We start from the raw sequence: 57,671 nt of genomic DNA, 5'->3' as shown, positions 1-57,671 counted from the left end.
AAACAAATGAACTGTGTGAACAAAATAGTACTTTCGGCTGTCCTTCAGGCGGCTTTAATTGCTTCAGCTTCTGCCACTCAATTCGATTACGATGGCGATGGAATTTCGGATGTGGCGGTGCGCCGCAGCAGTACTTATTATTGGTATGTACTCAATACCGGGGATGACAACTTCAACTCCGATGCTCAAGACGGTATCCAGCGCACACAATTTGGTAAAGACACTGCGGATATTCCTGTCCCAGCCGACTATGACGGCGATGGCATCACCGATTTTGCCGTGCGGCGGCCCTCAACGTTTACCTGGTATGTTAAAAACTCTTCAGGCGATAACACCAATTCAGAAGCACAAGACGGCATTCAACGAGTGGTGTTTGGCAAGAATACCAGCGATATCCCGGTACCAGCAGACTACGACGGCGATGGCATAGCCGATTTTGCAGTACGCAGAGCATCGACATTTACCTGGTATATCAAAAACTCTGATGGCAGCAATTACAATTCTGACGCACAAGATGGCATTCAGCGTATCGTTTTTGGTAAAAACAGTGAAGATGTGCCTGTACCCGGATTTTACGACGAAGACAACATTGCCGATGTTGCCGTTTGGCGCGCTTCCAATAGCACCTGGTACATTAAAAACTCCAGCGGTTCAAATTATAATTCTGAAAACGAAGACGGCATTCAAAGACTAATACTAGGACAAGATGGTGATATCCCAGTCCCTGCCGACTACGACAATGACGGCATAACCGATATCGCCGTGCGACGTCCGGATACCTTTACCTGGTATATTCGCTATTCTAGCGATGGCGAAGTTCGGGAATTCGTTTTGGGCAAAGACGAGGCCGATATCCCTGTTCCTGCCGATTATGATGGTGACGGTGCAGCGGATGTGGCCGTGCGCAGAAGTTCCAATCAATACTTTTATATCCTCAATTCATCAGATTCTGAAATCCAGCGCATTAATTTTGGCAAGCAAGCAGACGATATCCCCGTCAATGCACCTATTACTGAAGTGATTGCAAAACTTAATGCGGTAAACACTGAGATTGAAACTAATTCTGCTCCCGTCGCAGACGCCGGAAGCGATCAAACAGTGGATGTTGGCAGCCAGGTGCAATTAAATGGCGCTAATAGTACTGATGCCGATGGCGACAGCCTGTCTTACAACTGGACTTTCAGCAGTCTGCCAGCAAGTAGTGAAGCACAATTAAGCAGTACCAGCAGCGCCACCCCAACCTTTACTGTGGACGTTGTTGGCGATTATGTTGTATCACTCACTGTCAACGACGGTACAGATAGTAGCAGCGCTGACAGTGTCACCATTACCGCAGAAGAAGCTGTATCTGACAACACAGCGCCCGTTGCCGATGCAGGGCCAGATCAACAGGTGTCAGTCAATGAAGAAGTGACACTATCGGGCGGTGGTAGCAGTGATGCCGATGGTGACGCATTGAACTTCAGCTGGAGTATTATCAGTCAACCTGATAGCAGCTCAGCCTCATTGAGTCGTCGTGCTTCGGAGACCCCCACCATCACTCCAGATATTGCCGGTACCTACGAAATAAGATTAACGGTAAGCGATGGTAGCGAAGCAAGTACGGATGATATTACCCTGACCGCCGTCAATGATAATGTCGATATCAAAGACATTGAATTTGTTAACCGCAGCGGTGATTGCGGCGATTACGAGGGTACCTATTACGCCAACGTGACGGATATTCAGGAAGCGACGGATTTCACCAATAGCGTTACCATCAGTGCCAACACGGATACCTGCGATTTTATCGTCAATGAAATCCCTAACCACGACTTTAACGAACAAGGTAGTTTCGCCAGTGTGGTCACAGAGCAAAGCGGTGACTATTCGGTAGAAAGAACACCCGGTTTTGCCGCTTCTGTTACCGAGCTTTCCCTTACAACGACTAACGCAATTACACTTAATGGTGTTGTCATCGACTTGCTTTCAGCCGCCTGTTATGGCGTTGGTAACGAGCCTCTAGGGGAAGAAAAAATTGGCTGTGGCAACGATCAAGTAGACAATCCCTGGCGCTATGACCCCATGTCCAGTTTGAATAATTTCGGTACCGACGAGCACAATGCCCACCCACAACCCGATGGTACCTATCACTACCATGGAGATCCACTCGCTATGTATGACCTTGACTGTGAAACTTCTGCGATGGCCTCCCCGGTTATCGGTTTCGCAGCTGATGGCTTTCCAATTTATGGCCCCTGTTTTGATGACAACGGCGCAGTTCGTAAAGCAGAACCCAGCTACGTATTAAAATCAGGTGAACGGCAAGAAGTCAGTGGTTACACCACGCCAGTGGGTGGCCAAGGTAACGTCGCCAGCTCAGAATACGATGGACAATTCACTGGGGATTGGGAGTACTCAGAAGGCACGGGTGATCTGGATGAATGCAATGGCATGGAAATCGATGGCCAATATGGCTACTACATCACTGCAACACATCCATGGGTACTGAAGTGTTACAAAGGTACTCCAAATTCCTCATTTGATAAACGGGGTGGACGAGCACTGCGCAATTTACTGCATCGCCACGAACCCAATGGCAAACCCCATAGTCACTAATTTCAGCAAGGGGCAATGCTCCTGTACCCAACGAGAGAATTAAGGCAAAACAATGAGATCCGCAAAACTCTTACTCTCCGGTTTACTCGGAGCATTAATCACTTCGCCTTTGTGCGCGACTGAGTTTGACTATGACGGCGATGGTATCGCCGATGTTGCCGTCAGACGACCCGACACCCAACTTTGGTACGTGAAAAATTCTGGCTCCATGGACTACAACTCAGAACGGGGAGACGGTATCCAGCGAGTGCGCTTTGGATTGTCTGCACAGGATATTCCTGTCCCTGCGGATTATGACGGTGATGGTATCACTGATTTTGCGGTAAGGCGCTCCACTAATTACACCTGGTACGTGCTCAATTCTTCGGGAGATAATACCAACTCAGCAAAAGAAGATGGCATTCAACGAGAGGTGTTTGGCAGAAATAGCGCTGACATTCCAGTGCCAGCGGATTACGACGGTGATGGCATCGCTGATTTTGCGGTGCGGCGCCCCTCTAATTCCACATGGTATATAAAAAACTCCAGCGGCAGCAATTTTAATTCTGAAAAAGAAGATGGCATCCAACGCATAGTATTTGGCAAAAACCCGGACGATATTCCGGTAAAGGGCGACTTTGATGGTGACGGTATCGCCGATATAGCAGTTAAGCGTCCTTCTAACGGTTTCTGGTATATCCTCAACAGTAGTGGAGATAATACCAACTCAGATCGCGGTGATGGTATTCAGCGAGTCTCCTTCAGTACCGCAATTAATGATATTCCTGTACCTGCGGATTATGACGGTGACGGTATTACCGATATCGCCTACCGCAATCCGGACAATTTTACCTGGTATATTCGCAGTAGTATTGACGCCACGGTAACCGAAATTGAGTTTGGTTTACATCCGGCAGATATTCCGGTACCAGCCGATTACAATGGTGATGGTAAAGCAGAGTTGGCGATTCGCCGCGCTGGTGATCAGACGTTCATCATTTACAACCCTGATGTAGTTCCCGGCACTCAAGGTCGTTCAGCTGATTCTGACGATGATGAACAAGGCAGCGAAACGGTTAGCTTTGGTGGTCAATCAGGAGATGTACCAGTGAATGCCAGTACCGATCAGGTAATGGAAAAACTGGACGATACTAACGCAAATGGCAGCTCCAGTAATACCCTGCCCACCGCTAATGCTGGCGACAACCAAACTGTGAGCACCGGCAGCACCGTTACTTTAGATGGGTCCGCGAGCTCAGATGATGATGGCGACTCACTTACCTACACCTGGACACTGCGCACCTCTCCAGATGGTAGCGAGGCAACATTGAGTGACAGAACGGCCGCGTCACCTACTTTTACTGCTGACGTTGATGGCAACTACGTTATTTCCCTGGTTGTTAATGACGGTAGCGAAGACAGTGCCGCCGACAGAGTGAGGATCACTGCAGAAACAGAATCCGCCAATGCCGCACCCGTAGCCGATGCGGGCACAGACCAAACCGTCACGGTGGGCACGCGCGTAGAACTAGATGGTTCTGGCAGTACGGATAGTGACGGCGATACATTGAGCTATACCTGGTCATTTGAATCTATGCCCGATGGTAGTCAAGCACAGCTTGGTCGCACAAACATTGAATCCCCTAAATTTACCGCTGATATAGCCGGTACCTATGTATTACAACTTATCGTTAATGATGGGACACAAGACAGTGAGGCCGACACTGTTTCCATTACTGCGGAATCTGAAGAAGTTAACACAGCACCAACGGCGGATGCTGGTTCGGATCAATCCGTGAGTGTTGGCAATACCGTCACCCTTGATGGCAGCGGCAGCTCTGATGCTGATGGCGATACCTTAACTTACAGTTGGTCATTTAGCAGTGTCCCCGGTGACAGCGGTGTGTCATTGAGCAACGCCGATACGGCCTCTCCAAGTTTTACCCCACAAGATGCCGGTGATTATCTATTAAGCCTTACCGTATCAGACGGTGAAGCCAGTGATAGCGATACCGTGACCATTACCGCCACAGAGAATAACAGCACCCCGGTAGCCGATGCGGGAAGCGACCAGAGTGTCGCAGTGGGCGACAATGTACCATTGAGTGGTAGCGGCAGTTCAGATGCCGACAACGATAGTTTAACCTACAGCTGGTCCTTCACCAGCAGACCAGGTGGCAGCACGGCCAGCTTAAATAATGCGAATAGTGTCAACGCCAGTTTCACTGCCGATGCAGAAGGTGATTATGTGATTCAGCTAACGGTATCTGATGGCGAAGACAGCGACAGCGACAGTGTGACTATTAGCGCAGAAGCGGCGACCACAACGGAGCCCACTGACAACGAATCGTTATTGGAAACCACCTTTGATGCGGCTCGCTTTGAGGCTTCTGCCGATGAAACCATACCGGCAAGACCCTATGTGATGGTGGATTTCGTAGATTATGATGGTGACGGCAACAATGACGCCGCTATCCTTCAATCTAACGGCGTACCTTATACCTACGATTATGACTACTCCACCTCAGACGCGGACAATACCCAAAATACCTGCTTTGACGACCCGAACAATGGCCCTGACGAAGCCGACAGTGGTGGTTGTTATCCAATTGAAGCAAGCGTCAGAGCGTTTGTGGTGCCTACCAATCCGGAGGTGGCAGACAACATCACGAACGTAAGCTCGGATCAACATTCAGGTATGGCTATTTCAGGCGCTACTTTTGAGTTGCCCACTGCACCATCACCAGAGGATAACGCAGGTTATGCCATTACCAATGTATACGACGAAGGCTGGGAAGTATTAGACGATTGTAATGGCCATTCTGGTTATCAGGGAGCCCCTTATCACTATCATGGCGATCCCACCTATCCAATTAACGATGGCACCAATGAACATACCCTCGCCGCTACCGAAGCATCAGACTGTCTGCCTGACTACGAGCTAGTCGTCGATGAAGATACCGGTCATACGCCAGCCATCGGATATATGGCGGACGGTTTTCCGATTTACGGTACAGATGGATACGATATTGGTGATGAACTAGACGAGTGCAATGGTCACTACGGTACGACATCAGAGTTTCCGGACGGAATTTATCATTATCATGCGTTAAATTACGATGCTGTCACCGCTAACGGCACTGGCTCGCGCAATGAGATACCGCCGCTTCCGGAATGCTTGAGTGGCAAGACCTGGTTTGTGCCGGAGTTCCATTCACCAGAGCTTTCTGATTCGGACAAGCGCGATATCGATTCAGAAATCGACGTTGAAAGCACCAATACCACGGTTGATGCCCTTACCTTGGCGACAGCTTTTGCAGCAAATCGTTTCTCTGCCACCAGTACAGCAGAAGCCCGCCCGTACGTCTATGTAAACTTTATCGATTGGGATTTTGATGGCGAAAACGATACCGCATTGTTGCTGAGTAATGGTGTGCCTTCAACCTATGACTATGACGACACCACATCCAATAGCGACGATACTGCGAACGTTTGCTTCGACGACCCTGAAGGTGGTCCAGACACGGGATGTTACAGTGTGGATGCTAACAATCGGGTATTCTTGTTTTCGCTTAATCCAACCGTGGTTGATACAGCCACCAGCATAGATGATGAAGATCACAGCGGTATGGCAATATCAGGCGGTACCTTTGCTCACCCTAATGAGGATTCTCCCAGCGGAGAAGGTTACGCCGTACACAACACCTATGATTCTGATTGGGAAGTACTGGATGACTGTAACGGTAATGTCAGTTACCAAGGCGGCCCGTTCCACTATCACGGCGACCCCACTAACCCCAATCGCGATCAGGTGGATGAACATACCGCCAGTGCCGCGCGCGCTGAAGGCTGTTTACCAGACTTTTCCAGTGATGTGGACGAGAGCACCTCCCATGGTACGGTAATTGGCTTCATGGCCGATGGTTTCCCCATTTACGGTGAAGATGGTTACGATTCAGGTGATGTCTTAGATAGTTGTAATGGTCACACTGGCACTACACAGGAGTTTCCAAATGGGATTTATCACTATCACGCAATTTCTGCTGACACGGCTAGTTCGGAAAATCTGGCGCCACTGCCCACTTGCTTAAACGGTAATGTGCTTTATCTGCCCAATTACCCGGCGCCCGAGCTGAGCGCAGCGGAGAATTAGTCAGAGCGAGGCGGACAATTAACTCCAACTAAACCAGGAAGCCCATGATGAGAGCAAGGAGAATCTAATGACAACACGGATGATTCACAGCGTCTTTTATGGGCTTCTCTACCTCATTTCGGGTTTGTGCCTTCAGGCACAAGCCCATCTGCATCCGGAGCATGGGGCTGGTGAGTCGCATAAGCAGGGTACAAACGCCAACGCGGCATTGGTGCTACTGGAAAGTACTCGCACAGGCCCCCTATTAAAATACCGGGGTAGCGATGGCAAACTACAAACTTTATATCGCATACCCAAAGGGGCCCGTTTATTTCAGTTTGACCACGCTCATACAGATACAGCCGACACAAAAGCTGAAATGTTGCTGGCTTATGGTCCTCAAGGAAAGGGGGAACAAGGCATCTGGCGCTTTGAATACGTGCTAAGGCCGGCACAAAAAGCAACAGTTCGACTCACTCCGGTAGTCACTGATAGTGATCCCAATAGCTGGTTTTTTGATCCAATTTATGTGCCCGGAACGCGCAATTTTTATTACATTTCCGCCAAGACTAATACTAATAACAAGCGCGCTGCCCAGGACTTACAACTGTGGTTTTACGATGCTGAAGAAAAGCGCAGCATCCCCGTCACAAAAGACGCCAGTCACCCTACCATGTCTGAAAACGGTGAGCTGCTCATGTGGCTAGATCAGACAAATTCAGCGCAAAGCCTCACTGTTCTCAATCACCACAACTTAAAAACAAGGCAGATTCAGATCGCTGACACATTACCTTCGGTGCACTTCCCTAAAATCAGTCATTCGCTACAGGCCATCTTTTTTCTCACTACGGAAAAACCAACAATCGCTGCCATTCCCGGATTAGGGCAAGCTTATGCTCACCCAGGACAACAACATAAAACCTGGTATGCCTGGCAAGTGCCCTTAGATGTTAATGAAATACAACAAGCCCGGTTTTTATGGCAAGCAGAAAATGTCCGAGATATGCAGTTGCATCCCGATGGCAAACAGCTTGGTTATTTAAGCGAAGAAGGCTTAACCTTGTATCAACCGGAAACTCAAACCAGTGAAAGTATCATTTCAGGCCCGAACTTCTGGAAATTTGTCTGGGTTCCTTACAACTAATTTTCGTAAACAACATCCCCAATATTTTTAGCGAAAATGCAATAAATTGCGTTTAGACTGAAAAATGTTCAGTGCAATTTAGAGATATCGCATGTCAAAACCGTTTGTCTGGGGAGCTGCTGCCGCCAGTTTTCAAATCGAAGGTTCACTCAATGGTGAGGGCCGAGGGCCTTGTGTTTGGGATATGTTTTGCCACGAGCCTGGCAATGTGCGTTTTAAACATCATGGTAACAATGCCTGCAACCACATTGAATTGATGCAGCAAGATGTAGATATCATGGCGGAAATCGGTTTACAGGCTTATCGCTTTTCCATCAGTTGGCCAAGAGTATTGCCGCAAGGCACAGGTCAGATAAACCAGGCGGGATTAGATTTTTACGACCGATTGGTGGATACCTTACTTGCCAGAGGTATCGCGCCATGGACGACTCTGTTTCATTGGGATTACCCCTACCAGTTATTCTTACAAGGCGGTTGGTTAAACCCGGATAGCTCAGACTGGTTTGCCGAATATACTCAGATTATTGTGGACCGGCTCTCAGACCGGGTAAGCCACTGGATGACCCTCAATGAACCTCAGTGTTTTATCCATTTCGGACATCATACTGCTTATCACGCCCCTGGATTAAAGTTAGGCTTTAAAGAGGTGTTAACCGCAGCCCACAACGCCCTGCTGGCTCATGGCAAAGCAGTGCAAGTGATCAGAGCTCACAGCCATAGTGCCCCCACCATCGGTGCCGCGCCAGTTGGTCACGTGTATGTGCCTGACAATACCAGTAGCGAATGCATTGCCGCAGCCAAACAAGCGACATTTGCAGTGCAAAAACAAGATTGCTGGAATAATACCTGGTTTGCCGATCCTATGTTCCTGGGACACTACCCAGAAGATGGCTTGGCCTTGCACGAACCCTGGTTACCAGAATTCAAAGCAACCGACATGGACATCATCTGCCAACCACTGGATTTTTATGGTGCCAATATTTATACCGCAGAAAAAATAACGACGGCTGACGGTGGTAAAACCCGCCTGGTACCTAGCCACGACGGAGATCGCTTCACCAGTATGGATTGGCATGTGGTACCTGAAAGTCTGTATTGGGCCAGTAAATTCTTTAATGAGCGCTACAAAGTACCAGTGATAATTACCGAAAATGGCATGGCCAATCACGACTGGGTGGACGAAAACGGTCGGGTGCAGGACCCACAGCGCATTATCCTGCTCAAGGAGTACACCGACGCCCTGTTAAAAGCCAGAGCCGAAGGTGTTGCCATCGACGGCTATTTTGCCTGGTCCATTATGGATAACTTTGAATGGGCGCTGGGCTATGATCGCCGCTTTGGCCTTGTGCACGTAGATTATCAAACCATGAAGCGCACTATCAAAGACTCAGGTTATTGGTATAAAGAGCGAATTAAGACATCAATTGATTAAAACCATAAATGAATAACCTCGGCTAAATCAGAAGCTAAAGAGCATGACTTAGCTTAACAGTATTTATATAGGTGTTGTGTAGTGGCACGCTCAGTTACAAGACTGCAACACCGTTCGTCACAGTAAGTAAAATCTGGATGTCCAGGTCGGATTACGACTTTCAATGGTTCAATTGAAGGCACTGTAGGAGATGTTGACACACAAATATTGGGTAGATAATACTACCGCCGACTTAAGACTTGGCAATGATGCCAGCAACTCTTAAGTTGTAAAATAATTTATTCTTTAAGGAACAAAGAATGATAAATTTAAAAAAGTTAGTCAGCATTCTTTTATTTTCACACCTTGTATCTTCAACCGTATCTGCCACTGCATTCACCGAAGAGGTATTTTTTACGGCATCGACAGGACAGGAAACTCTTGTCTCGTATAAGATTGAAAATGGTGAAAAGTCACTAGTCATTCACAACAAGTCCAGCCTGTCTAGTGAACAGATATTACAAGAGTTCGCAGAAACAGCTTTGACTGGTGGACATTATAATTACGTCTTAGTCGGTCCTACCTGCCCAGATTGTGCAGTTGATCGCAGCTTAACCCCTGTCCTTCGCCAAGAGCTTTCGTACAAATTAAATGATTCTGCAAAAGATAAAGGCACAGTAAAGGTTGTTAGCGACTTTTTTAGTGGCGTTGCTAGCTCAGTTGGAGCAAATACTACCAATGAATTTTTCGATGCACTTTCAAACCCTGAAAATAGCTCTGAGATATCCGATCACGGTGTCATTGTAGTAAGAGAAAGAGGCGGAATGATTACAGATGCCTGTATGATGGAGTCCGGCCTTTGCAGAGACATTCCAGGAACAGAATTTATCAGTCTCGAAAATGGCTTCTCGATTAAATATCCTGCCCCTGACTATAATGATGACTTAGCCTTACTCGAAGAAAGGATGATGATTCAGGCAGCACTTCTTCGAGCAGTCCACGAACTCAATACTCCGAGAAGATATCAATGTCAGACTGTCTACACTGGCCCCACTGGAGATACCTCAGCACAATTGATTTGCTATTCTACAGATTAAAAAATCGTTACCCCGTCAGATTTTTACCGGGCCTCGTTAAGGCTCGGAATTAGCAATAATGTAAGACTTCTTCTTTGATAACTCAGACACCATTCTTTACTTTACAAGCGCTGCAATAGTAGTTGAAATTAAAATCCTCTGAACGATTGGTACTTTCCACCAGCTCTTACGCATTGTAACCATAATCTATATTGCACTGTGAAAATGCCGATTATCACTCTATGACTTTCGGCACATGTTAAACCTCTTTTGAGATGGCAATCTAAGCTCAGTAATACTCAAGGTGGCACAAGATGAATAATAACATTGAACGTTTACAGGCGATGGATGTACTCAGGGGCTTTGCCCTATTGGGCATTTTGCTGGTTAACATCCAGTCTTTCTCCATGCCGGGGGCAGCTTATCTCAACCCTACCGCATTTGGCGATCTGTCCGGAATTAATTTGTGGGTATGGATAAGTACCCATGTATTGGCGGACCAGAAGTTTATGTCGCTATTTTCGCTGTTGTTTGGTGCTGGCGTTATTTTGTTTTGTGACAGCGCTCAGAAAAAAGGGGTATCTGCGGCGAAATTACACTACAAACGCAATGCCTGGTTACTGCTATTTGGCCTGCTACACGCCTACCTGTTTTGGTATGGTGATATCTTATTCGCCTATAGTCTGTGTGCTTTTTTCATTTATCTGTTGCGCAACAAATCCGTATTTACCCTGATAGTTGTCGCGTTACTATTTGCCAGCATCAGCAGTGGTTATTCGTTACTATTCGGCAGCAGTCTTGAGCATTTCCCGGCCGACGCGCAATCAGGATTAATGGAAGCCTGGGCGCCTGACGCGGAGGCTTTAGACAAAGAACTCAGTGCCTATAAAGGCAGTTTTCTCAGTGCTTTTGAATTCCGCGCTGAAGAAGCCATCTTTATGCAGAGCTATGTATTTCTCACTTATTTTTTCTGGCGCGCCAGCGCTATGATGCTGCTCGGCATGGCCTTGTACAAATCTGGATTTTTTCATCTTCAATGGCAAAACAAAAGCTACCTATGGCTTGCCATCTTTGGCTTAGCAATAGGTTTACCCATCGTCAGTTTTGGTGTTTTTGGTAATTTTGAACAAGAATTTTCACTGCAATACAGCATGTTTCTCGGTAACCAGTTTAATTACTGGGGCAGCATTTTAGTGGGACTGTCTTACGCCGCCATTGTAGTTTTGTTGGTTAAAAAAGGCCTGTTTAAAGCATTGCAACTGCGCCTTGCCGCCATTGGTAAAACCGCTTTTAGCAACTACATCTTGCACACTGTGGTGTTTACCACGGTATTTTATGGTTATGGTTTGGGACTGTTTGGTGATATTGAGCGCTGGTTGCAATTAAGCCTGGTTTTGGCGATGTGGGCATTACAATTATGGCTGGCACCTTTGTGGCTACGGCACTATCGCTTTGGTCCATTGGAATGGCTATGGCGCACCCTCACCTATGGCAAAGCTCAGCCTTTTAAACAATAAAAAAGGGGCTTACGCCCCTTCTTACTGATTTCGTTCGGGCAACCTAGCCTTTGTATTTTTCAAATACCAGGGTGCTATTAGTACCGCCAAAGCCAAAACTGTTGCTCATAACACGATTTAGATCGGCACTACGAGTTTCGGTAACGATGTCTAACCCTTCAGCTTTTTCATCCAGTTCATCGATATTGATAGATGGGGCAATAAAGCCGTGTTGCATCATTAATAAAGAATAGATAGCCTCATTAGAGCCTGCAGCCCCTAATGCGTGGCCCGTCATAGCTTTAGTCGCGCTAATGGCAGGAGACTTACCTGCAAACACTGCCTGAATCGCCTCCAATTCTTTTACATCACCTACAGGTGTCGATGTACCGTGGGTGTTTAAGTAGTCGATATCACCGTCAACGGTAGACAGTGCCTGCTGCATACAACGCAATGCGCCTTCACCTGATGGTGCTACCATGTCGTAACCGTCGGAAGTAGCACCGTAGCCTGTGATCTCTGCATAGATAGTGGCACCACGCGCCAAAGCGTGCTCTAATTCTTCAACCACCACCATGCTACCGCCACCGGAGATTACAAAGCCATCGCGATTGGCATCATAAGTACGAGAGGCTTTTTCTGGTGTGTCGTTGTATTTAGTAGATAAGGCACCCATGGCATCGAATTCCATCGCCAATGTCCAGTGCACTTCTTCACCACCACCAGCGAATACGATATCTTGCTTACCTAATTGGATTTGCTCCAATGCGGCACCGATACAGTGGGCACTGGTGGCACAAGCAGAGCTTAAGGAATAATTTACACCTTTAATCTTAAACGGCGTGGCCAAACAGGCGGATACCGTGCTGCTCATGGTTTTGGTTACCATGTATGGACCTACGCGCTTTACACCTTTTTCCCTTAGAATGTCTGCCGCCAATACCTGATTAGCTGAAGATGCACCGCCAGAACCAGCAATTAAACCTGTTCTCACATTGGATACCATGTCTTCGGTTAGCTTGGCATCTTCAATGGCTTCTTGCATCGCAATGTAGGCATAAGCTGCTGCATCACCCATGAAGCGCAAAGTTTTGCGATCAATATGCTCTTTGATATCAATATTGATGTCGCCCCAAACATGGCTGCGTAAGTTTAGTTCTTGAAACTCTTCTGACACAGAAATGCCAGATTTACCTTCTTTTAACGAAGCTAAAACTTCCTGCTTGTTATTACCAATGCTGGATACGATCCCAAAACCGGTGATTACCGCTCTTTTCATATTCTTACCTGTTAATTTTAAAACGGGACTATTGTACTGTGTTGCGCTAGTGTAACTGGTCTGCTCTTTAGAGTACAAGTGTACGCTTAAATCTTTTTATCGAATTATTCGATATGGCAAACATACTTGATGTTTGCGCCATGAAGATTACACTTCTGTGAAAATTTCCAACGTGTTACTGCTTTGAAACTGAAAACCGCTTCCCTATCCTTCAATGCCTCAGGTACACCCACATCCGCCGAGTTCGATGATGTTTACTTTTCCAACGACAATGGTTTGGCCGAATCAAAGTATGTATTCTTTGACCATAACCATTTGAATAGCAGGTGGTTTTCTCATTCTAAAAATCATTTTTGCATTGCCGAAACCGGTTTTGGTACTGGCCTTAACTTTTTACTTACCTGGCAATGCTTCCGCGACTTTCTGCGCCAAAAAAATAGCGACAACACACTTAAGCAGCTGCACTTTGTCACCACGGAAAAATTTCCGATAGCAAAAGAGCAATTGAAATTAGCATTGGCGCAATGGCCAGAGCTAAAAGAATTTAGCGAACAGTTGTTAGTTCAATACCCGATACTCACTCCGGGCTGTCATCGCCTGGTATTTGAGCAGAACCAGATAATCTTGGACCTCTGGCTTGGGGATATCGAGCAAACGCTGCCAGCCATGATGACCTGTCCTGATGGGCTTGTGGATGCCTGGTACCTGGATGGTTTTGCCCCAAGTAAAAACCCGGATATGTGGCAAGACACCCTGTTTGCCAATATGGCCAGACTCAGCAAACCGGGTTGTACTTTCGCGACATTTACCGCTGCAGGAATCGTGAAACGAGGCCTTCGAGATAACGGCTTTGTAGTGAAAAAAGCCAAGGGCTTTGGCAAAAAACGGGACATGTTAGTAGGCTATTTCTCGCCTGAAGAAGCCAAGGCGAACAGTACAGAAAGCCTCAGTACAGAGACAATAGCAACAATTCTTGAAAACGCACCATATAGCCGACCACATGCCGGCCCATATCAACGAACAAGTGTTACAGCTTCTCTGGCGGACAAACAAACTGTCGCCGTTATCGGTGCAGGCCTTGCGGGTGCTCATATAGCACTTGCGCTTCAAGTCCGAGGTTATCAGGTTGAGGTTTATTGTGCTGATGCCGCCCCTGCATCGGGTGCTTCAGGCAATCATATCGGCGGTTTTTACCCCTCACTGAATGCCGATTTTTCCCTGCAAAGCCAATTGTATTGCCATGCTTTTAGCTATGCGAAAAACCATTATCAAAATATACTGTCACAGGGCGCTCACTTTGGTCATCAATGGTGCGGGGTGTTTTTCCCTGGGTTTAGCGATGAGGTAATAAAGCGTCAGCAAAAACTCATTGAGAACCGGGTGTGGCCGGAAGATTTAGTGCATTATCTGGATGCTCAACAAGCAACCAATACTTGTGGCCTTGCAATGCCTTACGACGGCTTATTCATTCCACATGGCGGCTGGATTAATCCCAAGGAGCTTGTTGATGCGCTTTTAACAACAGCAATCAATGCCGGTGCTAAGCTATTTACCGAACACAATCTCAGGGCATTACAGCAAACTGACACAGGCTGGACAATGGACTGGCAAGGCCAGACACAAAGCCAGGCAGATATCGCTGTGCTAGCTACCGGAGCAGGCACGCTAGATATGCCGACACATCGCTATCCCTCTTTGAATGAAATTCCTTTTACCTGCACTCGCGGTCAGGTGGAGCTTTTACCTGACTCGCCGCGAAGTGTAAAACCTGAAACAGTAATCTGTCACAAAGGTTATTTCACGCCCTTTTATCAAAAGAAACAGGCAATGGGAGCTACCTTCGACAAAGCTAATCGCCATAACCAGGTGACGGAAAGCGATACTGAGCAGAATTTTGCCACCCTTCAAAAAGCACTGCGAGATTGTGACTGGGTGCAAGATTTACCCACTCCTGTGGAAAGCCGCGCAGCTGTGCGCTTGAGCTTGCCAGATCACAAACCGGTAATGGGGGCTGTTCCCAACTTTGAACAACAGAAAATACAATACGCAGAGTTGTATAAAGCCCGGCCAGCTTCTGAGTATCCGTTACCTGCAAATTATGAAAATCTGTACCTGCTGGCAGGTTTAGGCTCTCACGGTTTGTGTACCAGTCCAATTCTGGCGGAAGCTCTGGCGTGCCAGATAAGTGGCGAGCCATTGCCGCTCAATCAAGAATTACTGGCAAGTATTAGCCCCAATCGATTTTTGGTGAGAGACCTGATTAGACGGAAGTTGTGATAATTCAACTTTTAAAGAAAGTTGCTCTGTATTGCACCGTAAAAACATTCTAAATGTTGGTGCAAGATTGAGTTCGAAGTACTGTTCGGGGTTCCCTTTACACGCAGTAATCTAAGTATTCAGGTAACACAACAATGAGAGGTATCAGGGAAGATACCTCAATCAATGCCAGCACACGGATGTGCTGTCATTGATGGTCATTGGTGTGCTGAATACGACGATTACGCTTTGCGTGTCAAGGGCTGCGGAGGATTCTCAAGGAGTGCCGCAGGCAGCATTCCTTGAGGCGCTGCCGGCGCCCCGGCAAAAAAATCAGAAGTTGAAATTGTCGCGCGTTCTGGAGAAAACCATTCTCCGAGGATAATCAACTATCGGAGTAAGCGATTTAGAAGAGATAAAAATCTAACACGAGATGCTAATCGCTCTCCACCAGAATATAATCAGGTGTCAGTGAAGCAACAATAAAGTGCGGTATAAACCCCTTGGTACTGGCCACTGTCACTTTGTCGAAGACATTAACAATACGCACATTCACTTCCACACCTCTACCACTGCGATGCATTGTGCCGGTTAGCACAAACTGCATTTCCCCTCTTGGGCCACTGCGTTCAAAAAACAAATCCCCTTGAGGTGTTACCTGAATGGCATCCATGGCTTTAAAATCTACAATCGCCAGGCCATAGCTTTGCAATTCAGTAATAAAACTCTCAGCTAAACGGTTGCCAAGCACGGTTGGAGATTGCAATCCTTGGCTAAAGTCCACAAAGGAAGCAATACCGATACGGGAGTTGGGCGTAATGTGTTTGGTTTTTTGCAACAGATTCATGGTCATCTGCTCAGCGTAATCGCTCAAAGCCTTATGAGTAAATGCCGGACGAAAACTCTGTTTTGGTACAGGTAAAATAGCCGTAATCTGTGGTTGAGGCTCAGGCGCTTGAGGCAAAATATCCACTTCCACCTCAGACTTGTTCCGCTTCTCGCCTGGAGGCTCGTCGGCCATCTCCACTGACATCGTATCCCTGTATGGATTCTCGATGATCTCGCCATCACTACCAGATGCGGCAAAAAATGTGGATTCACAGCCAGCTAAGCTTAACAGTATTGCTACAGTGCCTATGCTTTTTAAGTTTGTCATCAGGTTCAACTTAGTCATAGATTGCACCCTATTTCCCTTGGATCAGGCCAATACCATCGGTCCGTTCATCTTCTGAAGGCAACAATGCATCCACCACATAAAATGGCACCAGCATTTGTGATGTGGCAACTACCGCTTTACTCTCCAGCCCAAGTATTCTGGCGTTAACCAAAAAACCACCTTGGTGCTTGGTCATGGTGCCCGTCAAAATGTATTGCATGGGCACCTTGTGCTTCAACTCTAAAAAGTCTCGACTTAACAGAAAATCGCCCGTTTCGGTAACGCGAATATAATCCGTAGCCTTAAAATCCAGTACCGGAATACGGAATTTGTGTAATTCATGGATAAACGACTCCGCAATCTGAAAACCCAAGAGATTGGTGTGATTGAGATCACTATCAGTCAAGGCAAAATGCGTCACCCCTACCGGAGTTTTATCGGTAACGTATTCCATATTGGAAATCAAATCCTGCGCCATGTTTTGCACGTAGTCGCCAATGTGTTTATTCAGTGCTTTACCCTGATAAATGGCATTATCGTTCTGATACATGGGCTCCTGAGTAATAGCTCCAAAACGGTCAACAACTGGCTTATCAGCACCATACATATTCACTGGCTCTGGCTCACTGGATACCAATTGCGTCAACTGCGCGCAGCCCGACAACGATGCCAGTACCGCTGAAATTATCAGTAACTTTTTCATCTAATCTTCCTCACTCGCCTGCAGAGCGGTATATTTTGCCACCGCGTGTGGTTATCTTTTCTGCCTGCCAAAACACGTCATCTGGAATAAAGCGGGTGGCTGCCGCTACCACGTCCTTACTATCTACATGAATAATCCGGGCATTGGCGATCACGCCATTTTCGGCTTCCGTCAGGGTGCCAGACAAATAAAAATCAACTTCGCGATGATTCTTGTATAGTTCATCGACATTTCTACTGAAAACTCGATCACTTTTTTCTTCAATGATTAAATTATTGGTGGCTTTGTAATCTTGGGCAATGTAACCGCGGCTGGCCAACTCGCTCATCATGCCCTGCTCCAGCTGATGCCCTAACAAGCGCAATGGCCCCTGAGCATCGGTGTCAGTCTGCATCGTCTCAACCGGAACAAAAGTGGCGACGGCAAAACGAAATTGCTCTTTGGGGAAGTTGCTGTAGCGAAATGTATTAAACAGTTGGTTGGCTAATTGTGCAGTGTGAAAATCTACTTTGGTATTCAGATCATCACCAGTAGCCACTTGCCATGCCTGCAACTCTTCAGGTGTTGCCGGCTTGCGAACGACACAAGCAGTTAAGGATACCAGCATTAGCGACAGCCCAGCCAGTCGCAACAGTAGCTTTAAGTTGCCACTTAGTGGGCGACGGCTAAGCCAGTTAAATAGGAGTGTTGATTTACTGTTCATGTTGGCCATTCTCAATTAACAGGTTACTCAGATGCATCTTTGCAATCTATTAAGCAAAAATAAGGCCAACAAATTTTTGACAGTATGTCAGGTGACTTTATGGCGGATCTGGAACTCAGGCTTTAGATAACGCTGTTCCCGCATAATTTGCTCCAACTGCCCCAAATTAATCAATAGTTTCAGTCAGGCGCTTTTAACGCTCTGCCAAAACATTAGGGCTGAGCCCAGCATAAACAACACAACACCGAAAATGGCGAAGTCACCAAACCAAGGCAGAAACAAGGCACTACCAATGAAAAAACACACACTGGCCAAGCTATTAGTATTTATCAAAGAGCCGGGTTTCAAGGTTATTCTCCCTGGCTTATTTCTGGTTGAAAACCAAACCCTACCGCAATGCGATTCCAGTTATTGATCTCCAATACGATGGTACTAAGTTCTACCAGTCCTTTTTCGCCAAATACCAAAAGAGCCTCGTTAAAGAGCTCATCCGTAACAGGTTTTGTACTTATCAAGGTCAGTGCTTCCGTCCAGGCCAGGGCTGCACGCTCTTCATCAGTAAAACAATCCAGCTCCCGCCACGCTGGCAATACATCCAATTTGGATTGTGATTCACCATCAGAACGAGCCTCATCTGAATGCATTTTCTGACAATAGCCGCAGTGATTGAGTTGCGAAGCGCGCAATTTAACCAGGTGGCGCAATTGCGCCGAAATAGCCACATCTTTGGGCAGTTCGCCAATGGCCGGAATGTGGGTTAGCAGGCGTGGGCACAGTTCAAACAGCTTGATTGGGGAAATACGCGGATTCATTAATTGCTCTCCAGTGATTAACTGCCAGCAAGTATGAGAAAATGCCTCATTCAGGTATTGGAAATTTGCGACAATTTAATAATCAGAAGACAATTTTCGCAGTCTGTATTGTTGCGGTGTTTCGAGAGTGTGTTTGTGAAAGGCGTTGGTAAAATGCGCTTGATCGTAGTAACCACAATTCAGGGCAATTTCACTGAGAGAATCCTTTGTGCCAAATAATTGTTTTCGTGCTCTGCGGATTTGACTAAAACTCAACAATTGCAAAGGCGTAAAGCCAAGTCCATTTTTACAGCGCCGTTCCAAAGTGCGTCGCGACAAGCCCACTTTCATTGCCAATTGCTCAGGCAGCAATAACTTTGACGAAGTCCATTTTAGCAATGGCAAGAGGTTATTTTCCTGAGCCTGATTTAGCGCCACTAAACTTTCGAGCCATGCTAAAACCGCCTTTGCACCTTGCTCTAAATCTATTTCAGTCAAAGAATCTAATAACCTCATAAATTGGCTTTTCTGTGCGACATTGCTGTGTAAAAACTCGGGATCTGAGAGGTTTAATTGCAAATTATTTTTGTCGCTGATATGCAGGCCCAGCAGAGCGCCAGCCGCGCCCGGATGCAAACGAACACTGAGCAAGCCATATTCAGACGCCCAGCTTTGGCTAAGCACTTGTGCCTGATGTAAAAAAGTGGCGCGTGCCTGTGTTGCACTGATTTCAAAGCTGAGACTTGCGCCAGCATCGGGATAGAATTTATCTGTGAATCGCTGAGCAGTAGAGCGTTTTTGTGGCGGCTTAAGCCAGATACATTGCACCCATTGCCTCAAATGTGCGGGAGGGGCCAGCAACACAATATCAGCGCGAGCAAAGTTCGCCGACGGAATAATATCTAATCCCTGCTGAATCAAATAAAAACACCAGTAATCAAGGGTAATAAAAGTTTACCCGCTAATATTTAACTGGCAAACATAAAACTTGTTACTGAATGCAAGCTGCCCAAAACGCCTTAACTTGTCGCTGATCTGGCTCTTCCAACTCGCCATCGGCAAACGCTTTGTCCAGACTGGCCAGCATTTGAGTATTGAGGGCTGTGGCGGTTTCTTCACCTTGCAACTGGCACTGGCTTACCACCAGCGAAAAATGGCCACTCAAATAACCTGCAATAAACAGTTCCTGATCGGTGCCATGCTCTACTACCCCGTCAAACTTGTTCTGAATGGTGTCTACCAGTGCTTCGAAGGCCTGGTGGGTATCTTGATGTTGCAATGCTTTTCCTTTGATTTGTTAAACCGGCTCTGCCACCGGATATAAAACTTGATCGTGATAGCCAGTGATCACCGGAAGAAGACCTGCCAATTCGGCATTGAGCTGTTCATCCCCCGTATCTGCCAAAAGCGGTCGACCGTTAAGCGCCTGTAGCTTAGATTTAGTGGCCACCAAAATAATATTCTCTCGCCCGACGGCGCGGATAACTGCGGGGCTAAGTTGTTGATTGCCACGACCGAAAATATGCCCCTGGCCACCAATCAAGGTGATCACCAGCTTGCATTCTTTCTCTGCTATCATGTTGAGTAATTCTGTGGCATTGAGATCTGCAGCCAACAATTCCTGATGCTGGATTACATCCACCCCTAACAGGGTATTGTCCAGCCCCATTTCTTCCATTACAGCGGCAACGGTAGTGCCAGAGCCCATGATAAACAGTTCATCATCCATCATTTCAATCACGTGGGCGGCGATATCAGCTAATACCAACTCTTCCACTTCTTTGCCGCCATTTTTCACCGCCTGCACATAATGCAGCTCAGCGGGAATACGCATGGCACCGTATTGTCGCGCCCGCACTTTCCCCTCGCGAAAGGCCACTTCATCAATGTCCATCACTTGTGCATCGTCGAGACTGACAATTTCACCACGCAACAAATTTTCCACAACCCGCCCCGCGGCTTTAGGCGTGATGGCATAAACTCCAGAATGAATCTTAACACCAGCCGGGATGCCCAATGCAGGTAGGGTTTCGGGGATCACTGAGCAAACATTTCGGGCCGTACCGTCACCGCCAGCAAACAACAATAAATCTACGTCCTGTTCCAGCAACGCTTTTACGGTATTTTCGGTATCTTCCGCTTCGGTTTGAGTGTTTGATGGCTGATATACAATGTGGGTTTCAAATCCTAAGGCCTTGCAAACATCATCGCCCATCTCGCCTGAGGCGGTGTACACCTGGACGATATCTTTTAAATGTGCAAACACTTCCAGCGCGGTTTGAGTGCGTAAATTAGCCTTTTTCTCAGCGCCAGCGGCCAACGCTTTAGTACGAATATCGGCACCATCACTGCCTTTGAACGCCATAGCGCCGCCTATCCCGGCATAAGGATTGATGACCAGCCCCAGACGAAACTTTCGGGAGGCATGGTATTTAACAGGTAAATCGGGTTTTACAGACAAATCAGACTGCGACATCGAAACGCGGCTCCGGTTGGAAATCAGCAAAGCGAAGAGCTGGTGTATAGTAATATTTCCGCAGGGCATCTACCAAAGTCTGCGCCCGAGTTGGCAAGCCCTGTTCCAGATATACGGCGACTTGCTGTAGGACCTTATCCTGAAAGGCAAATCGGTCCACCGGGGCACCATCCAGATTGTCGGTACTCACCCGAAACTTCAAACCACAAGCCACCGTGAAACACCATTCAATCGCTTGCGGTTTCACTTCAACCTTTTCAAACTCGGCTTGCTGCTGTTCATTTCTGCCATCGGGACAATACCAATAACCGTAATCCACCTGTTTTCTGCGGGCTTCTCCGGCAATGCACCAATGAGCTATCTCATGCAAGGCGCTGCTGAAAAAGCCATGGGCAAATTCAATGCGATGGTAGTGGCAGTTTTCATCGGCAGGCAGGTACACAGGCTCACTCTCACCTTTTACCAAGCGGGTATTAAAGCGCTCAAAACAAGTGTTAAACACCTGAATAAGATCCTGGTATTGATGCCTGTTGGCCATGCCTGAATTGCACCCTGTCGTAGTGGAAAGGCGCGCATTTTAGCCGCTTGGTTGCGGCAATTCAATTTACACTCAGCGATCCGGAATTGTAAAACGACTGTTGACATACTGGTAGTACCAGTTACACAATCCATTTCAGTTCTCACAACCTGACGAATCAGACTATGCTACTTACCGATATTATCAACCAGCGCCGCAGTATCCGCTCCTTTAGCGAAAAGGAAGTCAGTGATGAGGTGCTCAATGAACTGCTTAATCTGGCGCTGGAGTCCCCCAGTAGCTCTAATTCTCAGCCCTATAAAATTGCTATTGCGAAAGGTGCAACGGCGAAAGCCATCGCCGGGGATCTGCAAGATAAATTCTGGCGCAGCAATGCCATCAACAAACAGCCTCTTCCCAAAAAGCTGCTTTCAGCTCTCACCAGCGATGCCATGCCCGACAGCGATTTTAAACCCATTCTGGGTAAATACCCTGGCGAGTTTCAAAAACGTCGGGTGGAAACCGGCATGGGTCTGTACAAGGTATTAGGTATCAAGCGGGAAGATAAAAAAGCCCGCGATGAGCACATGGCGAAAAACTTCTCATTTTTTGATGCACCAGTGGCGCTATTCTTTTTTGTAGATCCACGTATGAAACATACAGCATTAGTGGATGCCGGGATATTCATGCAAACTCTGATGCTGGCAGCAACGGATAAAGGGTTAGGCACCTGTGCACAAGGCGCACTAGGCATCTGGCGTTCACCGCTGGATAAGCACTTTGTTATTCCCAAAGAATACAAGCTGGTATGCGGTATGGCATTGGGTTACCCCGATGACAACGAAGTAAACCAGTATCGTCCTGAAAAGCTCAGCCTTTCGGATCTTGTAATTCCGGGTAAGTGACACTATTTACTGGTAATCGTTAGCAAGAAAGTGGCTTTAGTCCCGCATGAGTGAACACATCGATAACATTGTGGCCTATTTGCGTAGCTCCGCAGAACTCTATGAGCAGGTACAACAAGACGGTTTGAACGAGCAATTGATTGCCCTGCGAAAATGGCAATGCGAACGCTTGCTCACCAGTCATGCCGAGATGTGCGAAGTGCCTAAGTATCAGATTGCCATTCAATTTTTTGTGGATGAGCTGTATGGCCCTAAGGATTTTAGCCAGCGAGACAAAGACATCGAAAAAGTTGTGCCTAAAATGAAAAAGTGGCTACCGGATGAGGCGCTGGAATCACTCGCCGTTGCCATTCATCTCAATGCCCTATCGCAAGAGCTAGATGTCGCCATGCTACAACAACTACAAGGCGCAGTACTCACCCGTGATAGCTATGCACAAGCTTACCGAGCTTGCGACAATCAAACCCAGCGCGCATTGCAAATCGACTACATCGAGCAATTGGGCCTGGATCTGGCGCAAGTGGTGCGCTTGCCCGGTATCGGATTTGTTTTGAAGATGGCGCGCACACCAGCGCAACTGGCGGGCGTTGGTACCTTACAAGAGTTTCTGGAAGATGGTTTCAGTGCCTTTAAGCAACTGGGTGATGTACAAGAATTTATCGTCCCCGTGGTAACTAAGGAGCGGGAAATCATGCAGCAGTTGTTTAGCGGCGAAAATCCACTGCCTGACATAACCCTATAACAGCGCTGATTTGCTGCATTATTGTTAACAGAATTTTAGTACAGCGTTAAAAATAGCCATCGGACGCTGTAAAGCCCATTATTTGATGCAAAAAAGGTGAGGATGGCTAAAATTTCTGCTACATTCCGCGCCTTATTCGCAACGAATTTACAATCATATTTCATCCCTAATACTGCGTTTAACATGAACCGCAGTATCGCTATTTCGGGATGACACATTGAGTCACTTTGGAGACACTCATGGAACAGAATTACGGTTTTTTCACTCGCCTTTCAATGGCCTTTAAAATGATTTTCAGTGGTGCATATACCCAGTCACTGTTAAACCCGGTAGCAGCAGAGCCTGAAGCTCCCACAGTTGAAATCAAAGAAAGCAATCAAGATAGCGCTTTGCAAATGCTGGCCCTGCTACAAAAAGAAGGCCGCTTAATCGACTTTATCAATGAAGACGTGACCCCATTTTCCGACGAACAAGTGGCAGCAGCTGCACGTGTGGTACATCAAGGTGTGAAAAAAGCCCTGAGTGAGCACGTGACTTTCGCGCCGGTAAGCCCGGTTGCCGAAGGCGAATCACTGGCTTTGCAAGCAGATTACAAACGCAGTGAATTTCAGTTAATTGGCAATGTTTCCGGACAACCACCATTTAATGGCACAGTGATCCACAAAGGCTGGAAAGTCAGCGAAATGACATTACCTGCTGTTGTGGAAGGCACCGATCTTAATATCGTGGCCGCTGCTGAGGTGGAACTATGAGCGAAGCCCAATATAGCGTCGGTATCGATTTAGGTACCACTCACTGTGTACTTTCCTACACCAAATTAAATGACGAACAGGCTAAACCAGAAATTCTGGCCATCCCACAACTGGTGGCGGCAGGTCAGGTGGAAGGCAGACACGCCCTACCCTCGTTTGTATTTTTAGCTAATCAGGCACAATTTGATGCACAGCAGTTGAGTTTGCCATGGCAACAAGACTACCCGCTTGCGGGCCAATTTGCCCGCGAACTGGGGCAGAAAACCCCGGACAGACTAGTGAGCAGCGCCAAAAGCTGGTTATGCCATAGTCAGATTGACCGCCGTAGTGGTATTTTGCCCATCGAGGCGCCTGAGGATATCGAGAAAATATCGCCTTTTACGGCATCTAAAATCTATTTGCAGCACTTACACAGTGCTTGGGCGCAGCAGTTCCCGGATGCTCCACTGAATGAGCAACAACTGGTGATCACCGTTCCGGCTTCTTTTGATCCGGCGGCTCGCGAGTTGACCATGAATGCCGCCACTGAGGCCGGTCTTAGCCATGCTGTATTACTGGAAGAGCCACAAGCTGCGCTTTATAGCTGGATTGCAGAGGCAGGTGACGACTGGCGAGAGCAAGTATCCGTAGGTGATGTGATCCTGGTGGTAGATATTGGTGGTGGTACCACCGATCTATCGCTAATGGCAGTAAGTGAAGAAGACGGTGCCTTGCAGCTAACTCGTGTTGCTGTAGGCGATCATATTTTATTAGGTGGCGATAACATGGACCTGACATTGGCCCATGTGGTAGCACAAAAATTAGCCCAACAAGGCAACCGCTTGCAGCCCTGGCAAATCAGTGGTCTGGCTCATGCTTGTCGCAGTGCCAAAGAAACCCTGTTGAGCGAAAACGATACCCACACCGCGCCACTGGTGGTGCCCAGCCGCGGTTCCAGCTTGATGGGCGGCAGCTTACGAGCTGAACTGACACGCGATGAAGTACAGCAAGTATTAATTGATGGTTTCTTCCCCCATGTTGATGCCCACGCACAACCTCAACGCCGAGGACGTGCCGCGCTATCTACCGTGAGCTTACCTTATGAGCAGGATGCGGCCATTACACGACATCTGGCGGCGTTCTTACAGAAACAAAAACACGCAGGCGAGCACCTGGCGGGATTTGGCGCTGAGCAACAGAACTTTATGCACCCCACGGCAATTTTATTTAATGGTGGTGTGGCAAAAGCAGACAACATTGTTGGCCGTATCACCGAAGTGGTCAACAGCTGGCTGGCCAGTGACACAGATGCACAACTCAAAGTATTGCGCGGCATAGATGTGGATCAAGCCGTGGCACAAGGAGCCAGTTATTATGGCCAGGTACGCCTCGGCGAAGGGGTGCGAATTCGCGGTGGTACTGCCGCAGCATTTTATGTAGGCATTGAATCAGCCATGCCTGCCATTCCGGGTATGCCACCTCCGATGGAAGCCTATTGTCTGGCCCCCTTTGGCATGGAAGAAGGCACCGAAGCTGACTTACCCTCGCAGACATTCTCTTTAATTGTGGGTGAGCCAGTGCGTTTTAGCTTTTATGAATCTAAAACCCGCAGAGAAGATACTCCTGGTGCGCGTCTGGATTACTGGAGCGACGAAGAGCTGAGTGAACTACCGGAAATAGAGGTAACACTGCATTCAGAGCGTTACAAAGCAGGTGATACTGTAGCAGTACAATTGCTGGCCTCCATTAATGAATTGGGCACCCTGCAATTAACGGCGATGGATGTAAACAGTGATAACCACTGGCAAGTGAGTTTCGAAACCCGAAACTAAACCTTGTTGTGCGTGCCGTGGTCGATATCTACGGCACTTAACTCTCTTTATCCCGTTTTCGCCATCTTGCTAATGTGACTTCATAACTATGCAAAAACAGTACGTAATTGGTATCGATCTGGGTACAACCAACATAGTGGTGAGTTATTGCTCGCTTTCCCAAAAAGACTCAGATATAAAACTATTCCCCATTCCCCAACTGGTTGCAGCGGGGCAAATCGAAGCCTTGCCCATGCTGCCAGCACTGCGCTATCACTACGATCAGGAACTCACTGATGATGCAGTAAAACTGCCCTGGGGCAATGATGACATTAATAGCCAGCTTCCCCATGCTGTAATTGGGCGTTTCGCCCAGGATTTAGGCAATAAGAACCCAACGCGGTTGGTGAGCAGTGCCAAAAGCTGGTTGGGTTATCGAGGTGAGTCTAACGCTGAAATTCACCTGCCTGAAAAAGCCCCTGAAGGCACCGATACCTGTACACCACTTGAGGCCACTTCCGGCTATCTGGCCCACATTGTCGCCGCCTGGAACCATGAAAACCCCAAAGCGCCAATGCAACAACAGTCGGTGGTGATCACGGTACCGGCATCATTCGACGATATCGCCCGAGCCCTCACCATTGAAGCTATCAAACGGGTGGGCTTTAAACATTTTACTTTGCTAGAAGAACCCCAGGCAGCCTGTTATTACTGGGTAGCTGAGCACGACACCGACACACTAAAAGACCATAAACACCTGATGGTGTGTGATGTTGGTGGCGGCACCACGGATTTTACCCTGATCAAAATTGGTAAATTCTCGCAAAACAGTAGCGTGCCAGAACTGGAGCGCATTGCCGTAGGCGATCACCTGATGCTGGGTGGTGACAATATGGATCTCACACTCGCGGTTAGAGTGCTGCAAAAACTGGAAGTCGAGCCCACCCAGCGCAATATGAGCCAACTGCTGGTGCAATGTCAAAGGGCCAAAGAGGCTTTGTTAAGTGAAGATGCGCCTGAAGAGATGCGCATTCAATTACAAACCGGCGGCAGCAGCCTGTTCAGTGGCGTGAAAGAAACTCGTCTTACTCAAAAAGAAGTGCAGCAAGCCTTATTAGACGGCTTCTTCCCGCTTGTGGCGTCTAACAGTTATCCGAAAACCCGCAAACGCTCACTCACCGATTTAACCCTGCCCTATCCGGCAGATGCGGCGATATCTCGTCATATCGCCTGCTTTTTAAATAACGAACAATCGGCGTTAAATCCTGAGCAAACAGAAACCGATAAGCAGTTTGTAGTGCCAGATGTCTGGCTGTTAAACGGCGGTCCCTTTTTAAGCGCTCAGATTCAGTCACGGCTGCAATCTCTGGTGGAACAATGGAGTGCGGCTTCGAGTATCAGCTGGCTCACCAACCCTGAACCCCAAACTGCCGTGGCCAAGGGTGCTACCCTGTATGGTCGCGCTAAAGAGCAAAATCAACAGCTGATAAAAAGCGCCGTAGTGCGCCACTACTTTCTCAAAGCCGTCAGTGAACAAGGCGATCAGGCAATCTGTGTACTACCTAAACACAGTGAACTAAATACCGTGCAGCAGTTACAGCAAGTATTTACCTTGCGCAAAGGCCAAAAAGTGCAATTCGACATTGCCCACAGCCTCGCCGAACAATCCTACAACCTGGGTGAGACCCTGGCCTGGCATGAAGGATTGCACCAGTTGCCCGGACTGGTTACCCAAATCGAAGGGGAAAATGAAGTACAGGTGCAAATTGAATCCAGCCTGGACGAGCTGGGTGTGCTCAATGTGGTACTGAAAGAACTGAACAGCGAAATCCGCCATGAGCTGGCTTTTAATCTGCGCAATGAGCAGGAAACTGATTTCAATACGCTGCACAACAATATCGAAAAATCCATTGAAGCGGTTAACAGCTGGTTTGGCCCGGCGGGTAAAAAGCCTGCTAAAGAGCCGCTGCGCAAAACCCTGGAAAAACTACTGGGCAAACGGGAAACCTGGAGTGGTGCTGATGCCCGTTTTATTTTTGATCATCTGTTGTCTTTAGCCAGCAGACGTCGCCGCAGCGAAACTCACGAACGCACCTGGTTTAACATTGCTGGCTTTTGTCTGCGTCCGGGCATTGGCTTTGCCGGTGATACACAGCGCATCGAGTCGGTATGGTCTCTGTACAGTCAGGGCATTCAGTTTGTACAATCGGCGGAGATCTGGGCGCAGTGGTGGGCCTTCTGGCGTCGCGCTGCTGCAGGTTTAAGCCAGGAGCAGCAGCTTGTGCTCTACACAGATGCTAACCACGTGTTACCTGCCAATAAGCGCAAAAAAGGCGGTAAAGTAAAAGTCACCGCCGCCATAGAAGAAAAGATCCGCTTGATTGGCAGCCTGGAACGCTTGCCTGTGGATATCAAAAAATCCGTGCTGAATAATATCAGCAACCAGTTAAGCGATAAAAAGGTCAACAAAGACATGGCCTGGTGTGCGGCGCGTATCATCAACCGCACTATGGTTTATGCCGCTCAAGAACTAGTGCTACCTGCCGAAGAAGTAACGCCACTCATCAACTGTGCCCTGGCGCTGGACTGGAAACAAAACCCCAACCTGGCACTGTTAGCCGTATCCGGCGCAAAGCAATGTACCGAAGAGTATGCCGTTGCAGATCCATTGCGAGAGGCGGTAGCAGATAAACTCTCAGGACAAGTATCTCTTCTGGCCTCTCTCAATGGTGAAAGAAGCACCGAGCAGGACAAACAGCTTTGGGGGGATGAATTGCCGACAGGGTTGGCTTTGTAAGGGACATCTCGAAAAACGTTAAGTTCGAAACGTCCCCTGCGTTACCTGAAAATCCTTATACGGCTATCTTTTGGGAAAATGCAGCCTGTGCTAGCCGTAGGTGATGTAATATTTTGCGATTAATGCCACAATTAGCGCAGCAGCAATGGTTAACCTTATACTACAAGCTTTAAAGTAAGACATGGTGCTTTTATAAGGTGGTTTTGAGTAGTTTGCAGTTACTGTTTTCATGCTAAACCTCCTTCAGAAGTAAATTGTTGACCAAGTGATCAAGCATTAAACTAACACCAATATAGCTTGACATCAAGTTATATTAAGTTTGACATCAAGATATTTTTAGCTTGATATCAAGTTACATCACAATAAGAAAGATTCAAGGCAAGAAAATTGATGGCAGATTCAACGGATACTTTTTCAAAAATTGCGGTACTGCAAAAATTGCTATTAAGCAGCAAAATTGCCAGTAAACGCATGGATGAAGTGTTTTCAGAAATCGATCTGAAAAAGTCCAGTTTTGAAGTGCTGGCGGCGCTACTAAATGCCGCTCCGGAATTTGCCTTAACACCTAACAAGTTGATGGAGTTGACACATATCACCTCAGGCTCTATGACCACCAGAATAGACAAGCTCAGTAAAAAAGGATGGGTAGAGAGGATTTCCAATAGTAGCGACAAGCGCAGTATCAAGGTGGCGTTAACCGACAGTGGTCGCAAGGTTATAGAAAGTGCTGTGGCTAAACACGAAGAGGCCGTGGATAAATTACTCGGTAACTTGACAGAAAAAGAACAACAACGACTGCTCAAACTGCTTGGAAAATTAACCGACTAACTTATTGTCAACACTAATCCCAATCCTTTTGCCTGGAAGCTCTCACTTCCCCTGCAACACATTATTACTCGGCATCCAATTTAAGTGAGATTTCTTTACTCTTCTCAAATTGCTTCACTCTTTCAATGCTTTGCTCCGTGAACTCATGACCCTCAGCCAATAGCATAATGTGATCCGGGGTATAGAGATTAGCTTTTAGCTTCATCCCTGGTTTCAGATCCGTTGATTTCATTTCAAGATGTTGCTCACTATTAATCACCGGCTCAGGTAACTGACTCAGAAGCTCAATGAGTTCAGGTTCATACTTTGCTCCCATCTGTTTTTTCATCTGGCTCAAGGTCTGTTCATGAGTTAACTCAACATCTTTGATTTTTTTACTGCGATAGCCCCAGTAATCCCGAGCGATATGTAATATACGCGCGCCCGGAACGATGCTGGTATAAGCTGGCGCATCGCTTTCACCTGCTCCAGACCAAGGTAAAAACTGCTGGGAAAGCATTCGAGCTACCCCCACCATATACTCTGCGGGCGCCAATATCATGCTGGCGGTTTCAGTCTGGCTGTAATATTGCCCTCGTTGCTGATGTGTCAGTTCATCAAAGGGCTTGCTGTACAAAAAAGGATCCAGTGAAATCAGGCCGATTTCACACAACAATCCTGCCAGTGTGATTTCTCGTAACTCAGGATCCTTGATCTGACACTTCAGTGCGATACGCCTTGCTAATGTACTGACTCTTTTAGCGAACTCACCATTTAAATTGGGGTTTATGTTGATCAGGTTATAAAGTACCTTCTCCAATGCTTTGTTTTGCCCCTGCATCTTTCTCAGCGCCACCTGAATTTGACGTGTACGCAAATTAACCTTTTCTTCCAGAGACTCATTAAGTGTTTTAAGCTGTTGATTCTGAGCAGATATTTCTGATCTTAAACGTTCATTAGCCTGTTTCAATCGCACCAATTCAAGGCCCTCGTCTATGGCCTCTAATAACATATCGTTGTCCCACGGTTTTTGCAGGAAACGATGAATTTTTCCTTGATTGACGGCATCAATAGTGGAGGCCAGATCGGCATAACCAGACAAGATAATGCGGTAGGTATCAGGGAATTTCACTACCACCTTGGCGAACAGCTGCGCACCTGTCATCTGTGGCATTTTCATATCTGACACCACCAGATGCACGGTTTGCTGCTGCATGATCTCCAATGCTTCGGCACCTGAACTGGCAAACAAAGATTGATAATCCTTTTTGCGCACAATGCGCTTTAAGGATGACAAAATATTGGTTTCATCATCCACAAATAAAACCACAGGAGTATTGTCGTTTGTCATAATTATCTCCTTATGTTCTGGGTATCTTCCAGCAATAAATCGGAAACCGTTTTCAGCAAGTGTTCGTTGTCAAAGGGCTTAGATAACGCTTCGTCAGCTCCCAATAACCAGGCTTTACTTAAATCGTCTTTGGGCAATGCTGAAATCACCAAAATCTTGATATCTTTTAGTGATTCACGCTCTCTGATAAAACTCACCACTTCAAAACCGCTCATGCCAGGCATACTTAAGTCCAGGGTAATCAAAGCAGGTTTAAACAACATCAATTCGGTTCCCGCTTCAAACCCGCTATAGGCAACACGGGTTTCATAACCATGGCGGCGTAATAGTCGGCGAATCGCATCAGCATAGGGCTTTTCATCATCACAAATCAGGATGCGTCGATTATCCTCTTCACTATTGTCAGTAACCACATTATCTGTCGGTTTTACTTCTTTTTGCTGTAGCGGCTCTAGCTCAGCCGGTATCGGCATTTGGTATTCTTGCATAAATTCCAGTAAGGATTCAGCAGTTACCCTGTTGTTACCCCGGCCCGGTAACTTATAAGCTTTCAGGCTACCGCGATCGATCCAACGGATTACGGTGCGCAATGTCACATCACAAAATGCCGCAATTTCGCCAGTGGAATAAGATTTTTTCATCGTCATATCGACCTCCTTTTGCACAAAATTTAAACTTCCACGCAAATTATGTCAATTGAGACTTTAGTATTAGTAGTGACATATGTGACATTCTCGTCAAATGAAACATGTCACTGAGAAGCACTAACTGCTGTAACAGAGCTAACTTTTATACAAATCAGGAGGAAGAAATAGCACAGGAATAAGGTGAGGCAGATTCGGCCTCACCTCTAAAGAATACAGATTATCTGAACAAGACTTTTTCTTGTTTGAACCAATACACACAGAAGGCTAATAAAGCACCGGCGATGATCACCGTAGAGGTTAAAATCCCCAGTAATGCATAATAATCCATGGTGCCTTTGATTAGCTCTTTGATGGCAAGCGCCACATTAGTCAGTGGTACCCAAGCCCAGATCCCTTCCAGAGTTATGCCTGGTGCCATAGCCACAACAATGGGTAAGATCACCAGCATGATCAGGCTGCCCATATAACTCTGCGCCTCTTTATAACTGCGGGCATAGATAGACAAGCTCAATAAGATTGCAGCAAAAATAGAAGCCACTGGCACCAGCATGACAAACATCAATATGTAATCAATGATGGCGATTTGGGTCATCATATCTTGAATAAAGGTGATGGCCATGCCCTGCCCTATCATGATCCCCCAAAATGCCATACTAAATATGGTTACCAGGGCCGCGACGATAGCGGCCACTAATACCGTAAAAAACTTGCCCATCACTAATTGGGTTCTGTCCAGTGGCACCAGTAATAAGGTTTCCAATGTACCACGCTCTTTTTCACCAGCAGCCAGATCACTAGCGGGCACCATGGCGCCTTGCAAACACAGGATAAACAGCATGTAAGGGATCAATCCACCAATTCTCTCCCCCCAATTTTCCCTCGCTTCAGCAATGTTCACTTTTTCTAATATCACGGGCTTTAACAAGGCCAGCTGTTTAGACTCTGGCACGGATAAGGTATCGAATGCAGCTTGACGTTTGCTTTCATTCAATGTCGCGACATATTCCTCTATTCGGGATTCCACCATATTCAATCCGGCATCATTTAGATACAACTTGAGGGTACTTTGCCCTGCTTCCAGTACGGCACCATCAGCACTGGCATCCAGCTCAATCACAAAATCCAGGGCTTTGTCTTTGATCTGCTGTTTGAAATCCGCACCGTCGGCCAGCTCTTTAATACTGAAACTATCATCTTCACTGATTTTGGCCACCAGTTCCGGATGATACTGTGCGCCGATGACCGCAAAATTCAACACTTTGTTTTGTGCGTCATCCAGCGCTTTAGAGGTGAAATATCCAATGGCACCGAACATCGCTGGGAACACCAGCATCGGCAGTGCAACCATAAAAAACAGGGTTTTGCGATCCCGTAGCAGCTCTTTCAACTCTTTTTGTACCACTAACCACATTAGCCTTCTCCTTGCAGAATATTCAAAAATGCCTGATTCATTGACTCGCCTTTGGCTTTAAATGCATCAATGTCATCCATAAACTGGGTTCGCCCCAGGTTTATTACCGAAACTTCATCACACAGCTCTTCCACCTCATTCAGGTGGTGAGTGGAGAATATCACTGGTGTATTTTGCGCCTTTAAATGACGAATAAAATCCATTACGGTTTGGGTTGCCATAATGTCTAATCCGGTTGTAGGTTCATCCAAAACTACTACCGAAGGAGAATGCACAACAGCTCTGGCAATCGCGGTTTTTTGCTTCATGCCGCTGGAGTAATGTTCAGAGCGTCGGTCTAACCAGGCATCCATATCCAGCATCTCGGAAAGTTCAGCCAGGCGCTTGTCAGTTTCTGCTGCAGACATCCCGTGCAAACGAGCAAAATAGCTGATGTTTTCCCGGCCTGTTAAACGGCCATACAAGCCAGTGTTACCCGATAGAAACCCCAAAGATTTGCGCGCTACATTGGGCGATGTGGAGACATCATTGCCATCGATATTGATTTCGCCTTTGTCTGCTTTTAACGCTGAAGATAGCACTCTAAGCGTGGTGGTCTTACCGGCACCATTGGGGCCCAACAAACCCAAGACCTGGCCCTTGTTGCAATGAAACGACACATCTTCTACGGAATAAAAAAAGCGTCCCTTTAATCGGGGATCGGCCTTTTCTTGTGCCGTCAGCTTTTTGGGGTTTTCAACGCTAAAGCGCTTAGCGAGCTGCTTTACTGTTATCATCCTGCTTTACCTTTGCTTATCATTTTTTATCAGTCCAATGCACTAGTGTGGCGAAACCAAAATTTATTACAAAGAAATTTTTTCCCTGTTAAATACCAACTCCAACAAACATTTACCCAGCACAGTGGGAGTTGAAAAGCATTTAGACAAGGCGGATGTTTGTAGGTCTAGTGGGCCTCGATAACTGCTCCTGCGTTATTCTAATCACCTACATCCATGTAGGGATAAATCAAAAACATCCAACACCGTATAAATGCTTTTCAGCCCCATCGAAGACGCGCCTCAGAAACATTATTTCTTTGTTGTGCGAAGTTCACAAGACCACCAGTATTCCTTCATTCGCACGCCTCGAACTAATGTCTCTGAGGCAGCGCTGAGTGTGCAAATGTTTGTTGGAGTTGGTATGTAGCCTCTGCTTATGTAAAAATTGAGACACTAGTGATTATCACAAGCCACAGCAGAAGGTTATAAATGGAAGACAATAAACACAACGAGGCAAAGCCTGACGAGACTCCGGCTCAAGAGGAAGTGCAAAATGAAGCACAGGAGTCCTCAACTGAAGCCCCTCAACAAAGTCTCTCTGCAGAAGCCCCTCAACAAGAGCCGCAACAAACAGAAAGCGCAACAATAGAAACACCTGAGCCAGTGAGCCAGTCTGGGGCCATCGCCTCGCCTTTTACGGCATTACAGGCGATTATATTAAAACCCAACTCGGTGTTTTCCACCCTGAAAAATACCGCCAACTGGTCTTGGGTGGCCTTTATTTTTGTAACCTTCTTCTCGGTATTACCCACCTGGCTGTACTTCAATCAAATCGATATGGTTTGGTACAGCGAAATGGCGGTTGAACTGCAAATGCCGGATGTCAGTCCATCCGAGAAAGCGCAAGCCATGCAGATGATGCAAAACCAAGCGATTGGTACCTTTACCGCGTTTTTTGTGGCCATTGGCGCTATTATTCTCAATGCCATTTTCGCTTTTTATCTGAGCAAAATTACTCAGATGGATGAAGAGAACGTGCTCAGCTTTGGCGACTGGTATGGCTTTACCTGGTGGGCCACGTTGCCCTTTGCGTTTATTGGTATCCTTAACACTCTCATCATATTGATGTTTGGCGGGCCGCAAATGTCTCCTGAATATTTAAGCGTGTTCTCGCTGGCATTTGTGCTGGGTATTTCTATGGAATCCGGCTGGTTTGGATGGGCGCAAGGTATTGGCCTGGACTCGTTGTGGATTATTTATCTCACAGCCGTGGGTATCAGCCAATGGACCAAACTCAGCAGCCGTCAATGTACCATTATTGCCGTTGCGCCTTTTGCCATTATCTGGGGTGTTTGGGCGTTCTTCCTGATTATTTAACGGTCTTGCGTAGCGGCCTGAAGTAATCCTGATTGGCGTAATACTCAGGATCTTCATTGGCCGCATCCCAACCGGGGATCCCCAAAAGCGGTAAGGGTTTGAGCATGCCTTTTTGTTCAAATAACGCCCCTTGCCCAATTAACTCCAATAATTTTATATCCAGCCAGGCGAATTGTTGCAATAGCGGTAATTGATAAAAATCCGGCTCAGCTTTGATCGCCACATATTTGCCAGTCAGCCCAAGATACGGGTCCAATAACATTTCATAGTTGGCATGACCAAACATAAACAGCTGTGTGCTGTGTTGCCAATGACTTTTGCGAGCAACAAATGCTTCAACCCAGCGATGCTCTTGCAAAGCCTTAAGATGCGCATCATCAGTAAATACTAGCACTCCACCACATTCATCAAAATGCGTCACCCGATTGCGCACCGGCGTTCTGGGATTAAGACCATGCTCTTTTATCTCAGCCATATGCAGCTGATTTAAAGCTTTTTTAGATTTGGGGAACAACAGCCAGATCAGGGCATTGAATAAGTCGTGCCAGTTGTTTTTTCGGGTGGGAACGAAATTACAGCGCGCGATTATTTCTTCGTAATAAAGGCCGGCTGTCTGCTCAGCGTACTCTCCGGCTTGAATCGCTTCATCGCAGACAAATTCAATATCACTAATGCTGCGCTCTTGTAACCACTGGTTCAGAGTCTTTGTCGTAGGGAAATCAACAAATCCATGCAAATCAAACAGGGTTTCGATATGAGTAAAATAAGGGCAAGAAAGCCAGTCAGTGTACCAATTTTTAGGAGTTTTAAAGCGCTTTGGAGAGTGTTGCAAACCAAGTTCCGGTTGATAAAGATGAGATTTTGAATAAGCTTAGTGGCGGAAAATTGCAGTATACAAGCAAAAAGCTGATATGCAGCTTCCCGACAGAAACCCTATTATACAAGAGAATGACAATGCGAAAATCCCTTTATGGTATCACCCTGGCAGGGCTGGTTAGCAGCTATGCTGTGGCGGATACTTTTGAGCAAGCGTTGCAAGGCATCAACGAGAAAGACTTGCGTTCCCACGTTAAAACCCTGGCATCTGATAAGTTTGAAGGACGCCAACCCACCACCATAGGTGAAGCTTACACCCTTGAGTACCTTACGCGTCAGTTCGATGCGATGGGTTATACCCCAGGCGTTGACGGTAGTTATCTGCAACCAGTTGAGCTGGTAAAAATTGAAGCTGATCCGAATATGACCCTGGACATCGCAGGTGATAAGTTTGAATACAAGGTCAATATGGTGGCAGGTACCAGCCGCGAATCGGAACTGGTGGAATTGAAAGATTCAGAGCTGGTGTTTGTCGGCTACGGTGTTAACGCTCCGGAGTACGATTGGAACGATTACGAAGGCCTGGATGTAAAAGGCAAAACGGTTGTTATTCTGGTAAATGATCCTGGTTTCGAAAACCCAGATAGCGGCAAGTTTCAGGGCAAAACCATGACCTATTACGGTCGCTGGACATACAAATACGAAGAAGCCAGCCGCCAGGGCGCGGCAGGCGCATTGATTGTGCATGAAACGGAGCCTGCCTCTTACGGTTGGTCTGTAGTGGCCAACAGCTGGAGTGGCCCTCAATATGGCTTGGTGACCGAAGATGGCAACCAAAGCCGGGTAAAAGTTGAAGGCTGGTTGTCGGTAGATGCCGCCAAACAAGTATTCAGCAAAGCTGGCCTCGATTACATGGAAGAAAAGAAAAAGGCACAGCAAGGGTCTTATGCTAAGGCGATGGGCAGCAAAGCCTCTGTGACTATCAAAAGCACCATGCAAAAATCCACCAGCTACAACTTTATGGCCACCCTGCCCGGTAGCAAGCGTCCCGATGAGCACATCATCTACACGGCGCACTGGGATCATTTAGGTAAAGATCCAAGCAAAGAAGGCGACAACATTTACAACGGTGCTCACGACAACGCCACCGGCAGTGCTGCACTAATTGCTATCGCTAAAGCGTTTGCTCAATTGGAAACTCGCCCTGAACGTTCACTCAGTTTCTTATTTGTCACAGCGGAAGAGCAAGGGCTTTTAGGCTCTAAATACTACGCTGAATATCCGGTTTATCCGCTGGAAAAAACCGTGGCGAACCTGAATATTGATGCCATGAACATCATGGGCCCCACCAAAGACGTCGAAGTGGTTGGCATGGGTAAATCTGAACTGGAAACTTACCTGGAAAAAGCCGCCAAGCGCACCAACCGCGTATTAGTGCAGGAAAGTCGACCAGCTGCGGGGATTTACTACCGTTCTGATCACTTCAGCTTGGCCAAAAAAGGCGTTCCGGCCTTGTATGCGAAAGGGGGTTCAACGCCGCTTAATGATGAGGTTGCAGCCTATCGCAAGAAGATGTCCGTGATTCAAACCGGCTGCTACCACCAGGTGTGTGACCAATACCGTGAGTCATGGAACTTCGGCGGTATGGTGGAAGACTCGCAAATGTACTTCGAAATCGGTTACGACATTGCCAATAGCGATAACTGGCCGCAGTGGAGTAAAACCAGCGAATTCCAAAGACCTTGAGGATAGATATCCTAAAATAAGATTAAAGGGCGTTTTTAAACGCCCTTTTTATTTCAACTACTGATTACGTAATAAGCTATTGTAAAAAAATTACAGTTTTCGCTTGCAATTTCTGTTGAGACTGGCAAATTCAAGGCGTAGCGCGCTGTTATGAACGAGGTCTCAGACGCAAAAATTCGTTATTTTTCCCTTCGTATTTTTATCCCGTTCCCAACTTCACGGCAGTGCCATTTTTTAGATTCACCAAAACAGAGAGAAACCTAAGTATGTGCGGTATATTCGGTATTTTGGACATTAAAACCGATGTGTCAGAACTCAGGACGCAAGCCCTGGATTTGTCAAAATTGTTGCGTCATCGCGGCCCGGACTGGTCAGGTATCTGGAATAATAATAATGCCATTTTGTGTCATGAACGTTTGGCGATTGTTGATGTAGATACTGGTGCCCAGCCACTTGTGAGCCGTGATGAAAATAAAGTACTGGCAGTAAATGGTGAAATCTATAATCACAAAGAGTTAGCAAATAATTTAGTCACGCCTTACGATTTTCGTACTAAATCCGACTGTGAAGTCATTTTGCCTTTGTATGAGCAAAAAGGTGTGGAGTTTATCGACGATTTGAAAGGCATGTTCGCCTTTGTACTGTACGATGAAACTCAAGACGCTTACCTGATTGCCCGTGACCACATGGGTATCATCCCACTGTACACTGGCCACGACGAGCACGGTAACTTCTACGTGGCTTCAGAAATGAAAGCGCTGGTGCCGGTGTGTAAAACCGTCAATGAGTTCCCTCCGGGTCATTACTTCTGGAGCAAAACCGGTGAAATGGTGGAATATTATCAACGTGACTGGATGGAATATGCCGCGGTTGAAAACAACGAAAGCAACCTGGACGAGCTAAAAGCCGCTTTTGAAAAAGCGGTAAAAAGCCACATGATGTCGGACGTACCCTACGCCGTGTTATTGTCCGGTGGTCTTGACTCTTCCTTGGTTTCCGCTGTAGCGGCACAATTTGTAGCCAATCGAGTGGAAGATGAAGATAAGTCTCAAGCCTGGTGGCCTCGACTGCACTCCTTTGCTGTGGGCCTTGAAGGCGCACCCGATTTACAAGCCGCGCAAAAAGTGGCAGACATGATTGGTACGGTGCACCACGAAATTCACTTTACGATTCAGGAAGGTCTGGATGCCATCCGTGACGTGATTTATTTCCTGGAAACCTACGATACCACCACTATCAGGGCCTCAACGCCCATGTACTTGATGAGCCGCAAGATCAAAGCGATGGGCATTAAGATGGTGCTGTCAGGCGAAGGTTCCGATGAAATCTTCGGTGGTTACCTGTACTTCCACAAAGCGCCTAATGCCAAAGAGTTACACGAAGAAACCGTGCGTAAACTGCAGCGCCTGCACATGTTTGACTGTGCTCGTGCTAACAAAGCCACTTCTTCTTGGGGTGTGGAAGCACGCGTGCCCTTCCTGGATAAAGAATTTATGGATGTGGCGATGCGCTTAAACCCGCAAGATAAAATGTGCTCTAAAGAGCGCATGGAGAAGTGGATACTGCGTAAAGCTTTCGACAACGGCGAATACTTGCCTTCAGAAATCTTGTGGCGTCAGAAAGAGCAATTCGGTGATGGCGTAGGCTATAGCTGGATTGACTCCATCAAAGATTATGTGGACCAGGCCGTGACGGATCAGCAAATGAGCACTGCTGCCTTCCGCTTCCCACACAATACGCCGGATACCAAAGAAGGCTATTTTTACCGCACTATCTTTGAAGAGTACTTCCCACAGGAAAGTGCCGCGAAATGTGTACCGGGTGGTAAATCCATCGCCTGTAGCACCGTAGAAGCGCTAGCCTGGGATGAAAGTTTCCAGAATATGGCTGACCCTTCAGGTCGTTCCATGAAGGATGTGCACGGCAAGCAGTAGTAGTTTATTGCTAAATAAGCATGACAAAGCCCGCCCTGTTGATGCCCACAAAACAAGGCGGGCTTTTTTGATCAACTCGACATTTATTCTTGAGAATAGCTTTATCTTTTTGACTTCAATGTAACCTAACCTGACAGACGCCATCCATGGCTTTTCTGAACCAAATCCCTTTGGCTCACATACCATTTGTGAAATACATCCCTGTATTTCCCTGAAGACAGCTAAAGCTGTCCAAATTCATTCCCGATGAATTTGTCTTTTTGCCAAAAAGAAACCGTATGCGAAAGAAAAAGGCTCCCCGCACTACGCTTAATCCATTGAAAAACTGCAAGTTTCCGTCGTCACGATGCGCGTCCATGCTTAGGCGTGACTTGATTTTCATCCCTGAAAATCACCGACAACTTGTTTAGCGTTTTTCAATGGCGCTTCATGAGGGGAAATGGGGTGGTTTATTCACTTCCATGCGAAGCGACAACATCAGACTTCGTTAGCACACTGGCAAAATTTCAAATAGTTATGGGGGACACTGGGTCTTTAGTTCGACAAAGATGTGAGATTAAACCACCTTTGTCCGTTTAATTGACCCCGAAATAAACGGCATTCACTGCATCCTGCAGCTCAAAATGAACCTACATGCATTGCCTGAGACAACATCTTGATCTGCCCTTTCAGCTTATCTCGCGCATGGGCAGGATACGTATGGACTTCGAATTAGAAACAGGTGGTAACTTAAATATTATTAGTATCTAAAGCTCTAGTTTAGACATAGTGAATGCTTTGGTAAGAAAGAGAGCAGTCACTCTGCAATAGATGATTGACTGATAACACACCAAAGCGGACAGTCATTAACGCCTCAAACACCGGCGCAGCTTTGCTGCGTCCGAGTGCTTTGACTTGTTAAGTTCTGAATCACCAAACTACTTTCTCGTAGCTCTCAGCATCCATGATGTTTTTTCATGTATGCGCATACGATCAGAGACCAATGCTGCAGTTGACTCGTCATCTGCAGATTGCGCAAGTTTTAATACATCTCTAGAGGTCTTAACTACTTGCTCATGCCCTTTAGTCAGTAAATCAACCATTTCTTCCGAACTTGGAACTCCTTCAACTTCTTCAATAGAACTAAGTTTTGAAAACTCTTTGTATGTTCCCGGAGCGGCCACATCTAGAGTACGTATACGTTCCGCTATATCATCAACAGCAATAGCCAGCTCAGTGTAGTGCTCTTCAAACATCAAATGTAGCTCACGGAATTGAGGGCCAGTCACGTTCCAATGAAAATTATGTGTTTGTAAATATAAAGTATATGAGTCGGCTAAAAGGCGTTTGAGACCTTCAGCGATCTTCACTCTATCCTCCGTATTAATTCCTATATCAATATCTGTCATTTTGCTTTCCTCTCTATGGTTTAATTAAACTACTGACCGAACTTAACTGCCCCAATAAGCGGCGACTAATAGTTGGCTAAAATGTGAAACGAAGTGGAACACAGCCAACTGTTAGGCGTCCCGACTTGATTGGTTTGTTATACGCGTTTTACTCAAGATCTCTTCCCAATTGTATTGGTTGGTATTTAAACCCAAACATTTTTATATTTTGCTCAGAGGCCGGAGTTAAAAACTTTACCCACCAAAAATAATTTTCTTGCTCAGGAAAATACATTTGCAGAATCACTTCATACCTTGTTCCGTATGAGCCTGTTGCACTGACACCGTTTAGAATAGGCTCTTTTTTATATATAGAAGAAGAGGTGTTCAATTCAGGAATGAGGTACATTTTGGCTTTTTCAAACAAGTGACCAACGTTTATACGAACATCCTTTGCAAATCGTCTGTCGATTTCAACATCACTTTTTTCCAAACTCTCTGTTTCGAAATCAATGTTTTCAATATTCATGAGTCTTAGTTTCGATTAGCGTATAACAATTGAATAGTGCGCAAATTGCGCGTTTTTCTACTTTAACTTGGGTCGATTATATACTTTGTGCCAGTCATAACAAATTTACCCAAGTGAAGCCGCTCATGGTGGGTAGAGAGTTCTTAATATCTGGTATGAGGACAGAAACAACCCATTGGGTCGTTTTTCTGAATATGGGAGCAAACGCTCGTTTGAATTGGTCAATTACCAAATTTTTTGATGACCGCTTTTGGCACAAAGAGGCCCTTTAACCCTCACCAATAGGACATCAGCAAAAAGGTTAGAACCCAACGTTAGTTCGAATTTCGGATATCTCTGGCCCTTTCGCGAGATAAGCTGAAAGAGCAGGAAAAACCTGAAAATTGGCAACAGGGATGTTTGTAGGTTCGAGTTTACTCGGACACAGATGGTTGAATCTCGCAGCGTTGTCGAACTGATCTTTTATTCACGCCCTGCAAAAAAGATATTCACGCCATCCATGGTGCTTAAGCGCGACCGACTAGCTTATGTTGTCTCGCGTCCGGGCCAAAAGGGGGTTGAAGGGGATCTCCCCTTCGAAGAAGTAACATCAAAAAACTGGTTTGAAAGTTACGCACTCACTTAAAATAGGTATCCTTCGATAAGTGATACACGGAAATAGTTCCGAGGAAAAGATTAGCTTCTAACAAGGTGTAAGCGCTACACCTGCTATTCATCTTTCTGAGGCAAACTCTCTCTGAACCTCTCCACCAGCGTATCCATTTCGGCGGAATCACCTTTGGCCAGATAGGCGGAGTTTTTGGCTAAAAATTGTGGAGGGATAAACAAATAAGAGCGTTTTTTGAAGGTCCATGAACGGGCAATCCCCAGGCTTTCTTCAGGTTCTTCTTGCTGGCTTCCTAAGTCGAACATATTCTCTACTTCGTTTTTGCCTTTGTCTAAGGCTTTGGCATTTTTGGCGCTGTTGGGTTCGATACTCAGCAATACCGCTGTGGTTTGCGGAATGCCCATCAGGATTTCACAGATAAAAAAGATACTGCCACCGCGAAAGTACAAGCCATCGTTGCTGTTAGCATCGATATTGGCCTTTTTCCCCAACTGTTGTTGATAGCGCATGCCATTAAACATGGCGCGGGAAAATGGCAGGTGTACATCACCAAAGTGACGATTCAGGGCGTGTTGTAAAAACTGTTTACCTAACGATTCCCCCACTTTTTCACTACTGAACGTACCCTCTTCGACATTCACTTCAACAAACATGCCCGAAGATAACAAAATATTCTTTACCGCCTGATAATTGTACAGTGAGTAAGGTTTGTCGGTGAGCGGGTTTTTAGTGGTATGAATGGCTTTAGACATCGCCGAAAAAAACACGGTAACGTCGATAAAGCTATTTTTGATGTCTTCATCGAAACCACTAATATTTTTTTCGGAGGTGCACAGCATAATATTACCTGTTTCATTGAACATGTAATATTTGGGCAGGGGCTGATAGACAGACGCCTGATGAACCTTCGGTGGCGACATTTTGCGTCGTTTAAACCACCGAAATATGCTCGAGAACATAAAAACCTTATTGTTATAAGCTGAAAATTAAATGTATACCCAAACTACCTCAAGATACTCGACTTCAGCGGGAGAATAAAAGGATTTAGGCAAGATAAATTGGAGATGGCATGGTTGTTCTCACGTCGATACAATTTAACGCCGCATAAATGCTTTTAGACCCCGCCCTTCGGGAGCTTCACAGCGCTTCCATTACTGTGTTGCACTTGATTGAAAGGTAGCCGACATTCCTTCTCAAGTGCGCCTTGTATTGAAAGCGCTGTGATAGCTCTGAAGCAGGCATCTTGAGGTGGTTTGGGTATAACAACCGGGTTATGAAGTTTGCTCTGTCAAACTCGACTTCAAGGTATTCACCAAGTCATTAAAGTCCGGATTATCCATCGCTTCATTCAAGTTTTTCGCTTCCGGAATAAACGCTGGCGGCACAAATAAGTAGGTGGTTTTCTGGATATTCAGCGTATAGCTTTTACTTTGTGCTTTGAAACAAGGCCCGGCCTTAAAAGTATCCGAAGCTTGCTTGGCATCCATACTCAATACTATAGGTGTAATTGAAACCGCACCCAGCAAGTATTCACAAACAAAGATGATGGTACCCACTTGGGTCTTAGTGCTGCTGCTGGCGTTTGATACCGTAATACTTTGCCCGCTTTTACCGATATCCCCTAGCATTTGCATAAGAGAGTTACCTACTGCGGCAAGACCGCCGCTGAAGCCCAATAGTGCCGTGATCAATTCACTTCCGAAAGTGACGCCCCACGACTTACTGGTAAATTTAACGTCGCTTTCAGTGACCTTCACAAACAAGCCCGAGCGGGACACAATTTTATCGATGGCGTCAATTTCATACAAAGTATTGTTGTTCTCGCTCATGGCCTTAGTCATGGCTGCAAAAAACACGCTCACTTGACCAAAGGCGTCGGAAGCCTCTTGTGAAATTGCAGCGCCTTCGGCACTTCCGCCATTGAGCGTTGTGGCAACAAATAAATTACCCGTGGCATTAATAGCAAATTCTTTAGTAGCCGGGATTTCTTTTGATTGCGATAAGGTTAACGATTTCGCGCGACTTTCTGCATCACTGACAATAGACCAGTTCTGAGGATTGTCGCCGCTACCTTGATTACCCGTAGAGCCACTTGCTGGGGTTTCTTCACCTGCCATATCCATTCTCCTTGTATCGATAAAAATGTGCTGAATTAGCTGCCATTCGGCGACCTCAAACAGACTAAGAAATAATTTAACCTAAGAACCATAGCACAAATTTTGAAAATTCCACCTTTTAGGCTAATTTTTTACGTGCAACTGATATCAAATAGAACAGCCATGCAATGAACAAATACTCGGACTTACCGGGCGAGCTCGTATATTTATTAAGATAATCTATATTTATCAAACAGTACTTTATGTCAACCAACTTAAAGCAAGGCAATAATGAGATTTGAAGAAGAACACTCTGAGCAGGACATTGAAACTGATGATAGCTTCGATGTTGAACAGGAACAGGCACAACTGCTTGCTTATGTCCGAGAGTTAAGGGCAGGTATTTATGAAGCACAGTGCCAAAGTGAGTCGGAACTCGCCAAAGAATTAAGAGAATTAGCCCGAGAATTGGCAGAAGAGGCCAGTCAGGATATGGACAATACCGTTGGCTTGTCCATCAACACCAATGAAACCTCCATCAGTGCTGCGCACCTACTCTACAACCTAAAGCAGGTAGAAGATTTTAGTCAAAGTATTGCCTCAGCAGCAGAGCAAATGCAATCTTCAGTGGAAAGCGTTCGTGACAATAGCCGCGAAGTTAATGACAGTACCAGTAAAAACTTGAATATGGCGCAACAAGCCACTAAGCAGTTACAAGAGGCGTTGGTAGCGTTTGACAAAATACAGAGCTCTGTCACTGCTAATGTGGAAAAGCTCACGCGTTTTTTCGAGTTTTCCAAAGAAGTAAAAGAAATTGCCGATGAAATCAGGGGGATCGCTTTTCAAACCAATTTATTGTCGTTAAACGCATCAGTGGAAGCAGCCAGAGCGGGTGAACACGGCAAAGGCTTTGCGGTGGTGGCAACAGAAATGCGCTCCCTGTCGAACCGATCCAGCACGGCTACCAAACAAATCAATACTCTGGTGACTAATTTTGAAGAGGAGATCACAGAGGTTTCATCTTCACTGAAAGAAAGTACCGACTCGGTAAAAGAAGGCAGCGACGCAATTGACCGGGTACATAACCAAATGCAACAAATGCTCGCTGAATCTGAAACGGTTTCCAACAATATGAACCATATCTCTAACTCCATAGCTGAGCAGATGCAGGCATCTCAAAGTGTTGCTGAAGGAATAAGTACTATTGCCTCGAATGCTTCAGATAGTGTCGATAACACAGATCAGGTGGTGGATGCCATTGACCGAATTCAAGATAAAATCAATCAACATATTCTCAATATCGCGGAAAAAGAATTACCGAATAAAGTCATCAAACTCGCTCAATCAGATCACATCATATGGAAAAAGCGCCTGGCAAGCATGATTGCAGGCAAAGAAGGTCTTAACTCTAAAGAGCTGGCGGATCATCACAGTTGTCGCTTAGGGAAATGGTATGACGCGGTGTCCGATGCACAGCTCAAATCTCATCCTGCTTTTCATCGCTTAAACGAACCACATAAAGTTGTGCACAGGCACGGCAAACTAGCCGTCGATTATTACAATATGGGTAATGTTGAACAGGCCCTGGCAGAAATTGAAAAAGTTGAGGCCGCTTCAGTGGAGGTATTGAAGTTTTTACAACAACTGGAAAATTAATACCAATTCCAATAAACATTTACTGGAATTGGTATATGAGTGCTTTATCAAAGCACTCAGTATATCTATTTCAGGCAGCGGGCTTAAGCGCCTCATCGTAAAAAATGGATTTTTCGATGGAGCTAAAGAATTTCTGATAAACCTCCTGGTCAGTGATCTGTTTGTGTTCAACGGTTTCACCATCAGGGTTATCCCGGCGATACACAAAACTGGTTCGCACCTTCATACTCTCGCCGTAGGGCGATATGGTAATCGTTGCACTCACCGTTTCCAAATCATCAATATTGCCATCGGTAAACAGTAAAAATACGCCGTAAGTTAAAACAGTAAACGCGGTTTTTTGCAGTGTTTCGCGGGCATTCATTTTAGTACCGCTAACATTGCCTTTCACCAGTCCAGACTCGATATCAGCCACGTCGATAACAAATCCATCATCCTGCAGCGTATTCAATACTGCATGAAAGATTTCCTTGTCGGATTTTTGCTCATAGGTACGGGTTTGATATTCACGTAAAGCCAGAGACGGCGGCTTTACTGAACTTGCACAGCCCGCTAGTAACGTCATCAAGACGGCCATTAATATTGGTTTAGTCATTTTCATATCAGGCTCACTTTAATTAGTAAGCACTGCGGAAGTAAGACACCTCAGAAACATTGTCTTGCTCATTGAGTTTAATAATGACGGTCAAACTGCGACTGCTACTTTCGCTTTGGCTGGAAGAACCTCCCACCAGCGCAGCAACGTCAGAACCTGCACCCAGGATATTAATACCCAAACTACTGGCACTCTGGGTTTGAGAAATCTTGTCATAGATCCACACTTCGCCATTGGTGTCCGGGGATTTTTTGACAATATTAGGGCTTCCCAAAGTTTGTGCTACCTTTACTGAAGACACACCAGGCTTAATTTCCTTTTGTACCAGGCCAACAGTTAATTGTTTGGCATCAGAGTCTTGGGTATTTGCGCAAGCGGCCAATGTCAAGGCAACGACGCCAGCCATAACCAATTTACTATACATACGTGACATAAGGGCTATTCCTTTAGTTTGAGTGGTTAAAAAAAAATTGAGGACAAATTTTACAGACATCTGCATTTACCTATCTCTGCAACGCTTAAGGTAACTAAATTATTCCAACAATTTGCACTATTTGTCTGTAACCAAGGTTATCCACTTGTATCTGAATGTAAGCAGGAGAAAAAGAGATGAATTAAAAAAGGTGTTAAGTCGATGTTTTCACCTGAAAATTTAGGGCCGTTCAGGTTAGAACGGCCACTGGACAGGCTTAATAACCACCTTCATTTTGCTCGGCCTGAGTGCGCTGGTAATACTCGAGCAGCGTTTCACCCGGAAGTGGGCCGCTCGCTCCGTCTTTGGTGTCACCAGTACAATCACCGGTTACACCACCTGTTACTAACTCAGCTTCTGTTTTATTTAAAGTACGCATATTGATTTCCTTTTCAAAATTAATTCAGGCAAAGGTGTCATTCCTTTGCACCCGGCTCGCCTGAGAAATTCACTGAATCCCCTTAGCGAGTAAATTAATCATAGACACAAAAATACGCACTGTAACCTGTACCAAAGTACAGTTTTAATGGCTATTAATTAGCCGTGACATTGAGCAAACCATCAATCAAAATCGCCAACATTGCCTGCTGTTGTTGACTTGCCTGAGTCGCTCCAACTGACCAATCACTATTGGTTACCAGTATCAGATCTGATGCCGGGTGAGTTAGAATAAACTGTCCGCCCCAACCCCAGGCAAGCTCATAGTTTGCCGCTGAGTCGAATAGTACAGCGCTTTCTCCTAGCCAGTTCAAATAGCCATAACCACGATAATTAAGGGCACTATAACTGCCTGTGAGAGCCACCTGCTCCTTCTTTAAAGCAGTAACCCAAGCCTCAGGCACAATCTGCGCAGCAGAACCATCTGGCGCTGTGTATAAGCCATTGTTTTGAATAAGTAAGCCCAGTTTGGCCTGATCAATTGGCCGTAACTCTAAACCCGCACTGCCGTTGTGGCGTCCATCAGCCAATATCTCCCAACGAATGGCGCTGATACCCAATGGTTGAAAAAGACGACTTTGGGCGAACTGCTGTAATGAGGTTTCTGAAACTGTACTGATTATCGCTCCCAACAGGTGCACCGCTGCCGAGTTGTAGGTAAAGGTCTCACCGGGGTTGCTGGTGAGGTTTCGCGACAACAAAAACTCCACTGGCTCATCGGACTGGGCCCATTCCACATAAAGTGTCGCCCCGCTCTCGTCCCAGTCATAACCGCTGGTCATAGTGAGTAATTGTTCGACGGTAACGGACTGGGCCCCTGCGTCAGCAAAGTTGTAATCAGCGCTGAAATACTCTCCAAGCGTGGCTTGCATGGATAGCAGTCCTTCATCAATGGCTATGCCAGTTAACAGCGCAGTCACGGTTTTAGTGACTGAGCGCACATGTTGCAGTTGCTGTGCCGTGTGGCCATTGAAATATTGCTCTGCCACTAACTGACCATCTTTTAGCACCAACAAACTGCGCAGGCCATTTTGTGAGGCCGCCTGCGTGTATACGCCCGATATCACTGCCTCATCAATGCCTACTTCGGCGGGAGTCGCATGGTTTATTTCAGAAGAAACCGGTTGATAGCCTGGGCTATTGTTAACGGGAGGTACCGTGACGCTCGGTGAATCAGACGAGCCGCCTCCGCAGGCAACAAGTGAGAAGCAAAAAAGAAAAATAATTAAATGGTACATAAAGACAATTCCGAGTCATTTTTGCACCAGCTTATACAAAAAACCGTCCAAAACCCTAAAAAAATGTGATGAACGGCAGGAATTGTCATGCTGACTGGCAGATCTACCTGCGGTTCATCCTATGGGTAAAAGACAGTTTCAGGAATGAACGATCTGGTTACCACACCAGATCGTCAGGGATTTCGTAATCCGCGTACCAATCTTGCTCTTCTTCCGAAAGCTCCACCTCGCCTTGCTGATCTGCCCGGTACAAGATGCAGCTGGCATCTCGCTCTGCAATTTTATCGGCTACCTGAATAGGAATGATGGCGTAGCCCTCTTTATGAGTGACAATCACTAACTTATTGCCTTGCAGATGACTTCGCGTTTTTTCATTCACCAATAGCTGTTTAATGACATTATCATGGGTAAATTGAAATTTGATATCGCCGTTATTAACCGGTTGCTGGTTCATGTCGATCATTTGAATGATCTGCGCTGCAACTTGCTTTTTCTCAGCTTCTTTTTTCGCTTCAGCATTCAGCGCCATGTCTTTTTGCTTTTTGGCCTCTTGCTGTGCTTTTACCGAGGCTTTAACTTCGTCGGTTTCGACAATTTTACTCTTGCGCCGAATTTTGTCTTTTTTGCGTTTTTCGTTTTGGATTTTTTTTGCGCTTTTTTTGTCAGCCAGACCTGACTTTAAAAGCTGCTCCTGGAGGGATAAGGCCATAACTACCTCAAGTTGATAACAATTGGGCTATTTTAAACTGAATGGCGACGGGATCAATGCTCTACTGCTGGTTGCTGAGAAGTCCCTTGGGCGTCTGCCACCGTATACCAATAAATTGGGTCATTAACCGGTGTTTGTTCGGGCAAAACCGGATTGTCCAGTTCAAACACTATACGCTGCTGAATATTTGCCTGCTCAATGTATTCTTTGTGTTCAGCAAAAAACAACTTATCAAACTCTCCCGCTGCTATAGCTCGACGCAATCCGGTTTCCACCAACTTTTTCATGACAATGTTCTTTTTGTTAAAGAAAAAGTAAGTGGCTGTGGGATAGCGCAGCGCCAGATGGGGCTCCACCATCAGGTTTTGACTCTTTTGCGGATCCGCCATTTCCGCCCAGATCTCTACAATAGAGCGCGGAAAGAACCCCGCCTGTTCAAGACGAACAACATCAAACATTTCGTAATAATCTGTGGCAGTGACCACTTCGAAGCCATTGGATTGCAAAATTTTGGTATCCGGCCAGTCATGGCCTTGTACAGGTGTGTACTGACGCAATTCCTGAATGGTGTTGAAGCTATTAAAGACATCCAGATTTTCATCTTTTACCAGAAATAGTCGCCAACCAATCAGTCCTTTGTAAATTGGAATGCGAATGGGCAGTAGCTCTTCTTCCCTGACTTTGTCCGTCATGCTCCACACCAGGCTTATTTCGCGATTGGCTTTTAGCTGCTTTATGGAACGCCCTTGAGACAACACTTTTTGACTGGGATATAAGTTGTAGTTCACCCCAGTGTGCTTTAGTGCCAGGCGCAACACCGCGAGCGGATACGTTGTACGTTTATCTTCTACATCATCCGGTCGCGGATAATAAATAGTCCAGGTTGCCGCGACTACAGGCAGTTGAATCAATATCAGTAGTGCGAATATTAACAGTCGGCGTGATGTCATGTAGTGGTATAAAGCAGCCTTTCCAGCTCTCTTTCTTCATCGTCAATTACAGAGACGATGATTTTTAAGGATTCCCCCACAGATTGCAATGTATAAGAAACAAAACAGCTAAACAGCTTTTGCTCCTGCACATTTTTAAAGGTCCATTTCACATTGGAGAACATGATGTTTTCTGACAGACGCATAGTTTGGCACACTTCTGCCTCGCACAAAGCAGCACCAATGGATTGCAAACGGTCCATGAGATCGTCAATCACCTCAGCAATAGCCTCGTGCGTGGTGTACACATTTTTGCTTTCATCGCTCATGATAACCGCGGGGACAAAGTACATGTCAGCAACAGCCTGCGCATCGTATTGCTCATAGGCACGAGCATAGTCATCGAAAAAAAGTTGGGAAAGTGAAGACACAGAGTTTCCTTAAACCGATAGTTGTTATTAGCTTATCGACAGACAAAAGATAAGCCTTGATAAATATCTAGTGCCTAATGCCCCATTTGTCTATTCGATCCCGATAAATTTGTGAGTTTGCAAGGACAAACGCCAGTTGCGTTCAATACAAGTTTTAACCGCTAATTCCGTTGCTCGTTGCTGCTGGCTGATAGGTTGTAGATAAATAAGACAGCTTGCTTTTAAGGTCTTGTCTGCCAACAATTCATCAAGCTCTTCAATGTGCTTTTCCATGGCTATCGGGTGTTTGATTTCATCCGCCTTTTCGAGCAATTCTCGGCGAACTTCGTAACCCCCTTTCATGTTGATTTTGGGCGAAACCGTAACCCAAGTGTCTGGATGCGCTCTCAAAGCAAAGGTGCCACTGGTTTCAATCTGCACACTGTAGCCGTTTGCAATCAGCAAACTAGTGAGTGGCACCAAATTGTACAAACAAGGCTCCCCTCCCGTCAGAATCACATGTTTTGCTGTATAGCCTTCTTCGCGCAAGATATCGAGCAATTGCTCAGCTGTAGCGCGAAACCAAGTATCTGAATCGCTAGATTTTTGTATAACCTCGGAAGGACTCTGCTCAGTTTCAGGGGGAATATCCCATGTGTGCTTAGTGTCACACCAGGGGCAGCCCACCGGACAACCCTGCACCCGTATAAAAATTGAAGGTACTCCAGTAAATGCCCCTTCTCCCTGAATGGATTCAAAGATTTCATTGATCTTATACTGGGTAGTCACTTCATTGGTGATGTTAATCCGCTGCGAGTCATTCATTTGAGAATTCAATCTGGCTGCCTTTTGTTGGTTGATGAGTTACAGCAATTGCGTTTACTGAAGAAACCACTAGAATCGCCGTCATAGCGCACTGATTATAGAGAATTGTGGCAAATGACACAAAAAGTTGTAGTGATTTACTCCGGGGGCATGGATTCGTTCACGGTATTACACCGAGCAATCAAAGATGGGTACCAGGTATTTCCCCTGTCTTTTGATTATGGACAAAGACACAAAAAAGAGCTGGATTACGCCGCCGGTGTGTGTGCCGAGCTGGGTGTGGAGCACAAAGTTATCGATATTTCGGCCATCAACCAGTTAATCGGTGGCTCCTCCCTCACCAGTGATATCGAAGTACCTGAGGGCCATTACGAAGAAGAGAGTATGAAGCAGACGGTGGTGCCCAACCGCAATATGATCTTACTTTCCATGGCGGTAGGTTATGCGGTAGCCATTGGTGCTGATAAGGTTTATTACGGCGCCCATTCCGGGGATCATGCAATTTACCCCGATTGTCGTCCGGAATTTGTGCAAAAAATGAATGATGTCAGCGCCATCGCCAATTACGAACCGGTTGAAATTTATTCCCCTTATTTAACCGTCAGTAAAATAGATATTCTCACCGATGGCTTGAAGATGGGACTGGATTACAGACAAACCTGGACCTGCTACAACGGCCGTGAAAAAGCCTGTGGTAAGTGTGGCGCCTGTCAGGAAAGGCTAGAAGCTTTCGCTGAAAACGGCGTAACCGACCCGTTAGAATACGAGAGTTAACTGTTTAGATACGCCTGTCTTTGATAAGGCTAGAATCTGACTAATAGCAATTCATTCTATACAGAGCGAATAAAATTCAGAATTTTACGGTCCTGATACGTTATCATGGAGTATAAATCTATGGATTGTTCATCAATACATGTCGGGACAGGCAGATGCAAAGCACATTAGAAAAAGTCGTTATGATTAAAGAAAGTTTCTGGCAAAGGTTGCAAGAAGACGCCTTGCACGTAGTTACTTCGGAACCATTGCTGGCAAGCTATGCGCATGCCTGCATTTTGAATCACCGCAACTTTGAGTCTGCATTGAGCTTTATTCTGTCGAATAAACTAGCCGATGAAGTGATGCCCGCACTTGCTATACGCGACGTCTTTATGGATGCCTTCGAAGCCGACCCGAGTATCATTGCTTCAGGTATTGAAGATATCAAAGCCTGTTATGACAGAGACCCGGCGGTACATTCATACCTGATGGTACTGATTCACTTTAAAGGTTACCAAGCCATTCAGGTGCATCGACTCGCTCATTATCTGTGGCAACGCAATCGCAAAGACCTGGCATTGTTTATTCAAAGCCGAAACAGCCAAGCCTTTGGCGTAGACATACACCCGGCAGCGAAAATCGGTAAAGGAGTCATGTTTGACCATGCTACCGGAATCGTAGTAGGTGAAACGACAGTAATCGAGGACAATGTTTCGATATTGCAGTCGGTTACCTTAGGTGGTACAGGTAAAGTGGCCGGTGATCGACACCCCAAGATTCGCGAAGGTGTTATGATTGGCGCTGGTGCTAAAATTTTGGGTAATATCGAAGTAGGTCAAGGCTCCAAAGTGGGTGCCGGTAGCGTGGTATTAGATCATGTACCTCCGCATGTCACCGTGGTTGGTGTACCAGCAACGGTAGTAGGCCGCCCCTGCTGCAATAAACCCTGCGATACGATGGAACAAAACGTCCTGGCAGACGACAAGCCATAAGCAAGACCTGTAGGTTCGATTGTAGGTTCGACTTAAGCTACAGGGAGGTAGTGAATGCCGTTTATGTCGGGAACGTTTAAACGGCGAGTCGGACAGCGGAGGTTAAACCATACGCCCTTGTCCAGCTAAAGCAGGACCTACACAAACCCACATATATCTACACAAGCAGAAATGCCAAATCATAAGAATGATTTGGTTTAATGCCAGCATTACAATCGACTATAGTTATTACACTATAAAAATTTAAACTGCACTCAACCCAAACACCCTGCCTGTTCAAAAAAACACAAACGGGAGAAGGTGATGAATCCAGTCATTTCTGCGCAAGCAGTGGAACTTTGTAAATTTATTGCAGCAAACGAGGCAATTAAAGCTCATTTGTTTATGGAGCAAAGCCACTTACCTTATGATGTTCAGGATTTAATTCTGGCAGCACTATCTGGCTTACAAAAACTGGATGGTAAAGTCATCGAGGAAATTCTGGAGGCGTATTGTCAATGTAGCAGCTTTGATGAGCGACTGCTGCATTAGGTGCCCCGAGCATAGAAGCTGCGAGGCACTCTAAAGGCATATTAAGCTGGCACAGGTTTAGCTGTTAGCTCACCGCTGCCAGACTTGGCTTTGGTCGAGGTGGTACTCCTTGCCCTGATTGCTCGATAAACCAGGTTAACTCTTTAATGCAGTGCTTAAGTACCGGGTTGAGCCGCACGTTTTTGCCGTTAAGTACATAGAGCTGGTGTTCAAACTGAAACTGCTCCTGTGCCACTGGCACGATAAACTCCTGCATTTCCGGGGTCACAAGGTAATCAGGTAACAAGCCAATGTACTCTCCCGTCATAATGGCCGAGCGGCAGGATTCCCAGCAATCTGACCAGGTTTTAACTGATAACCTTTGGCCATCGCGCACGTAATTACCCGATGACAGGCCGGACATCCCTACCGCCGGGAAGTCTTCAAGTGCCACCTCTTTCAAACTGTCTACTTTCGAAAGGATATGGCTCTTTGCACAATACAACTTGCCGGTAACACTTGAGTTAATCTCGTTAAAGTTCACCGATTCAGGCTTTACTAAATCATAACAAGACAATACAAGGTGGCACTCACCAGAAAGCGCAACATGCTCTATTTCCTGATATTGGCGAGTCTGAATATTTACATGAATATCGTCGAATTTTTTCATGGTGCTTTGCACCGCTTTTGCTACAGCAGCCATAACGCCCGATGAGAGAGAGGATTGCACCACCAGAGTAATGTGGCCAGAGTAATCGTCGTGTAAACTTTTCAGGTTAAACACAAAGTTATCAAAAGCACTGAAAATGCGCTTGGTTTCCTGATAAACAATTTCCCCTTCTTTGGTTAACTGAAAACCGCCTCGTCCTCGTTGGCACAAAATCAAATCCAATCTTTCTTCCAGCTTTTTGATTGCCGCACTAATGTTAGGTCTTTGCATACGTAACACTGGCTCCGCTGCGGTAAATCCATTACACGATGCTACGGCGAAAAACACCCTTAACAACTTAATATCGGATTCCTGAAGACGATTTAACATGATACTCACCACTTTTTTCTATAACTGGTGTAGATAAAGCCACACCAAACGTATTTGATTTTATACTAATTCACAAAACCTGAAGTTGCCCGAGCGATGGCTTCAAATTGTGAAGTAGCACTACAAATCCGTGAAAATGTGTAGAGTTATTTAACCCAAATGGCTGTTTTGAGTGGGATAATCCCAGTTTATGAGCGCTGAACCACTTGTGAGCGCAATGCCTCAACCTGGTCTCGAACCGCGGCTGCTTGTTCAAACTCCAGATTCTGAGCATGCTCAAACATTTGTTTTTCCAGTCGCGCAATTTCTGCCATAAGTGACTTAGGATCAAGATTATATTGCCCTGGCGCCTCCGCAGCTAGATCATCGGTTGTGCCTTCACCATCGCTGCCCATATCCATCACATCAGTAACAGGTTTGTGCAGTGGTTGTGGCGTTATGCCATTTTCTTCGTTAAAGGCTTCTTGTTTTTCGCGGCGTCTATTAGTTTCGTCGATGGCTCGCTGCATAGAGCCGGTTATGGAATCAGCGTACAGAATAGCTTTACCATTAATATTTCGGGCAGCGCGACCAATGGTTTGAATCAATGAGCGGTCGGAGCGCAGGAAGCCCTCTTTATCGGCATCTAATATCGCAACCAAACTCACTTCTGGCATATCCAGGCCTTCTCGCAACAGGTTGATCCCCACCAATACATCGAATTTTCCTAAGCGCAAATCCCGGATAATTTCCATCCGCTCAACGGTATCAATATCGGAGTGCAGATAGCGTACCTTGACCTGATGCTCGTTCAGATAATCACTAAGATCCTCTGCCATACGTTTTGTCAGCGTCGTCACTAACACGCGTTCGTTAACCTTCACCCGCTTGTGAATTTCAGACAATAAGTCATCAACCTGGGTGCCAACCGGACGGATCTCTAATTCCGGATCCACCAACCCTGTGGGCCGGACCACCTGCTCTACCACATCACCGGATGATTTCTCCAGCTCGTATTTGCCCGGCGTCGCGGAAACATAAATAGTTTGCGGGCTTAAGGTTTCAAATTCTTCAAATTTGAGTGGGCGATTATCCAGTGCCGAAGGCAAACGAAAACCATACTCCACCAGAGTTTCTTTTCGGGACCTGTCGCCTTTGTACATAGCACCGATTTGCGACACGGTTACATGAGATTCATCAATGAACATCAAGCCATCAGCCGGAAAATAATCAATTAATGTTGGCGGCGGCTCACCCGGGTCTCTACCGGACAAATATCGGCTGTAGTTCTCAATGCCAGAGCAATAACCCAACTCTGTCATCATCTCGATATCAAATTGGGTGCGCTGCGTTATGCGCTGCTCTTCAATCAGTTTGTTAACTTCTTTGAGCTGCCCTTGTCTTTCTTTAAGCTCGACCTTAATACGCTCAATGGCATCCAGAATTTTTTCTCTGGGTGTAACGTAATGGGTTTTGGGAAATACTGTCGCTCTGGCCACTTGTTTTTCGATAGTGCCAGTTAAGGGATCAAATAATTGAATACGCTCGATTTCTTCATCGAACAATTCGACTCTAACCCCTTGTTTTTCTGAATCTGCGGGGAAAATATCAATAACATCTCCGCGCACTCTGAAGGTACCCCGTTCAAAGTTGACGTCGTTGCGCTTGTATTGCAGTTCAGCCAGTCGACGCAAAATGTCTCGCTGATCCATGATATCGCCCTGGCGCAAATGCAGCAGCATTTTCATGTAGGACTCAGGGTCGCCCAAACCATATATAGCGGAGACACTGGAGACAATCACAACATCTCGCCTTTCCATCAAAGCTTTGGTAGCCGACAAGCGCATCTGCTCTATGTGATCATTAATAGAGGCGTCTTTTTCTATAAAGGTGTCTGTGGTGGGAACATAGGCTTCTGGCTGGTAGTAATCATAATAAGACACGAAGTACTCAACCGCGTTATTGGGGAAAAACTCCTTCATCTCGCCGTAGAGCTGCGCAGCCAACGTTTTGTTGTGGGCCAGGATTAGTGTGGGGCGCTGCACTTTTTCAATAATGTTGGCCATGGTGAAGGTTTTGCCTGATCCCGTAACCCCCAACAAAGTTTGATGGGCAAGGCCATAACCCAAACCTTCTACTAATGCGTCGATTGCCTGAGGTTGATCGCCTGCTGGTTGATATTTAGACTTGAGTTCGAATCCCCTGGTCATGATGCTGTATCACTTATCCCCGTATTGTTACTGGTAATTGAATCCATTTCTTCATTAAGTAATTTTCTAAACCAAATAAAGGCCACGGTAGCCGTCAGGAAATTCGCAAAAACGCCCATCCAAAACATGCCCTTAAGTTCAAATAACAAACTACCTAACCACGAAATCGGTACGAAGAAAACAAACAATCTGATCACACTTAAAAACAGGGCGCTCATAGGCTTGTGCATGGCGTTAAAAGAAGAATTGGTGAGAATGATAATCCCCTGTAAGCCGTAGCCAATGGGCACAATCATCAAGAATAATTGAATGAGGTTAACCACTTCTTTTTCCTGAGCAAACACTTGTGCAATAAATGGCGCTAAAAACCACATTACAAGGAAAACCGCAAACTGCCAAAACAGAACAAACTTAAGGCAAATCACATAAGCGTCTTTTACCCGATTGATCTTAGAGGCACCATAATTTTGACTAATAAATGGTGGTAAGGTCATAGACAAAGCCAGTATCACGATGCTGGCAATAGACTCAATTCGCCCCCCTACTCCCCAAGAAGCCACTGCAGCCGAGCCGTAGCCTGCCACTATCGCAGTCATGACACCGTTAGCAATGGGCGTCAACATATTTGCCCCGGCAGCTGGCACACCAATCTTTAAGATATTCCGGCTGTATTCTCTCAGCTCAGAGAAACTCAACATTCTTGGCATAATCAACTTGCGTTTAAAGGCCAGCAAATGAATGATTTGCCCGCTCCCTATTGCCCA

General features: G+C 46.2%; 51 protein-coding genes (1 of these 51 only partly in view). 20 read left to right on the top strand and 31 right to left on the bottom strand.

The genetic code is table 11. The features are described from left to right. Window positions 1–15: 15 nt before the first annotated feature. The 6 genes from ACXAGP_RS13515 to ACXAGP_RS13490 all read left to right on the top strand — a co-directional run bounded on the left by ACXAGP_RS13515 (window position 16) and on the right by ACXAGP_RS13490 (window position 11,857). Window positions 16–2,598 (top strand): YHYH protein, encoded by a 2,583-nt coding sequence (locus ACXAGP_RS13515; RefSeq protein WP_475262020.1) that lies wholly within the window; start codon window positions 16–18, stop codon window positions 2,596–2,598. 52 nt (window positions 2,599–2,650) lie between these two features. Further along, window positions 2,651–6,730, top strand: a complete 4,080-nt coding sequence (locus tag ACXAGP_RS13510) for a PKD domain-containing protein (protein ID WP_475262019.1) — start codon at window positions 2,651–2,653, stop codon at window positions 6,728–6,730. Window positions 6,731–6,797: 67 nt separating this feature from the next. After that, window positions 6,798–7,853, top strand: coding sequence for a hypothetical protein (locus ACXAGP_RS13505; protein ID WP_475262017.1), 1,056 nt, complete (start codon window positions 6,798–6,800; stop codon window positions 7,851–7,853). 91 nt (window positions 7,854–7,944) lie between these two features. Next, window positions 7,945–9,285, top strand: coding sequence for a GH1 family beta-glucosidase (locus ACXAGP_RS13500; protein ID WP_475262016.1), 1,341 nt, complete (start codon window positions 7,945–7,947; stop codon window positions 9,283–9,285). A 299-nt stretch (window positions 9,286–9,584) separates the two neighbouring features. After that, window positions 9,585–10,361 (top strand): hypothetical protein, encoded by a 777-nt coding sequence (locus tag ACXAGP_RS13495; RefSeq protein ID WP_475262015.1) that lies wholly within the window; start codon window positions 9,585–9,587, stop codon window positions 10,359–10,361. Between the two features lie 293 nt (window positions 10,362–10,654). Continuing rightward, entirely contained in the window at window positions 10,655–11,857 is a 1,203-nt protein-coding gene (locus ACXAGP_RS13490; RefSeq protein ID WP_475262013.1) for a DUF418 domain-containing protein, read from the top strand. Between the two features lie 43 nt (window positions 11,858–11,900). On the opposite strand, the gene fabB is transcribed toward ACXAGP_RS13490, so the two are convergent. Continuing rightward, the gene (gene fabB / locus ACXAGP_RS13485; RefSeq protein ID WP_475262012.1) at window positions 11,901–13,115 is read right to left on the bottom strand and encodes a beta-ketoacyl-ACP synthase I; all 1,215 of its coding nucleotides are present in this window, start codon (window positions 13,113–13,115) and stop codon (window positions 11,901–11,903) included. Window positions 13,116–13,298: 183 nt separating this feature from the next. On the opposite strand from fabB, the gene mnmC reads away from it, so the two are divergent. Beyond that, a complete protein-coding gene (mnmC, locus tag ACXAGP_RS13480) occupies window positions 13,299–15,392 on the top strand; it encodes a bifunctional tRNA (5-methylaminomethyl-2-thiouridine)(34)-methyltransferase MnmC2/FAD-dependent 5-carboxymethylaminomethyl-2-thiouridine(34) oxidoreductase MnmC1 (protein WP_475262010.1) in 2,094 nt (697 codons plus the stop codon). Window positions 15,393–15,807: 415 nt separating this feature from the next. On the opposite strand, the gene ACXAGP_RS13475 is transcribed toward mnmC, so the two are convergent. From ACXAGP_RS13475 to ACXAGP_RS13435, 9 genes are all read right to left on the bottom strand, one after another. Continuing rightward, on the bottom strand, window positions 15,808–16,545 hold the full coding sequence (locus tag ACXAGP_RS13475; protein WP_475262009.1) for a FlgO family outer membrane protein: 738 nt from the start codon (window positions 16,543–16,545) through the stop codon (window positions 15,808–15,810). 10 nt (window positions 16,546–16,555) lie between these two features. Then, a complete protein-coding gene (locus ACXAGP_RS13470; RefSeq protein WP_475262008.1) occupies window positions 16,556–17,230 on the bottom strand; it encodes a FlgO family outer membrane protein in 675 nt (224 codons plus the stop codon). Window positions 17,231–17,240: 10 nt separating this feature from the next. Beyond that, window positions 17,241–17,933, bottom strand: a complete 693-nt coding sequence (locus tag ACXAGP_RS13465; RefSeq protein WP_475262006.1) for a FlgO family outer membrane protein — start codon at window positions 17,931–17,933, stop codon at window positions 17,241–17,243. A gap of 183 nt (window positions 17,934–18,116) precedes the next feature. Beyond that, on the bottom strand, window positions 18,117–18,281 hold the full coding sequence (locus ACXAGP_RS13460) for a YrhK family protein (protein WP_475262004.1): 165 nt from the start codon (window positions 18,279–18,281) through the stop codon (window positions 18,117–18,119). Between the two features lie 2 nt (window positions 18,282–18,283). After that, a complete protein-coding gene (locus ACXAGP_RS13455; RefSeq protein WP_475262002.1) occupies window positions 18,284–18,745 on the bottom strand; it encodes a carboxymuconolactone decarboxylase family protein in 462 nt (153 codons plus the stop codon). A 75-nt stretch (window positions 18,746–18,820) separates the two neighbouring features. Beyond that, window positions 18,821–19,645, bottom strand: coding sequence for an AraC family transcriptional regulator (locus tag ACXAGP_RS13450; RefSeq protein ID WP_475262001.1), 825 nt, complete (start codon window positions 19,643–19,645; stop codon window positions 18,821–18,823). Window positions 19,646–19,715: 70 nt separating this feature from the next. Beyond that, the gene (locus ACXAGP_RS13445; protein ID WP_475262000.1) at window positions 19,716–20,003 is read right to left on the bottom strand and encodes a YfcL family protein; all 288 of its coding nucleotides are present in this window, start codon (window positions 20,001–20,003) and stop codon (window positions 19,716–19,718) included. A gap of 18 nt (window positions 20,004–20,021) precedes the next feature. Continuing rightward, a complete protein-coding gene (locus ACXAGP_RS13440; RefSeq protein ID WP_475261999.1) occupies window positions 20,022–21,200 on the bottom strand; it encodes an ATP-NAD kinase family protein in 1,179 nt (392 codons plus the stop codon). Further along, entirely contained in the window at window positions 21,187–21,738 is a 552-nt protein-coding gene (locus ACXAGP_RS13435) for an elongation factor P hydroxylase (protein ID WP_475261997.1), read from the bottom strand. The genes ACXAGP_RS13440 and ACXAGP_RS13435 overlap by 14 nt, the downstream gene beginning before the upstream one ends. Before the next feature lie 164 nt (window positions 21,739–21,902). Here ACXAGP_RS13435 and ACXAGP_RS13430 point away from each other — a divergent pair, with 164 nt between their 5' ends. The 5 genes from ACXAGP_RS13430 (at window position 21,903) to ACXAGP_RS13410 (ending at window position 28,703) form a co-directional block, all read left to right on the top strand. After that, window positions 21,903–22,622, top strand: coding sequence for a nitroreductase (locus tag ACXAGP_RS13430; RefSeq protein WP_475261996.1), 720 nt, complete (start codon window positions 21,903–21,905; stop codon window positions 22,620–22,622). Window positions 22,623–22,668: 46 nt separating this feature from the next. Further along, the gene (locus ACXAGP_RS13425) at window positions 22,669–23,364 is read left to right on the top strand and encodes a DUF8198 family protein (RefSeq protein ID WP_475261995.1); all 696 of its coding nucleotides are present in this window, start codon (window positions 22,669–22,671) and stop codon (window positions 23,362–23,364) included. A gap of 239 nt (window positions 23,365–23,603) precedes the next feature. Beyond that, entirely contained in the window at window positions 23,604–24,116 is a 513-nt protein-coding gene (locus ACXAGP_RS13420) for a DUF2760 domain-containing protein (RefSeq protein ID WP_475261993.1), read from the top strand. Next, window positions 24,113–25,927 (top strand): Hsp70 family protein, encoded by a 1,815-nt coding sequence (locus ACXAGP_RS13415; protein WP_475261991.1) that lies wholly within the window; start codon window positions 24,113–24,115, stop codon window positions 25,925–25,927. Before ACXAGP_RS13420 ends, ACXAGP_RS13415 begins: the two co-directional genes overlap by 4 nt. 88 nt (window positions 25,928–26,015) lie before the next feature. Continuing rightward, window positions 26,016–28,703: an Hsp70 family protein gene (locus tag ACXAGP_RS13410; protein WP_475261989.1), complete on the top strand. Its 2,688-nt coding sequence runs from the start codon at window positions 26,016–26,018 to the stop codon at window positions 28,701–28,703. A gap of 90 nt (window positions 28,704–28,793) precedes the next feature. Here the strand turns inward: ACXAGP_RS13410 and ACXAGP_RS13405 are convergent, their stop codons facing one another. After that, window positions 28,794–28,934 carry a hypothetical protein gene (locus ACXAGP_RS13405; protein ID WP_338293464.1) on the bottom strand — a complete coding sequence of 47 codons (141 nt, stop codon included), beginning with the start codon at window positions 28,932–28,934 and terminating at the stop codon, window positions 28,794–28,796. A 159-nt stretch (window positions 28,935–29,093) separates the two neighbouring features. Between ACXAGP_RS13405 and ACXAGP_RS13400 the strand changes: the two genes are divergently transcribed. Continuing rightward, complete coding sequence (locus tag ACXAGP_RS13400) at window positions 29,094–29,531, top strand: MarR family winged helix-turn-helix transcriptional regulator (protein ID WP_475261988.1); 438 nt, start codon at window positions 29,094–29,096, stop codon at window positions 29,529–29,531. Between the two features lie 64 nt (window positions 29,532–29,595). On the opposite strand, the gene nosR is transcribed toward ACXAGP_RS13400, so the two are convergent. The 4 genes from nosR to ACXAGP_RS13380 all read right to left on the bottom strand — a co-directional run bounded on the left by nosR (window position 29,596) and on the right by ACXAGP_RS13380 (window position 33,695). Then, window positions 29,596–30,861 carry a response regulator c-di-GMP phosphodiesterase, NosR family gene (nosR, locus tag ACXAGP_RS13395; RefSeq protein WP_475261986.1) on the bottom strand — a complete coding sequence of 422 codons (1,266 nt, stop codon included), beginning with the start codon at window positions 30,859–30,861 and terminating at the stop codon, window positions 29,596–29,598. Between the two features lie 2 nt (window positions 30,862–30,863). Next, complete coding sequence (locus tag ACXAGP_RS13390) at window positions 30,864–31,508, bottom strand: response regulator (protein WP_475261985.1); 645 nt, start codon at window positions 31,506–31,508, stop codon at window positions 30,864–30,866. 217 nt (window positions 31,509–31,725) lie between these two features. Continuing rightward, complete coding sequence (locus ACXAGP_RS13385) at window positions 31,726–32,919, bottom strand: ABC transporter permease subunit (protein ID WP_475261984.1); 1,194 nt, start codon at window positions 32,917–32,919, stop codon at window positions 31,726–31,728. Beyond that, entirely contained in the window at window positions 32,919–33,695 is a 777-nt protein-coding gene (locus tag ACXAGP_RS13380; RefSeq protein WP_475261983.1) for an ABC transporter ATP-binding protein, read from the bottom strand. The genes ACXAGP_RS13385 and ACXAGP_RS13380 overlap by 1 nt, the downstream gene beginning before the upstream one ends. Window positions 33,696–34,166: 471 nt before the next feature. Here ACXAGP_RS13380 and ACXAGP_RS13375 point away from each other — a divergent pair, with 471 nt between their 5' ends. Further along, window positions 34,167–35,054 carry a Yip1 family protein gene (locus ACXAGP_RS13375; RefSeq protein ID WP_475261982.1) on the top strand — a complete coding sequence of 296 codons (888 nt, stop codon included), beginning with the start codon at window positions 34,167–34,169 and terminating at the stop codon, window positions 35,052–35,054. Here the strand turns inward: ACXAGP_RS13375 and ACXAGP_RS13370 are convergent. Then, a complete protein-coding gene (locus ACXAGP_RS13370) occupies window positions 35,047–35,886 on the bottom strand; it encodes a DUF3025 domain-containing protein (RefSeq protein WP_475261981.1) in 840 nt (279 codons plus the stop codon). The genes ACXAGP_RS13375 and ACXAGP_RS13370 overlap by 8 nt on opposite strands. Before the next feature lie 116 nt (window positions 35,887–36,002). Between ACXAGP_RS13370 and ACXAGP_RS13365 the strand changes: the two genes are divergently transcribed. Both ACXAGP_RS13365 and asnB read left to right on the top strand, forming a co-directional pair. Then, the gene (locus tag ACXAGP_RS13365; RefSeq protein WP_475261980.1) at window positions 36,003–37,616 is read left to right on the top strand and encodes a M28 family metallopeptidase; all 1,614 of its coding nucleotides are present in this window, start codon (window positions 36,003–36,005) and stop codon (window positions 37,614–37,616) included. 266 nt (window positions 37,617–37,882) lie between these two features. Next, window positions 37,883–39,550 carry an asparagine synthase B gene (gene asnB, locus ACXAGP_RS13360; RefSeq protein ID WP_475261979.1) on the top strand — a complete coding sequence of 556 codons (1,668 nt, stop codon included), beginning with the start codon at window positions 37,883–37,885 and terminating at the stop codon, window positions 39,548–39,550. A 917-nt stretch (window positions 39,551–40,467) separates the two neighbouring features. Here the strand turns inward: asnB and ACXAGP_RS13355 are convergent. The 4 genes from ACXAGP_RS13355 to ACXAGP_RS13340 all read right to left on the bottom strand — a co-directional run bounded on the left by ACXAGP_RS13355 (window position 40,468) and on the right by ACXAGP_RS13340 (window position 44,170). Beyond that, window positions 40,468–40,938, bottom strand: a complete 471-nt coding sequence (locus tag ACXAGP_RS13355; protein WP_475261978.1) for a Dps family protein — start codon at window positions 40,936–40,938, stop codon at window positions 40,468–40,470. Window positions 40,939–41,086: 148 nt separating this feature from the next. Continuing rightward, window positions 41,087–41,446 carry a hypothetical protein gene (locus ACXAGP_RS13350; RefSeq protein WP_475261976.1) on the bottom strand — a complete coding sequence of 120 codons (360 nt, stop codon included), beginning with the start codon at window positions 41,444–41,446 and terminating at the stop codon, window positions 41,087–41,089. Between the two features lie 708 nt (window positions 41,447–42,154). Beyond that, entirely contained in the window at window positions 42,155–42,973 is an 819-nt protein-coding gene (locus ACXAGP_RS13345; protein ID WP_475261975.1) for a hypothetical protein, read from the bottom strand. Window positions 42,974–43,324: 351 nt separating this feature from the next. Continuing rightward, entirely contained in the window at window positions 43,325–44,170 is an 846-nt protein-coding gene (locus ACXAGP_RS13340) for a hypothetical protein (protein WP_475261974.1), read from the bottom strand. 270 nt (window positions 44,171–44,440) lie between these two features. Between ACXAGP_RS13340 and ACXAGP_RS13335 the strand changes: the two genes are divergently transcribed. Continuing rightward, on the top strand, window positions 44,441–45,805 hold the full coding sequence (locus tag ACXAGP_RS13335; RefSeq protein ID WP_475261972.1) for a methyl-accepting chemotaxis protein: 1,365 nt from the start codon (window positions 44,441–44,443) through the stop codon (window positions 45,803–45,805). Window positions 45,806–45,875: 70 nt separating this feature from the next. Here ACXAGP_RS13335 and ACXAGP_RS13330 read toward each other — a convergent pair whose 3' ends face one another. The 8 genes from ACXAGP_RS13330 to queE all read right to left on the bottom strand — a co-directional run bounded on the left by ACXAGP_RS13330 (window position 45,876) and on the right by queE (window position 51,421). Beyond that, complete coding sequence (locus tag ACXAGP_RS13330; RefSeq protein WP_475261970.1) at window positions 45,876–46,406, bottom strand: hypothetical protein; 531 nt, start codon at window positions 46,404–46,406, stop codon at window positions 45,876–45,878. A 16-nt stretch (window positions 46,407–46,422) separates the two neighbouring features. Continuing rightward, entirely contained in the window at window positions 46,423–46,833 is a 411-nt protein-coding gene (locus ACXAGP_RS13325; protein WP_475261968.1) for a hypothetical protein, read from the bottom strand. 256 nt (window positions 46,834–47,089) lie between these two features. Beyond that, window positions 47,090–47,251, bottom strand: coding sequence for a hypothetical protein (locus ACXAGP_RS13320; RefSeq protein ID WP_475261966.1), 162 nt, complete (start codon window positions 47,249–47,251; stop codon window positions 47,090–47,092). A 154-nt stretch (window positions 47,252–47,405) separates the two neighbouring features. Continuing rightward, window positions 47,406–48,548, bottom strand: coding sequence for a serine hydrolase domain-containing protein (locus tag ACXAGP_RS13315; protein WP_475261964.1), 1,143 nt, complete (start codon window positions 48,546–48,548; stop codon window positions 47,406–47,408). Between the two features lie 157 nt (window positions 48,549–48,705). Continuing rightward, the gene (locus ACXAGP_RS13310; RefSeq protein WP_475261962.1) at window positions 48,706–49,257 is read right to left on the bottom strand and encodes a DUF2058 domain-containing protein; all 552 of its coding nucleotides are present in this window, start codon (window positions 49,255–49,257) and stop codon (window positions 48,706–48,708) included. Between the two features lie 53 nt (window positions 49,258–49,310). Next, window positions 49,311–50,207, bottom strand: a complete 897-nt coding sequence (locus ACXAGP_RS13305) for an amino acid ABC transporter substrate-binding protein (protein WP_475261960.1) — start codon at window positions 50,205–50,207, stop codon at window positions 49,311–49,313. Continuing rightward, window positions 50,204–50,617 (bottom strand): hypothetical protein, encoded by a 414-nt coding sequence (locus tag ACXAGP_RS13300; RefSeq protein ID WP_475261958.1) that lies wholly within the window; start codon window positions 50,615–50,617, stop codon window positions 50,204–50,206. The genes ACXAGP_RS13305 and ACXAGP_RS13300 overlap by 4 nt, the downstream gene beginning before the upstream one ends. Window positions 50,618–50,707: 90 nt before the next feature. Then, complete coding sequence (queE, locus tag ACXAGP_RS13295) at window positions 50,708–51,421, bottom strand: 7-carboxy-7-deazaguanine synthase QueE (protein WP_475262134.1); 714 nt, start codon at window positions 51,419–51,421, stop codon at window positions 50,708–50,710. A 114-nt stretch (window positions 51,422–51,535) separates the two neighbouring features. On the opposite strand from queE, the gene queC reads away from it, so the two are divergent. The 3 genes from queC (at window position 51,536) to ACXAGP_RS13280 (ending at window position 53,700) form a co-directional block, all read left to right on the top strand. Further along, on the top strand, window positions 51,536–52,195 hold the full coding sequence (gene queC / locus ACXAGP_RS13290; protein ID WP_475261957.1) for a 7-cyano-7-deazaguanine synthase QueC: 660 nt from the start codon (window positions 51,536–51,538) through the stop codon (window positions 52,193–52,195). A 182-nt stretch (window positions 52,196–52,377) separates the two neighbouring features. Next, the gene (cysE, locus tag ACXAGP_RS13285) at window positions 52,378–53,169 is read left to right on the top strand and encodes a serine O-acetyltransferase (RefSeq protein ID WP_475262132.1); all 792 of its coding nucleotides are present in this window, start codon (window positions 52,378–52,380) and stop codon (window positions 53,167–53,169) included. A 303-nt stretch (window positions 53,170–53,472) separates the two neighbouring features. Further along, window positions 53,473–53,700 (top strand): hypothetical protein, encoded by a 228-nt coding sequence (locus ACXAGP_RS13280; protein WP_338293495.1) that lies wholly within the window; start codon window positions 53,473–53,475, stop codon window positions 53,698–53,700. 64 nt (window positions 53,701–53,764) lie between these two features. Here the strand turns inward: ACXAGP_RS13280 and ACXAGP_RS13275 are convergent, their stop codons facing one another. The 3 genes from ACXAGP_RS13275 to ACXAGP_RS13265 form a co-directional block, all read right to left on the bottom strand. Then, the gene (locus ACXAGP_RS13275) at window positions 53,765–54,718 is read right to left on the bottom strand and encodes a LysR family transcriptional regulator (protein WP_475261956.1); all 954 of its coding nucleotides are present in this window, start codon (window positions 54,716–54,718) and stop codon (window positions 53,765–53,767) included. 188 nt (window positions 54,719–54,906) lie between these two features. Beyond that, window positions 54,907–56,907 (bottom strand): excinuclease ABC subunit UvrB, encoded by a 2,001-nt coding sequence (gene uvrB, locus ACXAGP_RS13270; protein WP_475261955.1) that lies wholly within the window; start codon window positions 56,905–56,907, stop codon window positions 54,907–54,909. Further along, a protein-coding gene (locus ACXAGP_RS13265; RefSeq protein ID WP_475261954.1) for an MATE family efflux transporter crosses the window boundary here: on the bottom strand, window positions 56,904–57,671 show its 3' portion. It continues 561 nt past the right edge of the window; 768 of the gene's 1,329 nt are visible here — the last part of the coding sequence; its start codon lies beyond the right edge, outside the window; its stop codon occupies window positions 56,904–56,906. The genes uvrB and ACXAGP_RS13265 overlap by 4 nt, the downstream gene beginning before the upstream one ends.

This window comes from Planctobacterium sp. AWM4_229 (genome assembly GCF_056160305.1).
Note: the sequence above shows the minus strand (reverse complement) of the source record. Positions and strands in the feature narration are given on the sequence as shown.

Excerpts from the sequence above, each read along its gene's own strand:
- ACXAGP_RS13435 (WP_475261997.1), bottom strand. The coding sequence starts at position 21,738 with ATGGCCAACAGGCATCAATACCAGGATCTTATTCAGGTGTTTAACACT.
- ACXAGP_RS13335 (WP_475261972.1), top strand. The coding sequence starts at position 44,441 with ATGAGATTTGAAGAAGAACACTCTGAGCAGGACATTGAAACTGATGAT.
- ACXAGP_RS13325 (WP_475261968.1), bottom strand. The coding sequence starts at position 46,833 with ATGTCACGTATGTATAGTAAATTGGTTATGGCTGGCGTCGTTGCCTTG.
- asnB (WP_475261979.1), top strand. The coding sequence starts at position 37,883 with ATGTGCGGTATATTCGGTATTTTGGACATTAAAACCGATGTGTCAGAA.
- fabB (WP_475262012.1), bottom strand. The coding sequence starts at position 13,115 with ATGAAAAGAGCGGTAATCACCGGTTTTGGGATCGTATCCAGCATTGGT.
- ACXAGP_RS13415 (WP_475261991.1), top strand. The coding sequence starts at position 24,113 with ATGAGCGAAGCCCAATATAGCGTCGGTATCGATTTAGGTACCACTCAC.
- ACXAGP_RS13390 (WP_475261985.1), bottom strand. The coding sequence starts at position 31,508 with ATGACGATGAAAAAATCTTATTCCACTGGCGAAATTGCGGCATTTTGT.
- ACXAGP_RS13380 (WP_475261983.1), bottom strand. The coding sequence starts at position 33,695 with ATGATAACAGTAAAGCAGCTCGCTAAGCGCTTTAGCGTTGAAAACCCC.
- ACXAGP_RS13315 (WP_475261964.1), bottom strand. The coding sequence starts at position 48,548 with ATGTACCATTTAATTATTTTTCTTTTTTGCTTCTCACTTGTTGCCTGC.
- ACXAGP_RS13320 (WP_475261966.1), bottom strand. The coding sequence starts at position 47,251 with ATGCGTACTTTAAATAAAACAGAAGCTGAGTTAGTAACAGGTGGTGTA.
- uvrB (WP_475261955.1), bottom strand. The coding sequence starts at position 56,907 with ATGACCAGGGGATTCGAACTCAAGTCTAAATATCAACCAGCAGGCGAT.
- ACXAGP_RS13350 (WP_475261976.1), bottom strand. The coding sequence starts at position 41,446 with ATGAATATTGAAAACATTGATTTCGAAACAGAGAGTTTGGAAAAAAGT.
- ACXAGP_RS13430 (WP_475261996.1), top strand. The coding sequence starts at position 21,903 with ATGCTACTTACCGATATTATCAACCAGCGCCGCAGTATCCGCTCCTTT.
- ACXAGP_RS13400 (WP_475261988.1), top strand. The coding sequence starts at position 29,094 with ATGGCAGATTCAACGGATACTTTTTCAAAAATTGCGGTACTGCAAAAA.
- ACXAGP_RS13420 (WP_475261993.1), top strand. The coding sequence starts at position 23,604 with ATGGAACAGAATTACGGTTTTTTCACTCGCCTTTCAATGGCCTTTAAA.
- ACXAGP_RS13280 (WP_338293495.1), top strand. The coding sequence starts at position 53,473 with ATGAATCCAGTCATTTCTGCGCAAGCAGTGGAACTTTGTAAATTTATT.
- ACXAGP_RS13505 (WP_475262017.1), top strand. The coding sequence starts at position 6,798 with ATGACAACACGGATGATTCACAGCGTCTTTTATGGGCTTCTCTACCTC.
- ACXAGP_RS13405 (WP_338293464.1), bottom strand. The coding sequence starts at position 28,934 with ATGAAAACAGTAACTGCAAACTACTCAAAACCACCTTATAAAAGCACC.
- ACXAGP_RS13425 (WP_475261995.1), top strand. The coding sequence starts at position 22,669 with ATGAGTGAACACATCGATAACATTGTGGCCTATTTGCGTAGCTCCGCA.
- ACXAGP_RS13510 (WP_475262019.1), top strand. The coding sequence starts at position 2,651 with ATGAGATCCGCAAAACTCTTACTCTCCGGTTTACTCGGAGCATTAATC.
- cysE (WP_475262132.1), top strand. The coding sequence starts at position 52,378 with ATGATTAAAGAAAGTTTCTGGCAAAGGTTGCAAGAAGACGCCTTGCAC.
- ACXAGP_RS13275 (WP_475261956.1), bottom strand. The coding sequence starts at position 54,718 with ATGTTAAATCGTCTTCAGGAATCCGATATTAAGTTGTTAAGGGTGTTT.
- ACXAGP_RS13340 (WP_475261974.1), bottom strand. The coding sequence starts at position 44,170 with ATGGCAGGTGAAGAAACCCCAGCAAGTGGCTCTACGGGTAATCAAGGT.
- ACXAGP_RS13455 (WP_475262002.1), bottom strand. The coding sequence starts at position 18,745 with ATGAATCCGCGTATTTCCCCAATCAAGCTGTTTGAACTGTGCCCACGC.
- nosR (WP_475261986.1), bottom strand. The coding sequence starts at position 30,861 with ATGACAAACGACAATACTCCTGTGGTTTTATTTGTGGATGATGAAACC.
- ACXAGP_RS13310 (WP_475261962.1), bottom strand. The coding sequence starts at position 49,257 with ATGGCCTTATCCCTCCAGGAGCAGCTTTTAAAGTCAGGTCTGGCTGAC.
- ACXAGP_RS13365 (WP_475261980.1), top strand. The coding sequence starts at position 36,003 with ATGACAATGCGAAAATCCCTTTATGGTATCACCCTGGCAGGGCTGGTT.
- ACXAGP_RS13490 (WP_475262013.1), top strand. The coding sequence starts at position 10,655 with ATGAATAATAACATTGAACGTTTACAGGCGATGGATGTACTCAGGGGC.
- ACXAGP_RS13495 (WP_475262015.1), top strand. The coding sequence starts at position 9,585 with ATGATAAATTTAAAAAAGTTAGTCAGCATTCTTTTATTTTCACACCTT.
- ACXAGP_RS13375 (WP_475261982.1), top strand. The coding sequence starts at position 34,167 with ATGGAAGACAATAAACACAACGAGGCAAAGCCTGACGAGACTCCGGCT.
- ACXAGP_RS13500 (WP_475262016.1), top strand. The coding sequence starts at position 7,945 with ATGTCAAAACCGTTTGTCTGGGGAGCTGCTGCCGCCAGTTTTCAAATC.
- queE (WP_475262134.1), bottom strand. The coding sequence starts at position 51,421 with ATGAATGACTCGCAGCGGATTAACATCACCAATGAAGTGACTACCCAG.
- ACXAGP_RS13470 (WP_475262008.1), bottom strand. The coding sequence starts at position 17,230 with ATGAAAAAGTTACTGATAATTTCAGCGGTACTGGCATCGTTGTCGGGC.
- ACXAGP_RS13385 (WP_475261984.1), bottom strand. The coding sequence starts at position 32,919 with ATGTGGTTAGTGGTACAAAAAGAGTTGAAAGAGCTGCTACGGGATCGC.
- ACXAGP_RS13465 (WP_475262006.1), bottom strand. The coding sequence starts at position 17,933 with ATGAACAGTAAATCAACACTCCTATTTAACTGGCTTAGCCGTCGCCCA.
- ACXAGP_RS13440 (WP_475261999.1), bottom strand. The coding sequence starts at position 21,200 with ATGTCGCAGTCTGATTTGTCTGTAAAACCCGATTTACCTGTTAAATAC.
- ACXAGP_RS13475 (WP_475262009.1), bottom strand. The coding sequence starts at position 16,545 with ATGACTAAGTTGAACCTGATGACAAACTTAAAAAGCATAGGCACTGTA.
- ACXAGP_RS13410 (WP_475261989.1), top strand. The coding sequence starts at position 26,016 with ATGCAAAAACAGTACGTAATTGGTATCGATCTGGGTACAACCAACATA.
- queC (WP_475261957.1), top strand. The coding sequence starts at position 51,536 with ATGACACAAAAAGTTGTAGTGATTTACTCCGGGGGCATGGATTCGTTC.
- ACXAGP_RS13305 (WP_475261960.1), bottom strand. The coding sequence starts at position 50,207 with ATGACATCACGCCGACTGTTAATATTCGCACTACTGATATTGATTCAA.
- ACXAGP_RS13330 (WP_475261970.1), bottom strand. The coding sequence starts at position 46,406 with ATGAAAATGACTAAACCAATATTAATGGCCGTCTTGATGACGTTACTA.
- ACXAGP_RS13355 (WP_475261978.1), bottom strand. The coding sequence starts at position 40,938 with ATGACAGATATTGATATAGGAATTAATACGGAGGATAGAGTGAAGATC.
- ACXAGP_RS13345 (WP_475261975.1), bottom strand. The coding sequence starts at position 42,973 with ATGTCGCCACCGAAGGTTCATCAGGCGTCTGTCTATCAGCCCCTGCCC.